The 57110-nt window shown below is 66.4% G+C and carries 51 protein-coding genes (1 of these 51 running past the window's edge); 13 read left to right on the top strand and 38 right to left on the bottom strand.

Features of this window, described 5'->3' with window-relative positions; translation table 11 throughout:
- Positions 1-90: 90 nt before the first annotated feature.
- Positions 91-273 (bottom strand): hypothetical protein, encoded by a 183-nt coding sequence (locus ACFOPH_RS08120; RefSeq protein ID WP_379734671.1) that lies wholly within the window; start codon positions 271-273, stop codon positions 91-93.
- Positions 270-1463: a PepSY-associated TM helix domain-containing protein gene (locus ACFOPH_RS08125; protein ID WP_379734673.1), complete on the bottom strand. Its 1194-nt coding sequence runs from the start codon at positions 1461-1463 to the stop codon at positions 270-272. The genes ACFOPH_RS08120 and ACFOPH_RS08125 overlap by 4 nt, the downstream gene beginning before the upstream one ends.
- Positions 1464-1586: 123 nt before the next feature.
- Here ACFOPH_RS08125 and ACFOPH_RS08130 point away from each other — a divergent pair, with 123 nt between their 5' ends.
- Positions 1587-3815, top strand: coding sequence for a TonB-dependent receptor (locus tag ACFOPH_RS08130; RefSeq protein WP_312549597.1), 2229 nt, complete (start codon positions 1587-1589; stop codon positions 3813-3815).
- Between the two features lie 7 nt (positions 3816-3822).
- Here ACFOPH_RS08130 and ACFOPH_RS08135 read toward each other — a convergent pair whose 3' ends face one another.
- From ACFOPH_RS08135 to ACFOPH_RS08155, 5 genes are all read right to left on the bottom strand, one after another.
- Positions 3823-4248, bottom strand: coding sequence for a hypothetical protein (locus ACFOPH_RS08135; RefSeq protein WP_379734675.1), 426 nt, complete (start codon positions 4246-4248; stop codon positions 3823-3825).
- 70 nt (positions 4249-4318) lie between these two features.
- A complete protein-coding gene (locus tag ACFOPH_RS08140) occupies positions 4319-5134 on the bottom strand; it encodes an SDR family oxidoreductase (protein ID WP_379734677.1) in 816 nt (271 codons plus the stop codon).
- Positions 5135-5139: 5 nt separating this feature from the next.
- On the bottom strand, positions 5140-6060 hold the full coding sequence (locus ACFOPH_RS08145; RefSeq protein ID WP_312549601.1) for an SPFH domain-containing protein: 921 nt from the start codon (positions 6058-6060) through the stop codon (positions 5140-5142).
- A 39-nt stretch (positions 6061-6099) separates the two neighbouring features.
- On the bottom strand, positions 6100-6522 hold the full coding sequence (locus ACFOPH_RS08150) for an NfeD family protein (protein WP_312549602.1): 423 nt from the start codon (positions 6520-6522) through the stop codon (positions 6100-6102).
- 189 nt (positions 6523-6711) lie between these two features.
- Positions 6712-7083, bottom strand: a complete 372-nt coding sequence (locus ACFOPH_RS08155) for a hypothetical protein (RefSeq protein ID WP_312549603.1) — start codon at positions 7081-7083, stop codon at positions 6712-6714.
- Between the two features lie 577 nt (positions 7084-7660).
- Between ACFOPH_RS08155 and ACFOPH_RS08160 the strand changes: the two genes are divergently transcribed.
- Positions 7661-7849 carry a hypothetical protein gene (locus tag ACFOPH_RS08160; RefSeq protein WP_312549604.1) on the top strand — a complete coding sequence of 63 codons (189 nt, stop codon included), beginning with the start codon at positions 7661-7663 and terminating at the stop codon, positions 7847-7849.
- A gap of 100 nt (positions 7850-7949) precedes the next feature.
- On the opposite strand, the gene ppsA is transcribed toward ACFOPH_RS08160, so the two are convergent.
- On the bottom strand, positions 7950-10388 hold the full coding sequence (ppsA, locus tag ACFOPH_RS08165; RefSeq protein WP_312549605.1) for a phosphoenolpyruvate synthase: 2439 nt from the start codon (positions 10386-10388) through the stop codon (positions 7950-7952).
- A 187-nt stretch (positions 10389-10575) separates the two neighbouring features.
- Here ppsA and ppsR point away from each other — a divergent pair, with 187 nt between their 5' ends.
- Positions 10576-11424, top strand: coding sequence for a posphoenolpyruvate synthetase regulatory kinase/phosphorylase PpsR (gene ppsR, locus ACFOPH_RS08170; RefSeq protein WP_312549606.1), 849 nt, complete (start codon positions 10576-10578; stop codon positions 11422-11424).
- Positions 11425-11449: 25 nt separating this feature from the next.
- Here ppsR and ACFOPH_RS08175 read toward each other — a convergent pair whose 3' ends face one another.
- Positions 11450-13756, bottom strand: coding sequence for an FdhF/YdeP family oxidoreductase (locus ACFOPH_RS08175; protein WP_379734680.1), 2307 nt, complete (start codon positions 13754-13756; stop codon positions 11450-11452).
- Positions 13757-13917: 161 nt separating this feature from the next.
- Here ACFOPH_RS08175 and ACFOPH_RS08180 point away from each other — a divergent pair, with 161 nt between their 5' ends.
- The gene (locus ACFOPH_RS08180) at positions 13918-14751 is read left to right on the top strand and encodes a metallophosphoesterase (RefSeq protein WP_312549608.1); all 834 of its coding nucleotides are present in this window, start codon (positions 13918-13920) and stop codon (positions 14749-14751) included.
- A gap of 85 nt (positions 14752-14836) precedes the next feature.
- Entirely contained in the window at positions 14837-17182 is a 2346-nt protein-coding gene (locus ACFOPH_RS08185; protein ID WP_312549609.1) for an FdhF/YdeP family oxidoreductase, read from the top strand.
- Positions 17183-17202: 20 nt separating this feature from the next.
- Here the strand turns inward: ACFOPH_RS08185 and ACFOPH_RS08190 are convergent, their stop codons facing one another.
- The 18 genes from ACFOPH_RS08190 to rpsB all read right to left on the bottom strand — a co-directional run bounded on the left by ACFOPH_RS08190 (position 17203) and on the right by rpsB (position 34933).
- Complete coding sequence (locus ACFOPH_RS08190) at positions 17203-17790, bottom strand: DUF6151 family protein (RefSeq protein WP_312549611.1); 588 nt, start codon at positions 17788-17790, stop codon at positions 17203-17205.
- A gap of 108 nt (positions 17791-17898) precedes the next feature.
- Positions 17899-19095: an EAL domain-containing response regulator gene (locus ACFOPH_RS08195; RefSeq protein ID WP_379734682.1), complete on the bottom strand. Its 1197-nt coding sequence runs from the start codon at positions 19093-19095 to the stop codon at positions 17899-17901.
- Positions 19096-19138: 43 nt separating this feature from the next.
- Entirely contained in the window at positions 19139-19948 is an 810-nt protein-coding gene (locus ACFOPH_RS08200) for a TrmH family RNA methyltransferase (RefSeq protein WP_312549613.1), read from the bottom strand.
- Positions 19945-20619, bottom strand: a complete 675-nt coding sequence (gene rnhB, locus ACFOPH_RS08205; protein WP_312549614.1) for a ribonuclease HII — start codon at positions 20617-20619, stop codon at positions 19945-19947. The genes ACFOPH_RS08200 and rnhB overlap by 4 nt, the downstream gene beginning before the upstream one ends.
- Complete coding sequence (gene lpxB / locus ACFOPH_RS08210) at positions 20616-21776, bottom strand: lipid-A-disaccharide synthase (RefSeq protein WP_379734685.1); 1161 nt, start codon at positions 21774-21776, stop codon at positions 20616-20618. Before lpxB ends, rnhB begins: the two co-directional genes overlap by 4 nt.
- Complete coding sequence (gene lpxA, locus ACFOPH_RS08215; protein WP_379734687.1) at positions 21760-22548, bottom strand: acyl-ACP--UDP-N-acetylglucosamine O-acyltransferase; 789 nt, start codon at positions 22546-22548, stop codon at positions 21760-21762. The genes lpxB and lpxA overlap by 17 nt, the downstream gene beginning before the upstream one ends.
- Complete coding sequence (gene fabZ / locus ACFOPH_RS08220; protein WP_379734689.1) at positions 22548-23048, bottom strand: 3-hydroxyacyl-ACP dehydratase FabZ; 501 nt, start codon at positions 23046-23048, stop codon at positions 22548-22550. The genes lpxA and fabZ overlap by 1 nt, the downstream gene beginning before the upstream one ends.
- Positions 23038-24114, bottom strand: a complete 1077-nt coding sequence (lpxD, locus tag ACFOPH_RS08225; RefSeq protein ID WP_379734691.1) for a UDP-3-O-(3-hydroxymyristoyl)glucosamine N-acyltransferase — start codon at positions 24112-24114, stop codon at positions 23038-23040. Before lpxD ends, fabZ begins: the two co-directional genes overlap by 11 nt.
- A 4-nt stretch (positions 24115-24118) precedes the next feature.
- Positions 24119-24631, bottom strand: coding sequence for an OmpH family outer membrane protein (locus tag ACFOPH_RS08230; protein ID WP_312549622.1), 513 nt, complete (start codon positions 24629-24631; stop codon positions 24119-24121).
- A 37-nt stretch (positions 24632-24668) separates the two neighbouring features.
- Complete coding sequence (bamA, locus tag ACFOPH_RS08235; RefSeq protein ID WP_379734693.1) at positions 24669-27026, bottom strand: outer membrane protein assembly factor BamA; 2358 nt, start codon at positions 27024-27026, stop codon at positions 24669-24671.
- Positions 27027-27092: 66 nt separating this feature from the next.
- On the bottom strand, positions 27093-28430 hold the full coding sequence (gene rseP, locus ACFOPH_RS08240) for an RIP metalloprotease RseP (protein WP_379734695.1): 1338 nt from the start codon (positions 28428-28430) through the stop codon (positions 27093-27095).
- Positions 28431-28479: 49 nt separating this feature from the next.
- Positions 28480-29658: a 1-deoxy-D-xylulose-5-phosphate reductoisomerase gene (gene ispC, locus ACFOPH_RS08245; protein WP_379734697.1), complete on the bottom strand. Its 1179-nt coding sequence runs from the start codon at positions 29656-29658 to the stop codon at positions 28480-28482.
- An 18-nt stretch (positions 29659-29676) separates the two neighbouring features.
- Positions 29677-30507: a phosphatidate cytidylyltransferase gene (locus ACFOPH_RS08250; protein WP_379734699.1), complete on the bottom strand. Its 831-nt coding sequence runs from the start codon at positions 30505-30507 to the stop codon at positions 29677-29679.
- Positions 30507-31256 (bottom strand): polyprenyl diphosphate synthase, encoded by a 750-nt coding sequence (gene uppS / locus ACFOPH_RS08255; protein ID WP_312549659.1) that lies wholly within the window; start codon positions 31254-31256, stop codon positions 30507-30509. Before uppS ends, ACFOPH_RS08250 begins: the two co-directional genes overlap by 1 nt.
- Positions 31257-31402: 146 nt before the next feature.
- Complete coding sequence (gene frr / locus ACFOPH_RS08260) at positions 31403-31963, bottom strand: ribosome recycling factor (protein WP_312549658.1); 561 nt, start codon at positions 31961-31963, stop codon at positions 31403-31405.
- 35 nt (positions 31964-31998) lie between these two features.
- Positions 31999-32715 (bottom strand): UMP kinase, encoded by a 717-nt coding sequence (pyrH, locus tag ACFOPH_RS08265; RefSeq protein ID WP_312549657.1) that lies wholly within the window; start codon positions 32713-32715, stop codon positions 31999-32001.
- 412 nt (positions 32716-33127) lie between these two features.
- Complete coding sequence (gene tsf, locus ACFOPH_RS08270) at positions 33128-34036, bottom strand: translation elongation factor Ts (protein ID WP_312549656.1); 909 nt, start codon at positions 34034-34036, stop codon at positions 33128-33130.
- Positions 34037-34183: 147 nt separating this feature from the next.
- Positions 34184-34933 carry a 30S ribosomal protein S2 gene (gene rpsB, locus ACFOPH_RS08275; protein ID WP_312549654.1) on the bottom strand — a complete coding sequence of 250 codons (750 nt, stop codon included), beginning with the start codon at positions 34931-34933 and terminating at the stop codon, positions 34184-34186.
- Between the two features lie 373 nt (positions 34934-35306).
- Between rpsB and map the strand changes: the two genes are divergently transcribed.
- The 7 genes from map to ACFOPH_RS08310 all read left to right on the top strand — a co-directional run bounded on the left by map (position 35307) and on the right by ACFOPH_RS08310 (position 45837).
- Entirely contained in the window at positions 35307-36131 is an 825-nt protein-coding gene (gene map, locus ACFOPH_RS08280; RefSeq protein ID WP_312549653.1) for a type I methionyl aminopeptidase, read from the top strand.
- A 10-nt stretch (positions 36132-36141) separates the two neighbouring features.
- Positions 36142-38721 carry a [protein-PII] uridylyltransferase gene (locus tag ACFOPH_RS08285; RefSeq protein WP_379734703.1) on the top strand — a complete coding sequence of 860 codons (2580 nt, stop codon included), beginning with the start codon at positions 36142-36144 and terminating at the stop codon, positions 38719-38721.
- Between the two features lie 24 nt (positions 38722-38745).
- Complete coding sequence (locus ACFOPH_RS08290; RefSeq protein WP_379734705.1) at positions 38746-39492, top strand: pseudouridine synthase; 747 nt, start codon at positions 38746-38748, stop codon at positions 39490-39492.
- 209 nt (positions 39493-39701) lie between these two features.
- A complete protein-coding gene (locus tag ACFOPH_RS08295; RefSeq protein ID WP_379734707.1) occupies positions 39702-40541 on the top strand; it encodes a phosphate/phosphite/phosphonate ABC transporter substrate-binding protein in 840 nt (279 codons plus the stop codon).
- A gap of 11 nt (positions 40542-40552) precedes the next feature.
- Complete coding sequence (locus ACFOPH_RS08300; protein WP_312549648.1) at positions 40553-43396, top strand: EAL domain-containing protein; 2844 nt, start codon at positions 40553-40555, stop codon at positions 43394-43396.
- A gap of 327 nt (positions 43397-43723) precedes the next feature.
- The gene (locus ACFOPH_RS08305; protein ID WP_312549647.1) at positions 43724-45223 is read left to right on the top strand and encodes a peptide MFS transporter; all 1500 of its coding nucleotides are present in this window, start codon (positions 43724-43726) and stop codon (positions 45221-45223) included.
- A 59-nt stretch (positions 45224-45282) separates the two neighbouring features.
- Positions 45283-45837, top strand: a complete 555-nt coding sequence (locus ACFOPH_RS08310; protein ID WP_312549646.1) for a GNAT family N-acetyltransferase — start codon at positions 45283-45285, stop codon at positions 45835-45837.
- On the opposite strand, the gene ACFOPH_RS08315 is transcribed toward ACFOPH_RS08310, so the two are convergent.
- The 6 genes from ACFOPH_RS08315 to ACFOPH_RS08340 form a co-directional block, all read right to left on the bottom strand.
- Positions 45809-46552, bottom strand: a complete 744-nt coding sequence (locus tag ACFOPH_RS08315) for a hypothetical protein (RefSeq protein WP_312549644.1) — start codon at positions 46550-46552, stop codon at positions 45809-45811. The genes ACFOPH_RS08310 and ACFOPH_RS08315 overlap by 29 nt on opposite strands.
- Positions 46549-47616 (bottom strand): DUF2515 family protein, encoded by a 1068-nt coding sequence (locus ACFOPH_RS08320; RefSeq protein ID WP_379734710.1) that lies wholly within the window; start codon positions 47614-47616, stop codon positions 46549-46551. Before ACFOPH_RS08320 ends, ACFOPH_RS08315 begins: the two co-directional genes overlap by 4 nt.
- A 37-nt stretch (positions 47617-47653) precedes the next feature.
- Entirely contained in the window at positions 47654-48217 is a 564-nt protein-coding gene (locus ACFOPH_RS08325; RefSeq protein ID WP_379734712.1) for a PAAR domain-containing protein, read from the bottom strand.
- Between the two features lie 120 nt (positions 48218-48337).
- Positions 48338-49663, bottom strand: coding sequence for a hybrid sensor histidine kinase/response regulator (locus ACFOPH_RS08330; protein ID WP_379734714.1), 1326 nt, complete (start codon positions 49661-49663; stop codon positions 48338-48340).
- Between the two features lie 41 nt (positions 49664-49704).
- Entirely contained in the window at positions 49705-51174 is a 1470-nt protein-coding gene (locus ACFOPH_RS08335; RefSeq protein WP_379734716.1) for an RAD55 family ATPase, read from the bottom strand.
- The gene (locus ACFOPH_RS08340; protein ID WP_379734718.1) at positions 51175-51516 is read right to left on the bottom strand and encodes a hypothetical protein; all 342 of its coding nucleotides are present in this window, start codon (positions 51514-51516) and stop codon (positions 51175-51177) included. It lies immediately after the preceding gene.
- Between the two features lie 313 nt (positions 51517-51829).
- Between ACFOPH_RS08340 and ACFOPH_RS08345 the strand changes: the two genes are divergently transcribed.
- Positions 51830-53593 (top strand): DUF885 domain-containing protein, encoded by a 1764-nt coding sequence (locus tag ACFOPH_RS08345; RefSeq protein ID WP_379734720.1) that lies wholly within the window; start codon positions 51830-51832, stop codon positions 53591-53593.
- A gap of 122 nt (positions 53594-53715) precedes the next feature.
- Here the strand turns inward: ACFOPH_RS08345 and ACFOPH_RS08350 are convergent, their stop codons facing one another.
- The 5 genes in view from ACFOPH_RS08350 to ligA are tightly spaced (at most 36 nt apart) and all read right to left on the bottom strand, a layout consistent with a single transcriptional unit that may run on beyond the window.
- A complete protein-coding gene (locus tag ACFOPH_RS08350; RefSeq protein ID WP_312549634.1) occupies positions 53716-54084 on the bottom strand; it encodes a SpoIIAA family protein in 369 nt (122 codons plus the stop codon).
- The gene (locus ACFOPH_RS08355; RefSeq protein ID WP_312549632.1) at positions 54081-54545 is read right to left on the bottom strand and encodes a hypothetical protein; all 465 of its coding nucleotides are present in this window, start codon (positions 54543-54545) and stop codon (positions 54081-54083) included. Before ACFOPH_RS08355 ends, ACFOPH_RS08350 begins: the two co-directional genes overlap by 4 nt.
- A 26-nt stretch (positions 54546-54571) precedes the next feature.
- Complete coding sequence (gene def / locus ACFOPH_RS08360) at positions 54572-55108, bottom strand: peptide deformylase (protein WP_379734722.1); 537 nt, start codon at positions 55106-55108, stop codon at positions 54572-54574.
- The gene (galU, locus tag ACFOPH_RS08365) at positions 55095-55991 is read right to left on the bottom strand and encodes a UTP--glucose-1-phosphate uridylyltransferase GalU (protein WP_312549630.1); all 897 of its coding nucleotides are present in this window, start codon (positions 55989-55991) and stop codon (positions 55095-55097) included. Before galU ends, def begins: the two co-directional genes overlap by 14 nt.
- Positions 55992-56027: 36 nt before the next feature.
- Positions 56028-57110 carry the 3' portion of an NAD-dependent DNA ligase LigA gene (ligA, locus tag ACFOPH_RS08370; RefSeq protein ID WP_379734724.1) on the bottom strand. 1263 nt of this gene lie beyond the right edge of the window, so the window shows 1083 of its 2346 coding nt (coding positions 1264-2346); its start codon lies beyond the right edge, outside the window; the stop codon is at positions 56028-56030.

Consider the following 57110-nt stretch of genomic DNA (forward strand, 5'->3'; position numbering starts at 1 on the left):
CAGCCCTAAAGTAAGCCCTAAGCGGTGCCGGACGATCCGACCGGAGCGCCGGCGCTTCGGCGCGCTGCCCTCGGCCCGCCTGGCCCCGGGTCAGCCGCTCCGCTTCTTGCGGCGCAGGCTGAACCAGGCGCCGACTGCCACCGGCGCGCCCAGGGCGAGGGCTGAGACCGTGTCCCAGATGCCGTCGCCCAGCAAGGCGCTGACCAGGCCGATGACGGTCAGGATCCCGAGCAGGATGGGCATGCCCCAGAGCGCCATGAAACGGCCGTTCATCGCGATTCTCCGCTGCGCGCGAGCGCGGGTTGGGCGGCGGGCGCCGCCTTGTTATCGGCCTCGCTGTCGGCCCTGGCGCCGGCTTTCGCGCTACGGCCGCGCCTGATCCACAGGTAGAGGCCGCTGCCGAGGACGACGATGGTCGCGATGTCGAGCAGGGCCCACAGGAACTTCATCCAGCCGCCGCCGTAGTCGCCGAAGTGCAGCGGCTGCGAGATCAGGAGCGCCGTCAGGTACCAGGGCAGGTCGCGGTGGTCGGTGATGGCGCCGCTCTCGGCGTCGATCAGCACCGGCTTGTACAGGCGCGACGAGAACGCCTGGTCGCCGCGCATGAAGACGCCGTAATGGTGCGGGCTGGCGAACGGCGTGCCGGGGAAGGCGATAAAGGCGACCTGCATGCCGGGTTCGGCGGCCATGGCCGTCTTCACGGCGGCGTCGACCGGCGCCATCCGCACCGGCGGTTGCGCATTCTTGTAGGGCTCGAGCATGGCCGCGATCTCGGTGGCCTGCCAGACCTTCAGCAGCACGTCGGCCAGGGTATTGATTACGCCGGTGGCGCCGACCACCAGCGCCCAGGTCAGGGTGACGATGCCGAGCAGGTTGTGCAGGTCCAGCCATTTCAGGCGCTCCGTCCTGCCTTCGCGCACGGTGCCGAAGTCGAGCTTGCGCATGAAGGGCGCGTACAGCACCACGCCGCTGACGATGGCCACGATCAGCAGCAGGCCCATGAAACCGAGGAAGAGCATGCCCGGCAGGCCGGCGAACATGTCGACGTGCAGGCGCAGCATGGTCGACATGAAGGCGCCGCCCTCGAAGGCCGGCTCGGTGATGACTTGCGCGGTGCGCGCGTCGACCGCGATCGGCTTGTAGTGCTCGTCGGTCGGGTGGTCGCCCAGGGTCACGTTCCAGATCGCCGGCTCGTCGATTTCCTGCGACATGTACATCATGATCTTGCCGGGGTACAGGGCCTTGCCGGCGGCGATGACGTCGTCCAGGTTGGCGCGCGGCGGATTCGCCGCCAGGTCCGGCGCGAGGGTCGGAGCCTCGACGTCGTTGCCCAGCAGGTGGCCGATCTCGTGGTGGAAGATCAGCGGCAGGCCGGTCAGGCACAGCAGGAGCATGAAGACGGTGCAGACCAGGCTGCTCCACTTGTGGATCCAGCTCCAGCGGCGCAGGGATGTATTGGACATTGTGGTTCGAGACAGACGACGAGCTGCAGATAATAATGGTTCTCATTTACAGCCGCAAGCTTTGCGCGCATAATAATGAGAACCGTTCTCATCTAACAACAACTTCGAACAACTTCGCCGCACATGACCCACTCGACTTTCCGCCTCACTCCCCTCGCCTTCGGCGCAGCCCTCCTCCTTGCCGGCCAGGCCCACGCGCAAACCGGGACCGCAGAACAGGCAACGAATCAAGCAACGGCGCAGTCCACCGGCGAGCCGCCGATCCAGACCGTGGTCGTCACCGCCTCCGCCGACGCATCCAGCCAGGGCCTGCCGAAGGACTACGCCGGCGGCCAGGTCGCGCGCGGCGGCCGCCTTGGCCTGCTGGGCAACGTCGACATCATGGACGCGCCCTTCAACACCACCAACTACACGCATGCGCTGATCCAGGACCAGCAGGCGCGCAGCGTGGCCGACGTGGTGCAGAACGACCCCTCGGTGCGCGTCGCCCGCGGCTTCGGCAACTACCAGGAGCTGTACGTGATCCGCGGCTTCGCGGTGAACTCGGACGACCTGGCCTACAACGGCCTGTACGGCTTGCTGCCGCGCCAGTTCGTCGCTTCCGAGCTGCTGGAGCGGGTCGAGGTCTTCCGCGGCGCGAACAGCTTCGTCAACGGCGCGGCGCCGGGCGGCGGCGGCATCGGCGGCATGATCAACCTGCTGCCCAAGCGCGCCCCGAACGCGCCGCTGAACCAGCTCACCCTGGGCGTCGAATCCGGCGGCCAGGGCTATGCGGCGGCCGACATCGCGCGCCGCTTCGGCCCGGACAACCGCGGCGGACTGCGCATCAACGCGGTGCGCCGCGACGGCGAGACCGCGATCGACCGCGAAGAGCGCGAGCTGAGCGTGTTCTCGATCGGCGCCGACTGGCGCGGCGACGGCTACCGCGTCTCGGCCGACGCCGGCTACCAGAACCACAAGCTGCTCAACGCACGCCCCAGCGTGACGGTCGACCCGACCCTGCCGATCGTCGCCGCGCCGGATGCGAGCAGCAACTGGGCCCAGCCATGGACCGAATCGAAGGAACGCGACGTGTTCGGCACCCTGCGCGCCGAGGTCGACCTGGGCGCGAACAGCGTGGCCTGGGCCGCGCTCGGCCTGCGCAAGGGCGACGAGTCGAACATCCTGGCCTCGGCCACCGTGAAGGCGGTCGACGGCAGCGCCAACATGACCCGCTTCGACAACGTGCGCGAAGACGAGGTCAAGACCGGCGAGATCGGCGCACGCACCGAGCTGCGCACCGGTTCCGTGAAACACGGCCTGTCGGCGACCGTCTCGGGCTTCCATTCGGAGTCGAAGAACGCCTATGCGCTGGGCGACTTCGGCGGCTGGTCGACCAACATCTACCGCCCGGTGGACGTGGCGGCGCCGCCGGCGGACGCCTGGGACTTCGGCGGCGACATGAACGATCCCCTGCTGACCCGCAAGACCATCCTGTCGAGCGCGGCGATTGCCGACACCCTGTCGTTCGCGGACGATACGGTGTTGCTGACGGTCGGGCTGCGCCACCAGCGGCTGAAGGATTATGGCTACGACTACGTGAGCGGCGCCAAGAGCGCAAGCTACGAAAAGAGCGTGAATACCCCGGTGGCCGGGCTGGTCTACAAGCCGGCAAAGGGCGTGTCGCTGTACGCGAACTATATCGAGGCCCTGCAGCAGGGTGGCGTGGCCACGAGTCCCTTCGGTGCTCCGCCCCTGAGCAACGACAACATGCCGCTCGCGCCCTACGTCTCGCGCCAGAAGGAAGTCGGCGTGAAGGTCGACGGCGGCAAGCTGGGCGGCAGCATCGCCCTGTTCACGACCGGCCAGCCGCAGGCCTACATCCTGGACAATACCTTCGGCACCTTCGGCGAACAGCGCAACCGCGGCGTCGAGCTGTCGGTGTTCGGCCTGCCCACCAAGGGACTGCGCCTGCTGGGCGGCGCCACCCTGCTCGATACCGAGCAGCGCAACACCCTGGGCGGCGCCACGGACGGCTACGAGGCGATCGGCGTCCCGGAAATCCAGGTGAACCTGAGCGCCGACTGGGACGTCCCGACCGTGCCCGGCCTGTCGCTCAATGCCCGTACCGTCTATACCTCGAGCCAGTACGCGGACATCGCCAACACCCAGAAGGTACCGTCCTGGGCACGGCTGGACATCGGCGCCACCTGGACCACGCGCCTGATGGACCGCGACGTCACGCTGCGCGCGCGCATCGACAACGTCACCGACAAGAACTACTGGGCCTCGGCGGGCGGCTACCCGGGCTACGGCTACCTGGTTGCCGGCGCGCCGCGCACGCTGGTGGTGTCGGGGTCGATCGATTTCTGAGCCGCCCCTACGACAACAGCAGCGCCAGCATCCCGCCCAGCGCCGACGCCAGCAGCACCAGCAGCACGTAGCCGAAGAAGCGCAGCACGCCGCGCAGCTTGCGCCCACGCGGCCGGCTGCGCGCGATGTACCAGGGTATGGCGAGCGGCGTGAGGAAGATGACCGCGGTGCTCAGCCAGCGCGAGCGCGGCCAGCCGCGCTGTTCGCGGTCCAGGCGGAACCAGTAGAAACTCAGGAAGCTGGACGAGAAACCGGACACGAAGGTCCACAGCAGCAGCGCGGCGTTGTCGTGACCCTCGGCGGCCGCGTCGACCAGGGTCGACACGAACATCAGCGCCAGCAGGGCCAGCGCGGCGCCGCGCGTGCGCAGCAACGGCGCGTAGGCCGGCATGAATGCCGCCAGTCCCTCGGCGCCGGCCTCCTCCCCGCTCACGTCCATCCCTTTGCGACGTCGAGGGTGCTGGCGCCCGGCTGGCTCATCGTGCTTCGCTCGCTGCCTGCGCTCAGCGCGGCCGGTGCTCGTCGGCCAGCGCCGCCAGCGCCATCTTCTCGACCAGGCCGGGAGCAAGCAGTTTCAGGAAACGTCCGAGCTTGCCCTTGGCCGTCATGACCACTTCGCGCGTGCGCGCGTCCATGCCGGCGATGATCAGGCGCGCGCATTCCTCGACGCTCATCGCGCCCTCTTCCTTGAGCCCGCTGGCGCCGGCTTCCTCGCCTTGCGCGTTGAAGCCGCGGTAGCGGATCCGGGTCGCGACCACGCCGGGATAGGCGGTCGTCACGCTGACGCCGGCGCCCTTCAGTTCGGCGCGCAGCGCCTCGAAGAAGCCGGTCATGGCGAACTTGGTGGCGCTGTAGGCCGTGCGTCCCGGCACCCCCACCAACCCCGCCAGCGACGACACCGCGACGATGCTGCCGCGGCTTGCCTTCAGGTGCGGCAGCGCGGCCTGCGTGCACCAGATGGCGCCCCACAGGTTCACCCGCATCAGCTCCTCGTACCAGTCCAGGTCCTCGACTTCCTCGAACAGCGCATGCGCCGAGCGCCCGGCGTTATTCACCAGCACGTCGATGCGGCCGAAGCGCTCGGCCGCCATGATCGCCAGCCGCCGGCACTGGATGCGCACCGAGACATCGGTCGGCACTACCAGCACCTGCGCCTGGTGGGCCGCGCATTCGGCCGCCACCAGGTCCAGCTGCGCCACGTTACGCGCCGCCAGCACCAGCGCGATCCCGGCCCCTTCGCGCGCGGCCAGCTGGCGCGCCATCTCGGCGCCGATGCCGTCCGAGGCGCCGGTGATCACGACCACGCGGAGTGCCGGCACCGCGGTCACTTCTGCGCCTTCACGATCTGCATCGCGCTGGCGATCAGGCCGCTCATCTCGCCGAGGTTGGCCGGCACGATGATCGAGTTGTTGGTCTTGGCCAGCTTGCCGAAGGCGTCGACGTAGTGCTCGGCCACGCGCAGGTTCATCGCGTCCTCGCCGCCCGGTTCGCGGATCGCGGCGCCGACCTGGCGCAGCGCGGCGGCGCTGGCCTCGGCCAGGGCGACGATGGCGCTGGCCTCGCCCTGGGCGCGGTTGATCGCGGCCTGGCGCTCGCCTTCGGAACGGGCGATCGCCGCTTCGCGCTCGCCGCTGGCGATGTTGATCTGCTCCTGGCGACGGCCTTCGGAGGCCGCGATCAATGCGCGCTTTTCGCGCTCGGCGGTGATCTGGCGCTGCATCGCGTGCAGAATCTCGGCCGGCGGCGTCAAGTCCTTGATCTCGTAGCGCAGCACCTTCACGCCCCAGTTCGCGGCCGATTCGTCGATGGCGTTGACGATGGTGGTGTTGATGTGGTCGCGCTCTTCGAAAGTCTTGTCCAGCTCCATCTTGCCGATCACCGAGCGCAGCGTGGTCTGGGCCAGCTGGGTGATGGCCTGAATGTAGTTCGACGAGCCGTAGGAGGCGCGCATGGCGTCGGTGACCTGGAAATACAGGATGCCGTCGACCTGGAGCTGGGTATTGTCGCGCGTGATGCAGACCTGGGGCGGAACGTCCAGCGGGATTTCCTTCAGCACGTGCTTGTAGGCGATGCGGTCGACGAAAGGCACGACGATGTTCAGGCCCGGCGCCAGCACCGCGTGAAACTTCCCGAGGCGCTCGACCACCCAGGCGTGCTGCTGCGGCACGACGTTGATGGTCTTGATCACGAACACCATGGCGATAATGAAGATGACCAGCGCCACCGTACCGAAAGACAGTTCCATGAGCATCCCTTATAGATGAGTGACTTGCATCAGTTTTGGTTATGAATTCGCCACGATCAGGCGATTGCCCTGCACTTCGACGATCCGGAAATCGCCGGCCTCGGCAATGGCGCCATTGCCCAGCTCCACGTCCCACAGCGCGCCGCGGTACATGACGCGGGCACGGCCGTTGTTCCAGGCATGCACGGTGACGCGGCCGCCGATGTCGAGGTTGACGTTCTGGTCGCGCGTCGCCTGCGTCTTCGCGGGGCGGCCGAAGCGGCTGCGGTGCAGGATGCTGGTCGCGACCAGGCCGGTCGCCGCCGCGATCAGGGTCTGCGCCGGGCCCGACAGGCCCAGCAGCGCGGCGATGCCGCCGCAGGCCAGGCCAATGGCCATCATCAGGAGATAAAACGTTCCCGTAAACAGCTCGGCCACCACCAGGATGCCCGCGCCAACCATCCAGTTCACCCAATCGTCCATGTCGTCGCTTCGGTTTCTCAAGGATTGCGGAAAGCGCCGGAGACCCGATCCAGCGCATTTACGTTTGACAACGCATCCCCATTGTACCCCGACTTTCGCTCTGCATTGGCATATCGGCAACGTCTGTTACGCAAGGGATGCGTCGACTGGAGCGAGCCCCGGGAACCATCCGTACCCGGGTCGGCGCGTTCAGCCCGCGTTGGCGCGCTTGCGGATGATGGGCGAGCCGCTGTTGTCCGCGCCGCTGCAGGCGCGCGTGCAGCGTTGGTATTTGTCGTCGCAGATGCCCAGCTGCTGGGCGCGGCGATTCTGCTGGCCGCTGCGTTCCAGGGCCAGGTTGCCGCTCGAGGTCACGGCGCCCTGCGCGGTACGCGCCAGGTGGTTCGTTTCCTCGCGCTTCAACAGCAGGACGGCGTCGTCGCCGGAGGCCTTGGCGATATTGGCCGTGCACTGGGTCCTGGCGGTATCGCACTCGGCCTTGCAGAATGCGGCATCCTGCGCCCACGCGGCGCCCGACATGACGACACCAAGCAGGGCCACGGCGCTCAACAAACGTTTCATTTCAATTCCCCTCTCATACTGAAAAAAACCCGCCGCCATATCGGGACGACGAAGGGCGTTCAAAATCTCACGATCTCCAAGGCCGCGTCAACCGATTTATCGCGGCATGGAATGGAGGGTGCGATCGACAGGTAAGCCGAGGGATAAGCCCGTATTTATGCCGGCCGAATAAAATCGTGCAAGGAATGCCGCACCGGATACGAGATCGACGAGCGCAGATGTTACGGAAAGTGCGTCAACCCGTGATCGAGCAGGCCAGCGAGGCCATGACCCATCCGCTGGAGAACAGGCCGGCGGTTGTTTGAAATTGAAGCCCTCGATAAGCGGATTTCCGGACTCTTTCGCCCTGCCAGACGGACGACTGCCGCGCGCGCTTATGCGCAATGAATAAAATCCCGTATTTCGCACCAAAAACCCTGGAATTAATGCACTGCAAGATGTTTTCGGTTTTCTCTTGTGATAAGGTCGTTACACATCAAGTGATGGCTTTTAACAATCAACCCGCTTTGGGTCGATCGTCATCTGATCAATACAAGGAGCGAATCGCCGATTCGCACGATTAATCACCGGAGACAAAATGAACCGAAAAGTTGCACTGTTCCTGTTCAGCCTCGGCCTGGCCGCAAGCGCCGGCGCGACCCATATGGATGACCTTGCATGCCGCGAGTATTGCGCGTTCGAACGAACGAACTGCGAAACCGAGGCCGCCGGCAATAACTGCCTGCTGGTGGAGCGCCAGTGCCTGATGGACTGCCGTCACATCTAATGCAAGGCCCGCATGACGGTGTGCGCCGCCATGCAAGGAAAGAAAAATAAAAAACCCGTCGACCGCGAGGCCGACGGGTTTTTGTTTGGATCGTTACAGCTTACATCGACGCCAGCTTCTGCCAGGTCTCGACCACCGAGTCAGGATTGAGCGACATCGATTCGATACCCTGCTCCATCAGCCAGACCGCGAAGTCCGGGTTGTCCGACGGACCCTGGCCGCAGATGCCGATGTACTTGCCCTGGGCGCGGCAGGCCTTGATGGCGAGGCTCAGCATGGCTTTCACCGCCGGGTCGCGCTCGTCGAAGTCCTTGGCCAGCAGCTCCATGCCGGAGTCGCGGTCTAGGCCCAGGGTGAGCTGGGTCAGGTCGTTCGAGCCGATCGAGAAGCCGTCGAAATACTGCAGGAACTGCTCGGCCAGGATCGCGTTCGACGGCACTTCACACATCATGATGACGCGCAGACCGTTCTCGCCGCGCTTCAGGCCGTACTTGGCCAGCAGCTCGATGACCTTCTCGGCCTGGCCCAGGGTACGCACGAACGGGATCATCAGCTCGACGTTGGTCAGGCCCATTTCCTCGCGCACGCGCTTCATGGCCAGGCATTCCATCTCGAAGGATTCGGCGAAGTCCTCGGCCAGGTAGCGCGCGGCGCCGCGGAAGCCCAGCATCGGGTTTTCCTCGTCCGGCTCGTAGCGCGAACCGCCGATCAGCTTCTTGTACTCGTTCGACTTGAAGTCGGACAGGCGCACGATGACCGGCTTCGGCCAGAAGGCGGCGGCAATGGTGGCCACGCCTTCGGCCAGCTTGTCGACATAGAACGCCTTCGGCGAGGCATGGCCGCGCGCGACCGACTCGACCGCCTTCTTCAGGTCGGCATCGATGTTCGGGTACTCGAGGATGGCCTTCGGGTGCACGCCGATGTTGTTGTTGATGATGAACTCGAGGCGGGCCAGGCCGACGCCGCCGTTCGGCACCGACTGGAAGTCGAAGGCCAGCTGCGGGTTGCCGACGTTGAGCATGATCTTGGTCTTGAGCGGCGGCAGTTCGCCGCGCGAGACTTCGGTCACTTCCGTTTCCAGCAGGCCGTCGTAGATCTTGCCCTCGTCGCCTTCGGCGCAGGAGACGGTCACAAAAGTGCCGTCCTTCAGCACCTCGGTGGCGTCGCCGCAGCCGACGACCGCCGGCACGCCCAGTTCACGGGCGATGATGGCCGCGTGGCAGGTGCGGCCGCCGCGGTTGGTGACGATGGCCGAGGCGCGCTTCATGACCGGTTCCCAGTTCGGGTCGGTCATGTCGGCCACCAGCACGTCGCCCGGCTGCACGCGTTCCATCTCCGACGGGTCGGTGATCACGCGCACCGGGCCGGCGCCGATCTTCTGGCCGATCGCGCGGCCCGAGGTCAACACGGTGCCGGTGCCCTTCAGCGAGAAACGCTGCTGGGCGTCGGTCGCCTTCTGCTGGGATTTCACGGTTTCCGGACGCGCCTGCAGGATGTAGAGCTTGCCGTCGCGGCCGTCCTTGCCCCACTCGATGTCCATCGGACGGCCGTAGTGGTTTTCGATGATGACGGCGTACTTCGCCAGCTCGACCACTTCCGCGTCGGTCAGCGAGTAGCGGTTGCGCAGCTCGATCGGCACATCGACGGTGCGCACCGACCGGCCGGCTTTCGCCTCCTCGGTGAATTCCATCTTGATCAGTTTCGAGCCGATGTTGCGGCGGATGACGGGCGACTTGCCCTGCTCGAGCATCGGCTTGTGGACGTAGAACTCGTCCGGGTTGACCGCGCCCTGCACCACGGTCTCGCCCAGGCCGTAGCTGGAGGTGATGAAGACCACGTCCTTGAAGCCCGATTCGGTGTCGATGGTGAACATGACGCCGGCCGCGCCGGTGTCGGAGCGGACCATGCGCTGCACGCCGGCCGACAGCGCGACCTCGGCGTGGGTGAAGCCTTTATGGACGCGGTAGGAAATCGCGCGGTCGTTGTAGAGCGAAGCGAAGACGTGCTTCATCGCTTCCAGGATGTTGTCGATGCCGACCACGTTCAGGAAGGTCTCCTGCTGGCCTGCGAAGGAGGCGTCCGGCAAGTCTTCGGCGGTGGCCGAGGAGCGCACGGCGAAGGACATTTCCGTTTCCGAGTCGGCGACCAGGCGCTCGTAGTAGGAACGGATTTCCTGTTCCAGGCGCGGCTGGAACGGGGTGTCGACGATCCACTGGCGGATTTCCTGGCCGGCGGCGGCGAGCGAGCGCACGTCGTCGATGTCCAGGCCTTCCAGGCGGGTCGCGATGCGGTCGGCAAGCGACGGGCCACCGTCGATCGAATGGCCGAGGAAGTCACGGAAGGCCTGGGCCGTGGTGGCAAAGCCGGTCGGCACGCGCACGCCGGCTTCGGCGAGCTGGCTGATCATTTCGCCGAGCGAGGCGTTCTTGCCGCCGACCGATTCGACATCGGTCATGCGCAGGTTCTCGAACGAGGCAACGTAAACACCATTGCCCTGTTCGGGTTCCTTCAATGATGCTGCTTGAGACAGGTTAGTCATGGTAAAACACCCTTACTTGATGATAGAAATCTGTCGGGCAGGCGCTGGGCAGAGGGCGCGTGTTTTCTTGTTATTCTGGGCGCCGTGCAGCACAATGCAAAACCGTTGCAGAGCATTTTACCGCGTGCGACCCCGATTCACAGCGCACAATCCTGCATTCTTGTCAGCATTTACGAAAAAAACCATCATGACCGCAGAGAGCCGCCCCCCTCTTCCCGCCCCGACGCGCACCGTGTTTTTCGTGTCCGACGGCACCGGCATCACCGCCGAAACCTTCGGCCACGCGGTGCTGAGCCAGTTCGAAATGCGCTTCCGCCAGATCCGCATTCCCTTCATCGACACGCTCGACAAGGCGCGCGACGCGGCGCGGCGCATCAATGAAGTGTATGCGCTCGACAACCAGCGCCCGATCGTGTTCTCGACCCTGGTGAAGCACGACCTGTCGGGCGTGATCCGGGCCTCGAACGGCATGCACATGGATTTGTTCCAGACCTTCGTGGCGCCGCTGGAAATGGAACTCGGCGTCAAGTCGACGCACACTATCGGCCGCATCCACAACGTCGTGGATTCCGAGGAATACAAGAACCGCATCGAGGCCATCAATTTCTCGCTGGCCCACGACGACGGCCAGTCGCACAAGAACCTGGCCGAGGCCGACGTCATCCTGGTCGGCGTCTCGCGTTCGGGCAAGACCCCGACCTCGCTGTATCTTGCGATGCAGTACGGGATCAAGGCCGCCAATTACCCGCTGATTCCCGACGACTTCGAGCGCGGCAAGCTGCCCTCCTCGCTGCCGCCGTTCAAGCACAAGCTGTTCGGCCTGACCATCACGCCCGAACGCCTGACCGAGATCCGCAACGAGCGCCGCGCCGGCAGTAAATACGCCTCGATCGAGAATTGCCGCTACGAAGTCAACGAAGCGGAACAGCTGATGAAACGCGAGGGCATCCGCTGGCTGTCCTCGACCACCAAGTCGATCGAGGAGATCGCGACCACGATCCTGCAGGAGATCAAGCCGGACCGGCGCGAGTATTGACGGGCACTCGGCCCCTGCTCCCGGGCTATCCCATGGGAGCGGCGCTGCGCTCCAGCAGCACATCGATCGACTTCGCCGCCGGCACCTTGCTCTCCTTCGCATGGTGCCACAGCGGAATCAAGGGATTGAGCTCCGGGTAATAGCCGGCCACGCAGCCCTGCGGCAGATCGTAGGGCACCACCGCCAGGCCATCAACGCGGCGCGCGACGCCATCCTCGGCCGCGCAGCGCAGCGCCACCAGGTCGCCCTGGGCCAGCCCGTGGCGCGCCATGTCGGATGCTGCCATGAACAGCACCATGCGGCTGCCGAACACGCCGCGGAAGCGGTCGTCGAGGTGATAGATCGTCGTGTTGAACTGGCCGTCGCTGCGGATCGTGAATAGACGCAGCTCGGGCGGCGCGGCGTCCATCGCCGGGTCGCCCTGCAGTTGCTCGGGCACGGTGAACTGGGCGCGCCCGCTCTCGGTCTCGAACACCCGGTGCGCGGCGCCGACCGGCTTGCGAAAGCCGCCCGGCGTCCACATGCGCGCATTGAAATCCTTGAAGACATCCGGCCAGGTTTCCTCGATGGCGTCGCGCACGCGGCCATAGTCGGCGACCCAGGCGTCCCAGTCGACCTTCGGGTTCGGGTCCAGCGTGGCCTTGGCGATGCCGGCGACGATGGCCGGCTCCGACAGCAGCGTGCTTGCCACCGGCTCGGTCATGCCGCGCGAGCCGTGCATGCAGGCGGTGCTGTCCTCGACCGTCACGTCCTGCGGCCCGGCCGCCTGGCGGTCGATCTCGATGCGGCCCAGGCAAGGCAGGACATACGATTGCCGGCCGTGGATGACGTGGTTGCGATTGAGCTTGGTGGCGATCTGCACGGTCAGCGGCAGTTCGCGCCAGGCCGCTTCCATCAGCACGGTCTCGGGCACGGCGCGCACGAAGTTCCCGCCCAGGCCGACGAAGGCCTGGACCTTGCGCGCCAGGATCGCCTCGCAGGCTTCGACCGTGTTCATGCCGGTCTTGCGCGGCGGCTCGAAGCCGTACTGCTCCTTCAGCTTGTCGAGCGGCGCCAGCTCCGGCTTTTCGGTGATGCCGACGGTGCGCTGGCCCTGCACGTTCGAATGCCCGCGTACCGGGCAGATGCCGGCGCCGGGCTTGCCGATGTTGCCGCGCATGAGCAGCAAATTGACCAGCATCGCCACGTTCTGCACGCCGTTCTCGTGCTGGGTCAGCCCCATGCCGTACACGCCCAGCACCGCGCTCGAGCGCGCATAGACCTGGGCCGCGCTTTCCAGCGCCGCGCGCGCCAGGCCCGATTCGCGCTCGATCGCCGTCCACTCGCAGCGGCGCAAGGCGTCCTCGAACTGCGCGAAGCCATGCGTGTGCTCGGCGATGAACTCGACGTCGAGCACGCGCTGTTCGCCGCCTGCGAGCGCCGCGTCGTCCAGCGCCAGCAGCGCCTTGCAGATGCCCATGATGGCGGCGGTGTCGCCGCCGGGACGCACCTGGTGGTACTGGGTGCTGATCGTGGTCTCGTGCCCGGTCAGCATCTCGAGCGGCGACTGCGGATTGGTGAAGGCGACCAGGCCGCGCTCGCGCAAGGGATTGAAGGTGACGATCGGCACGCCGCGCCGGCGCGCATCCTTCAGCTGGTGCAGCATGCGCGGGCTGTTCACGCCGACGTTCTGGCCGAAGAAGAGGATGCAGTCGGTCTGCTCGAAATCCTGGAGCACCACGGTGCCGACGCCGACGCCGAGGGTCTTCTGCAGCGCGACCGAGGTGCTCTCGTGGCACATGTTCGAGCTGTCCGGCAGGTTGTTGTTGCCGTACATGCGGGCCAGCAGCTGGTACATGTAGGAGGTCTCGAGCGAAGCGCGGCCGGAGGCGTAGAACACCACCTGTTCGCGCTCGAACCCGCGCAGCGCCGCGCCGATCTCGGCAAAGGCCGTGTCCCAGCTCACCTCGCGGTAGCGGTCGCTCGCCGGGTCCCAGCGCAGCGGCACCGTCAGGCGGCCCTGCTCTTCCAGTGCATGGTCGGACCAGGCTTCCAGTTCGGTCACCGTGTGGCGCTCGAAGAAGTCGGCGCCGATCGCCTTGCTCGTGGTTTCCCAGGCGGTCGCCTTGGCGCCGCTTTCGCAGAACTCGAATGGATGGGGGTTGGCCGGCTTGGCCCAGGCGCAGCTGACGCAGGCGAAACCGTCGGGCTTGTTCTGCTTCATCAGCAGGGCGCTGTCCTTGAGCACGACGCGCTGGTCGAGCAGGACCTTGCTCACTTCGGCCACCGAGGCCCAGCCGCCCGCCGGCATGGTGGGTTTCTCGATCCGCAGTTCCTTCGTTTCGTCGCTCATGACGGTCTCCCTTGCAATGGAGCATGTACCGTAAACGCCACTTGCGTCCCGTTCTGTACGCCGCCGCACCGAGGCGGGCGATTTGGCGGAAGGCCGGGCGGACGATAGCGGTTCAAGCCAGGCGCGCCGGCGCCGCGCACTTGGCTTTATACTGCCCGGCTATGCGCATACAGCTTTTCTCGGACCTTCACCTCGAACGTTACCCGGCCTTCCAGCCCCTGATCGCTCCCGACACCGACGTCGTGGTGCTGGCCGGCGACATCGGCTCCTACCAGCCGGGCTCGCGCCTGGACGGCATGGATTTCGGCCTGGGACGTTTTTCTCCCCTGCGTCCCGGCGCCAGCCCGGCGCGCGTCCTGTTCGTTCCCGGCAACCACGAATACGACGGCCTCGAGTTCGACGCGACCAACGCCCGCCTGCGCGCGCTCTGCGCCGAACTCGGCATCGAGTGGCTGGACCGCGAGACCATCGTTATCGATGGGGTACGCTTCATCGGCACCACGCTGTGGAGCGACTTCGACGCCCTGGCCTGCCGCGAGACCGATCTGACGCGCCAGCTGCAACTGCGCGGCAAGGCCTTCCGCGCGGCCAATTACTATCTGAGCAAGAACACGACGCTGCGCGACGGCGTGCCGATGCTGGCCGAGGACATGCGCACGCTCTCGCTCGACTGCCAGGCCTGGCTGCGCGCGGCGCTCGCCGTCCCCTTCGACGGCACGACGGTTGCCGTCACCCATTTCGCCCCCAGCCTGCAAAGCGCCGACCCGCGCTACGGCCTGGCCGCCGGCACCGCGGGCTTCTGCAATGCGATGGAGGCCCTGTTCCCCTTGGCCGACGTCTGGATGCACGGCCACCTGCACTGCATGAACGACTACACCGTCAGCGGCGTCGAGAACGGCCGGCCCTGGTCCTGCCGCGTGGTCGCCAATCCGCTCGGCTACCTGAGCAAGGGGGAGCAGGAAGGCTTCCGGCCGGAGCTGGTCATCGAACTCTAGCCGGCCAAATGTTTCCCTGAGTCTTCAGTGCACTGAAAAATCGCCGATCGTCCTAGAATCGTCCTTTGTCGTTTCAGGAGGAACCATGTCGAAAAAGGATGTACCGGGAATCGGGGAATACGGCGGCCCGGCCGGTGGCTGGGGCGCCTTGCAGGCGGTCGCCAAGGCGCTGCGCGGCGAGATGTCGACGCGGCGCACGACCATCCTGATGCAGGTGAACCAGCCCGAGGGCTTCGATTGCCCCGGCTGCGCCTGGCCCGATCCGCGCGAGGGCTCGTCCTTCGAGTTCTGCGAGAACGGCGCCAAGGCCGTGTCCTGGGAAGCGACCAACAAGCGCGTCACGCCCGAGTTCTTCGCGAAGCACAGCGTCAGCGAACTGTGGGGGCGCGACGATTTCCAGCTCGAATGGGAAGGCCGCCTGACCCACCCGATGGCCTACAACCCGGACACCGACCACTACGAGCCGGTGTCCTGGGACGAAGCCTTCCGCCGCATCGGCGCCGGGCTGCGCGCCCTGCCCGACCCGAACATGGCCGAGTTCTATGCTTCCGGACGCGCGTCGAACGAAGCGGCCTTCCTCTACCAGCTGTTCGTGCGCGAATACGGCACCAACAACTTCCCCGACTGCTCGAACATGTGCCACGAGGCGACCAGCGTCGGCCTGCCGCAGGCGATCGGGGTCGGCAAGGGCACCGTCACGCTGGAAGACTTCGACCACTGCGACGCCATCTTCTCGTTCGGCCACAATCCGGGCACGAACCACCCGCGCATGCTGGGCACGCTGCGCGCCGCCTCGCTGCGCGGCGCGCCGATCGTAGTCTTCAATCCGCTCAAGGAACGCAGCCTGGAGCGCTTCAAGTCGCCCCAGCATGCGCTCGAGATGACGGTCGGGAAGGCGGTGCCGATCGCGTCCCACTATTACCAGTTGAAGATCGGCGGCGACGCCGCGGCGCTCAAAGGCATGATGAAGGCCCTGCTGGCGATGGACGCCGCGCTGCGCGCGGGAGGAGCAGGCGGCCTGCTCGACCGCGACTTCATCGACGAACACACCCTCGGCTTCGCGGAACTGGTGGCCGACCTCGACGCCACCTCGTGGGAAGAGATCGAGCAGGTCGCCGGCCTGTCGCGCGCCAGCCTCGAGGAAGCGGCCGGCATCTATGCGAAGGCGAAACGCGTCATCGTCTGCTACGGCATGGGCATCACCCAGCACCGACACGGCACCGGCAACGTCCAGCAGTTGATGAACCTGCTGCTCCTGCGCGGGAATATCGGGCGCGAGGGCGCCGGCATCTGCCCGCTGCGCGGCCATTCGAACGTCCAGGGCGACCGCACGGTCGGCATCACCGAGATCCCGAGCCAGGGTTTCCTCAATGCGCTCGAGCGGGTGTTCGGCATCAAGGCCCCGCGCGACAAGGGCCATGGCGCGGTCGAGGCCATCGAGGCCATGCACGCGGGCCGCGCCAGGGCGCTGGTCTGCCTCGGCGGCAACCTGCCGCTGGCGATGCCCGACCCGCAGGTCTGCTTCGAGGCGATGCGCAGGCTGGATCTGTCGGTGCACATCGCCACCAAACTGAACCGCTCGCACCTGATGGTCTGCAAGAACACCTTGCTGCTGCCCTGCCTCGGCCGCACCGAGCTCGACGTCCAGGCCGGCGGGCCGCAGTCGGTGACGGTGGAAGACTCGATGTCGATGGTGCACGCTTCGCGCGGCACGCTGCAGCCGGCGTCCCCGCTGTTGAAATCCGAGCCGGCCATCGTCGCCGGGATCGCAAAGGCGACCCTGCCCGACTCGAAGATTGACTGGGATGCCTTCATCGCCGACTACAACCGCATTCGCAACGCGATCGAGGCCGTGTTCCCCGACTTCGACGACTACAACGAACGGGTGCGCGTACCGCGCGGCTTTCGCCTCGACAGCCCGGCCGCGCGCCGCGAATGGCGCACGCCCTCTGGCAAGGCCCACTTCATCGTCTTCGACAGCCAGGACGAGCGTCCGCTGGCGCGGCCGGACGCACGCGACGTGCTGGTGCTGGCCACGGTGCGCAGCCACGACCAGTACAACACCACGATCTACGGAAAGAACGACCGCTACCGCGGCATCACCGGCCGGCGCGACGTGATCTTCGCGAACGCGGCCGACCTGGCCGAGCGTGGCCTCGAGCATGGCGACCTGGTCGACATCGAGGCGGTGGCGGCGCACGACAACGCCAGCGAACCGCGCATCGTGCGCAACTTCGTCGCCGTCGCCTTCGACATCGCGCGCGGCTCGGTCGCCGCCTACTATCCGGAAGCGAACGCCCTGGTCGCGCTGGCCAACTTCGACCGGCGCAGCGGCACGCCGTCGTACAAGTCGGTGCCGGTAGTGCTGCGGCGCGCGGCTGGCGGCGGCAAAGCCAGCCACGTCGACCGCGAGGAGGATGCCGCCGCCTGAGCGGCCTCCTTCAGCCGAATTCAGCTCAGTTGCGCGCGCCGCTCGGCGGAGATGACCTCGGGCTGGCGCACCGGGGTGGCGCTGCCGGGAACGAAGAAGGGATTGTCCTTCCAGCTTCCCGTCAGGCGCGCCTTGACGATCTTCCCGCCTATCCTGGCCGCCGCCAGCGCGGTCGCCACCGGCGTCGCCGCCACTCTGCGGTAGGCGGTGCGGGTATTGGTCGCAATGTGGGAAGAGCCCAGCGCGGCGTCGAGCTCGGCGGGCGATGCGGCCAGGCAGGCGCGGATCACGCCGACGTAAGGCAACTTCGGATCGCGCGGCGTGTTGCCGATCGGCGTGCGGCAGCAGCGCGCATACCAGCGGTACAAGCCCTTCGGGCTGAGCGACATGCAGGCAAGCTGGTCCAGGCCCTGGCTGAAGCGCACGCCGCTCGGCAGCGCCGCCGCGACCTCGGTGCCACCGGCGCCGTCGAGGAGTGTGATCTCGTTGCCGAGGAAGCGGGCAAAGGCGCGGCAGTCGGTGCAATAGCACTTCGCGCGCGCGGCCACGGCCGCGGTGTCCAGTTCGCCCTGCAGTTTGCCGCAGCGGCAGCGTAATCGAATGTTCATCTTGCCCCCCGAGAGATGGAACCAGTGTGCCATATGCCTGCCGCCCCGGTGGGCACGGGGCGCCCACCCTACGATTCCGCAGGCGCCAGGCGCGGCGCGCGAAGGCGCTCAGAAGAAGTGCCGCCACTCCTCCAGCCAGCCCGGGAAGGCGCCCGCCTCCATCGGATTGGCGATGTGGTAGCCCTGGGCATAGGTGCAGCCCAGGCCCTGCAGGAAGTCCCAGTCCTGGCGCGTTTCGACGCCGACCGCCACCGACATGCGGTCCAGGCTGTGCGCCAGGCCCAGGCAGGAGCGCAGCACGGTGCCGAGCGGGCGCCGCTTCGAGGCGCCGTCGACGAAACTGCGGTCGATCTTCAGTTCCGAGAACGGGATGCGCGCCAGCAGCTGCAGGTTCGAGCGGCCGGTGCCGTAGTCGTCGATCGCCAGGCCGAAGCCCATCATGCGCAGGCGCACCAGGCGCTCGATGAAATGGGGATCGGTGTTCAGCACCGAGGACTCGGGCATCTCGAAGGTGATGTAGTCGGGCAGCACCGTATGGCGGCCGAGGCAGGCCGTGATCTGGCGGATAAAAGCCGGGTGGGCCAGGGTCTCGGGCGCCAGGTTGATCGAGATCGAGATCGGCGTGCCCTGGTCGTGGAACCAGCGGCAGCGTTCGACCGACATCTCGATCATGCTCCAGTCGAGGAAGTCGACGCGGTTGTTCTGTTCGAGCGCATCGATAAAGGCGGCGGGGCTGAGGAGGCCGTGCTCGGGGTGGCGCCAGCGCGCGAACACTTCCAGGCCTTTCACCTGGCCGGTGGCCAGCTCGATCTTCGGCTGGAAGAAGGGTTCGAACTGGCGCTTCTGCAGGCCCAGGCCGATGTCGGAGAAGGAAAAACGCGGCGTCTCCCCGCCCGCGCCGGGCGGGGCCGGCGGCAGGTAGTTGTCGATCAGCGGCTTGAGCCTGGCGGCGGCGACCGGCTTGGCGGCGCTGCCGAGCAGGTCGATGCCGTAGACCTGGGCCAGGGTCTCGACCGAGAACAGCAGGTTCGCCGGCTGGGCGCCGGTGACGATCAGCTTGACGTCGGATTCGAGCGTGGCCAGGTTGCGGATCAGCTCCAGGCCGTCCATGCCCGGCAGGTCCAGGTCGATGATCGCGATGTGCACGCGCGGCGTGAAGCCGGCCTGGAAGGTGCGCAAGGCCATGTGGCCGTCGGGCACCTCGGTGATGCGGGTCGCGCCCAGCCGGCCCAGCATCTCGGCCATGGCGGCGCGCTGGCCCTTGTCGGCCTCGGCCACCAGAAAGTGCAAATGCGCGATGTCCATCCCTACTCCACGGCGTGATGTTTAAGTTGATTCCGGGACGAGATTACCCTAGAGGCAGCGCTGCCGTCCATGCCTGGCGCTGGCGCAGCTGCTCGAAAAAGCACACCGCCGCCGCCGCCGCCACGTTCAGCGACTCGACCTGGCCCGCGTGCGGGATCACGACCTGGTGCGAGGCCAGCCCCATCAGCTCGTCGCCGACGCCCTGCCCTTCGTGGCCCAGCAGCCAGCCGACCGGCTGGCGCAGGTCGACCTCGTACAGGCGCTGCTCGGCATACCCGCTCATGGCGAGCACGGCGATCTTCGAGGCCCTGACCAGCGCGGCCAGGTCGACGTTCTCGAAGATCTCGAGCACGAAGTGGGCCCCCATCGCGGCGCGCAGCACCTTGGGCGACCAGCAGAAGGCCGTGCCGGGGCTGCAGAAGACCTGGGTGATGCCGGCCGCGGCGGCGCTCCTGAGGATGGAACCGGCGTTGCCCGGGTCCTGCACGCCGTCGAGCAGCACGGCGGACACCGTCATCGCGGCGGGCGCGGCCGGTTGCGGGGTTTCGACCAGGAACAGCAGGTTGACGCCGTGCTCGACCTGGCTGAGCGCCTTGAACAGCGCATCGGGCAGCGCCGTCACGTGGACGTGCATGCCCTCCAGGCGGGCGACGATGTCGGCCACTTCCGGGTTGTGCAGGGCCTCGTCCGAGACCACGCAATGCGCCGGCGCGCCGCGCAGGTCGAGCCAGGACTGGCACAGGTGCACGCCGTCGAGCAGGGTACGGCCGGCCTTGCGCCGCGCCTGCGAGCTGGTGGCGAGCTTGACCAGGTCCTTGTAGAAGGGATTGTCGCGCGAGGTGATGCTCTTCATGCCGGCGCCGCCTCATGCGCAATGTCGGCGGCGCCGAACAGGTCGACCTGCAGCAGGTTGCGCACCGGCGCGAACGAGCGGCGGTGCACCGGCGACGGGCCATGCAGGCGCAGGCGCTCCAGGTGCAGCGGCGTCGAATAGCCCTTGTGCTGGTCGAAGCAGTATTCCGGGTACTGCGCGTGCAGGCGCACCAGCAGCGCGTCGCGCGCGGTCTTGGCCAGGATCGACGCCGCCGAGATCGCGTGGCACTTGTCGTCGCCTTCGACGATGGCGTGGGCGCGGATGTCCATCGGCGGGCAGCGGTTGCCGTCGATCAGGGCGATGGTCGGCACGGTCCGCAGCGCTTCCACCGCGCGGCGCATCGCCAGCATGGTCGCGTGCAGGATGTTCAGGCTGTCGATCTCTTCGCAGGAGCATTCGGCGATGGCCCAGGCGATCGCGTTCTCCTTGATCTGCGGGGCCAGTTCATCGCGCCGCGCCTCGGTCAGCTTCTTCGAATCGCGCAGGCCCTCGATCGGGCGCTTCGGGTCGAGGATGACGGCGGCCGCGAACACCGGCCCGGCCAGCGGGCCGCGGCCGGCCTCGTCGACGCCGCAGACGATGTCGAGGTCGGTAAACGGCCGCAGCCTGGGCGGCAGGCCGGGATAGAAATTGATACGCTTCTTGCTCATTTGTCCGATTCTATGACGCGCAGGACTGCCTGCGCGCTCTCCTGCGCGCTGTTGCGCAGCAGGCTGTGATGCATGTCCATGAAACGCCCCGCCAGGCGGTCGCGCAGGGCGGTGTCGTTCAGCTGCTGCCAGACCGCGCCGGCCAGCGCTTCCGGGGTGGCCGCGTGCTGCAGGTATTCCGGCACCAGGAATTCGCGCGCCAGGATGTTCGGCAGCCCGATCCAGGGCAAATAGCCCATGTGGCGCATGATTTCCCAGGACGCCCGCATCACCTTGTACGCGATCACCATCGGCTTCTTGTGCAGGGCCACTTCCAGCGTCGCCGTGCCCGAAGCCACCAGCACGGCGTCGGCGGCGGCGATCGCGGCGTGCGACTGGCCGTCGATGAGCGTCAGCGGCACATCCTGGAGGCCGGCCCTGGCGACGATCTCGTTGAAGTAGGCGCGCTGTTTGTCGCCTGCCATCGGCACCACGAATGTCAGGGCCGGATCGCGTTTTGCAAGCAGGCCGGCCGTGCGGACAAAGGTCTCGGCCAGGTATTTCAGCTCGCCCATGCGGCTGCCCGGCATCACCGTCACCACGCGCGCATCGGCAGCCAGGCCGAGCTTCGCTCGGGCGCCGGCCACGTCCGGGATCATCGGGATGGTCTCCGCCAGCGGATGGCCGATGTAGGTCACCGGCACGCCGGCGTCGCGGTAGATCTGCTCCTCGAAGGGGAAGATCACCAGCATGTGCGAGACCGCGCGCTGGATCTTCTTGATCCGGCCGCCGCGCCAGGCCCAGATCTGCGGGCCGACGAAATGCACGGTCGGGATGCCGCCGGCGCGCAGCTGCTCCTCCAGCCCGAGGTTGAACCCGGGGTAGTCGGCGCCGATGAAGGCGGCCGGCTTTTCTTCCAATAAGCGATCCCGCAGGCGGTTCTGGATGCCCTTGATCTCGCGGTAGCGCGGGATGATCTCGAACAGGCCGCGCACGGTCAGGGTTTCGATGGGCACGTCCGAGACGAGTCCCTGCTCGATCATGCGCGGGCCGCCGATGCCGTGGAAGCGGGCGTTCGGCAGGACCGGGCGCAATCCTGCCATCAGGCGTGCGGCGAGCATGTCGCCGGACACCTCGCCGGCGACCAGGGCTAACGAGATGTCAGCGGACGATGCCACGGGTGATGGTGCCGAGGAAGTCGAGCACCGCCTTGACGTCTGCCGCTGCCTCGGGCGAGGCACCCTCTTCCTGCTCGAGCGCCGCTTTCGCTTCTTCCAGCGTCAGGCCCGAGCGGTACAGGTGCTTGTAGGCGGCGCGGATGCCGTCGATCTGGGCGCGCGTGAAACCGCGGCGCTTCAGGCCTTCGATGTTGACGCCGCGCGCGGCCGCCGGGTTACCGGAGACCATGACGAAGGGCGGCACGTCCTGGGTCAGGCTGGTGTACATGCCGATGAAGGCGTGGGCGCCGATCTTGCAGAACTGGTGCACGCCGGCGTAGCCGGAGAGGATGGCGTAGTCGCCCACGTGCACGTGGCCGGCCAGCTGCGCATTGTTCGAGAAGATCGTGTGGCTGCCGACCTGGCAGTCGTGCGCCAGGTGGACGTAGGCCGAGATCCAGTTGTCGTCGCCCAGGCGGGTCACGCCTTCGTCCTGCGCCGTGCCCAGGTTGAAGGTGACGAACTCGCGGACGGTATTGCCGTTGCCGACTTCCAGCCGGGTCGGTTCGCCCTTCCACTTCTTGTCCTGCGGCGCGGCGCCGATCGAGCAGAACTGGAAGAACTTGTTGTCCTCGCCGATCGTCGTGTGGCCTTCGATGACCACGTGCGGCCCGACCACGGTGCGCGCGCCGATGCGCACGTTGGGACCGATGATCGAATACGGGCCGACCTCGACCGAGCTGTCCAGCTCGGCCTGCGGATCGACGATTGCGGTAGGATGAATCTTGCTCATTACTGCTCCGTTCCTTGCGAACCTTTCATCGTCGCCTCGGCGGCGCCGCGAATGGTGCACATCAGTTCGCCCTCGACGGCGACCTTGCCGTCGACGCTGGCCACTGCCTTGTATTTCCAGATGCCGCGCGCCACGCGCAGGATCTCGACTTCCATCTTCAGCTGGTCGCCCGGCTCGACCGGACGCTTGAAGCGCGCGTTGTCGATGCCGACGAAATAGACCACCGAATTCTCGTCGGGCTTGACGTTCATGGTCATGAACGACAGGATCGCCGCGGTCTGGGCCATCGCCTCGATCATCAGGACGCCCGGCATCACCGGCTTGTGCGGGAAGTGGCCGTTGAAGAATTCCTCGTTGGCGGTGACGTTCTTGATGGCGGTGATGCGCTTGCCCAGCTCGACGTCGAGCACGCGGTCGACCAGCAGCAGCGGGTAGCGGTGCGGCAGGTATTCCTTGATGCCGTTGATGTCGAGGGTGATCTTTTCGGTGTTAGTCGTCATGTTGTTCCGAGAGCTTTTTGATTGTTTTTTCCAGCGTGCGGATCTTCTCGCGCATGGAGTTGAGGTTGCGTACGATCGCGGCCGATTTCTCCCATTCGGCGTTCTTCGCGAGCGGATAGAAGCCCGTGTACTGGCCCGGCTCGAGCACCGAGCGCGACACCATCGAGCCCGACGAGATGTGCACGTTGTCGGCGATCTCGAGGTGGCCCAGCACCATGGCGGCGCCGCCGAAGGTGCAGCGGCTGCCGATCCTGGCGCTGCCGGCCACGCCGACGCAGCCGGCCATGGCCGTGTGGGCGCCGATGTGGCAGTTGTGGCCGATCTGGATCTGGTTGTCGAGCTTGACGCCGTCCTCGATCACGGTGTCGGCCAGGGCGCCGCGGTCGATCGAGGTGTTCGAGCCGATGTCGACGTCGTTGCCGATCACCACGCGTCCGGTCTGCGGGATCTTGATGTAGACGCCGCTTTCCACCGCGAAGCCGAAGCCGTCGCCGCCGATCACCGCGCCCGAATGGACGATGCCGCGCGCGCCGATGATGCACTCGCGGTGGAAGGTGACGTTGGCGAACAGGTGGCTGTCCTCGCCGATCACCGCCCCGCGGCCGACGAAGCAGCCGTGCTCGATCACCGCGCCCGCTTTCACGACGGCGCCGGCTTCGATGGTCACGTGCGGTCCGACGTGGGCGCTGGCGTCGACTTCGGCGCTCGGATCGACCACGGCGCTCGGGTGGATGCCCGGGGCCGGGGCCTGTTCCTCGAGCGACACGAAGTACTGGGCCGCGCGCGCGAAATAGGCGTAGGGGTTGGTGGTGACGATGCGGCTGCCGGCGTAGGTGGCGGCGACCGACGGGTCGTCCAGCGGCGACAGGATCAGGGCCGCGGCCGCGCTTTGCGCCGCCAGGGCGCGCAACTTGCTGTTCGAGAGGAAGCTGATCTGGCTGGCGTCGGCGCTGTCGAGCGGCGCGATCGAGGAGACGACGAGGTCGGGGTTGCCGATCAGCTGGCCGCCGAAGCGTTCGACCAGGTCGCCCAGGCGCACGCCACGGGGGATATTCTTTTGTTCCAAAATCTTACTTGTCCAGCTGTTTCAGGATCTTGTCGGTGATGTCGATGCGGGGGCTCGACCAAGCCGCTTCCTGCAGCACGGCGTCGAGCTTTTCCTGCTCGGCGATCTGTTCGATCAGTTTATAGGCCTTCTGGGCGATGGCGGCGCGCTCCTCGCTCTTGCGCTGGAACAGGTCTTCCTGGAACTCGCGCTGCGTACGCTGCACGTCCTTTTCCATGTCGAACAGTTCGCGCGCGCGGCGGGTGCGCTCGATGTCGGTCAGGCGCGGGGCGTCGGCGTCGAACTTCTCGCTCATCTGCTTGAACTTCGCCACCATCTCCTCGGTCGTCTTCTGGCGCTTGGAGAATTCGGCCTGGATCTTGGCGTCGGCCGCCTTCGCCATCTTCGACTCGGTCATCAGGCGCTCGGTGAACACGAAGCCGATGCGGCTCGGCGCCGTTTGCGCCTGGGCCAGCGGAGCAGCGCACAGGGCTGCCAGCAGCAAGGTCCCGGGCAAGGCATTTAGAGTTTTCAACATGATTCTCCGCGGTGAAAGTGTGACGCTCCAGGGGATGTCAGAAGCCCGTCCCCATCTGGAACTGGAAGCGCTCGAGCTGGTCGCCCGGCTTCGCGTTCAGCGGCTTCGCAAACGACAGGCGCAGCGGGCCGACCGGCGAAATCCAGGACAGGCCGATACCTGCCGAATAACGGAATTCCTTCAGGCGGATCGGGTTGTCCTCCTGGAACACCTGGCCGCCGTCGGCGAAGGTGAACCAGCGCAGGCTGCGGTCCTTGCTGCTGCCCGGGAACGGGAACTGCAGCTCGAGGTTGCCGATCACGCGCTTGGAGCCGCCGATGGCGTCGCCATAGACCGGATCGACCACGCCCAGGGTCGAGCTCTCGTAGCCGCGCACCGAACCGATGCCGCCGGCGTAGAAGTTCTTGAAGACCGGGTAGGCGTCCTTGCCGATGCCCTTGCCGTAGTCGAACTCGCCGCGCACGGCCAGCGTCATCCAGCTCGTCAGCGGACGGTACCACTGGTGTTCATAGACGGCGCGGAAGTACTTGGCGTCGCCGAACACGTCGACCTCGAGGTTGGCGCGCTGGTAGCGGCCCTGGCTCGGGGTCAGCGCGCTGTCGCGGCTGTCGCGGCCCCAGGCCACGGTCAGCGGAATCGACACGCTCTTGCCGGTGCCCACGCCATAGTTCAGGTCGTCGGACGGATCGTTCGGGCCGCCGTTCTGGGCCACGAACTGCCGGTACAGGGCCGGGCTGGTGGTGTCGGTGGTCAGCGTCGTGCGCTCCAGGCCGGCGCCGAAGTAGACGGTGTCGGTTTCCGAGAACGGCACGCCGAAGGTCAGGTTGCCGCCGGTCTGGCGCACCGTGTACGAACCGATGTTCGAGAGCGGCGGACGCGTCGTGCGGTAGTAGAGCTGGAAGGCGCGCGAGATGCCGTCGTCGGTGAAGTACGGGTTGGTCTGCGAGAACGCGATCGTCCGGCTGTACTTCGAGGTGTTCAGGTCGAGGCCGACGGTGTTGCCGCTGCCGGCGAAGTTGGCCTGCTGGATCGAGGCGGTGAAGGTGAACTTCTCGGCCTGCGAGAACGAGCCGCCGATCATGAAGTTGCCGGTCGGGCGCTCCTCGACCGTCAGGTTGACGTCGACCTGGTCGGTGGTGCCGGGCGACTCCGGAGTCTCGACCTTCACGTCCTTGAAGTAGCTGAGGCGGTCGACGCGGTCGCGCGAGAGCTTGACCTTGCTGGCGTCGTACCAGGAGCTTTCGAACTGGCGGAACTCGCGGCGGATCACTTCGTCGCGGGTGACGGTGTTGCCGGCGATGTTCATGTGACGCACGTAGGCACGCTTGCCCGGGTCGACCACGAAGGTGAAGGCCACCTGGCGCTTCTCGCGGTCGAGCTGCGGGTCGGCGTTGACGTTGGCGAACGCATAGCCGAAGTTGCCCAGGCGCGCGGAAATCAGCTTGATCGAGGCTTCCTGCTTGGCGCCCGAATAGGTCTCGCCCGGCTGGAGCAGGATCAGCTGGCGCAGCTCTTCCTCGCGGCCGAACATCTCGCCGTCCATCTTGATGCTTGATACGGTGTACTTCTCGCCTTCGGTGATGTTGATGGTGAGGTAGATGTCCTTCTTGTCCGGGGTGATCGCGACCTGGGTCGATTCGACGTTCGCCTCCAGGTAGCCGCGGTCCAGGTAGTAGGACTTGATCGCTTCCAGGTCGCCGGTCAGCTTGGTCTTGGAATACTGGTCGGCCTTCGAGTACCAGGTGAACCAGCCGGACGTCGACAGCTGCAGGATCTCGCGGATCTGCTTGTCCGAGACGACCTTGTTGCCGACGATGTTGATCTGCTTGATGCGCGCGACCTCGCCTTCGTCGACGTTGAACATGACGTTGACGCGGTTGCGTTCGATCGGCGTGACGGTGGTGGTGATCTTCACGCCGTACATGCCGTGCGAGAGGTACTGGCGCTTGAGTTCCTGTTCGGCGCGGTCGACCGCGGACTTGTCGTAGATCTTGGCTTCGCCCACGCCGATCTCGCCCAGGGCCTTGACCAGCATGTCCTTCTCGAATTCCTTGGCGCCGGTGAAGTCGACGTTGTTGATCGCCGGGCGTTCCTCGACCAGCACGATCAGCACGCCGTTTTCTTCTTCAAGGCGGATGTCCTTGAAGAAGCCGGTCGCGTACAGCGCCTTGATGGCGGCAATGCTCTTCTCGTCATCGAAGGTCTCGCCCACGCGCACCGGCAGATAGGTGAACACGGTGCCGGCCTCGGTCCGCTGGATGCCTTCGACCCGGATGTCCTTGACGACGAACGGATTGACGGCGAGCGCAGGACCGGCGCACAGCGCCAGCACGGCCGCGCCGATCAGGCTGCGGCGAATGAACGGCAGGGCAAAACGATCTGGTTGTGAATTCATTGGCTAAATCAACGGGTCAGTCATTGGACAACATACATATTCTTGTTTGCCGGTGCCGCGGAAAGACTAGAGCAGTCTTCCCAGGTCATTGAAGACGGCGAGCGCCATCAGCATGAACAGCAGGCCTACCCCTGCGCGTTGAGCGAATGCCTGGATTCGCTCGGACAGGGGACGCCCGGTCAAAACTTCCAGCGAATAATACAGCAAATGGCCACCATCCAGCACTGGAATTGGTAACAGATTCATTACACCCAGGCTCACGCTGACCACCGCGATAAAGCCCAAAAACGTCGCAAGGCCCATGCGCGCTGTCTGTCCGGCGTAGTCGGCAATGGTCAGCGGACCGGTCACGTTCTTCAGCGACGCCTGGCCGGTGACGATCTTGCCGATCATCTTGAAGGTCAGCGCCGTCATCTCCCAGGTGCGGCGCGCGCCCTTCGCCAGCGCCTCGAACGGGCCGTCCTGCACGGTCACGAAATCGACCGCGCTCGCCAGCTGGACCTGGGCCACGCCCTGCCCTTTCGGATCGCGCTCGGGCGTCAGCGGCAGCGTGACGATGGCGCCGTCGCGGCGCACGCGCAGCGCCAGCGCGCGTTCCGGCGCGGCGCGCACGGTGCGCACGAAGTCGCCGGCGTCGCGCAAGGCCTTGCCGTCGACCGCCTCGATCACGTCGCCGCGGCGCAGGCCGGCGCGGGCGCCGGGACCGCCGGCGACGGCCTCTTCGACCTGCGCCATGCCGATCCAGACATCGATGCCGAGCGCGCCCATGACGTCGCCGTCGGGATCGACCGCGCCGAAGGCACTCGCGGGAATGGTGGCGGCGTACTGGTTGCCGTTCGCGCCCTTGACGTCGAAGCGGGCCGGCTCGCGGTCCACCGCCAGGTGGGTGACGGCCCAGCGCAGCTCGGAGAAGGAAGCGACCTGCTCGCCGTTCACGGCCAGGATCGCGTCGCCGCCGCGCAGGCCGGCCGCGTACGCCGGGGTGTCGGCGTCCATCGCGGCCAGGCGGGTGCTGGGCTCCTGGGTGCCGTGCATGAACAGCGCAGCGAACAGGGCAATGGCCAGCAGGAAGTTGGCGGTTGGCCCGGCCGCGACGATGGCGATGCGCTTCCAGACGCTCTGGCGCGTGAATTCGCGCGCCAGGTCGGCCTCGAGCTTCGGCGCGGTCGCCGGATCGCGGGCGTCGAGCATCTGCACGTAGCCGCCCAGCGGCAGGGCCGACAGCGCCCATTCGGTCTGGTCGCGCCCGAAACGGCGCGACCAGACGACCTTGCCCATGCCGACCGAGAAGCGCAGCACCTTGACGCCGCACAGGCGCGCGACCAGGTAGTGCCCGAGTTCGTGGAAGATGATGAGCGGCCCCAGCGCGAGCACGAAGGCCACGGCCGTGTAAAGGAAGTTCATGATGTCTTGGTTCCGCGTGATTCCGCGTGCTTGCGGGTGGTCGTTCCGTTCAATGGCGCGCGATGGCGGCGACGATCTGCTGCGCCGCCGCGCGCGCACGTTCATCCTGCCCCATCACGGCCTCGATGTCATGCGCCGCGCCATGCGCGTTCTCGTCCATCACGCGGCGCACCACGCGGTCGATGTCCCGGAAACCGATGCGGCGCGCGAGGAAGGATTCGACCGCCACTTCGTTGGCCGCGTTCAGCAGGGCCGGCGCGGTGCCGCCCGCGCGCAGGGCGTCGAAGGCCAGCGCCAGGCAGGGGAAGCGCGCGAAGTCGGGCCGGTGGAACTGCAGCGCGGCCAGCGCGGTCAGGTCGAGCTGGGCCACGCCGGAATCGATGCGCTCCGGGAAAGCCAGCGCGTGGGCGATCGGGGTGCGCATGTCCGGGTTGCCGAGCTGGGCCAGCACCGAGCCGTCGACATACGACACCATCGAGTGGATCACGCTCTGCGGGTGGATCACGACCTCGATCCGGTCGGCCGGCGCGCCGAACAGCCAGTGGGCCTCGATCACTTCCAGGCCCTTGTTCATCATGGTGGCCGAATCGACCGAGATCTTGCGGCCCATCGACCAGTTCGGATGCTTGCAGGCTTCCTCGGGCGTGACGGCTTCGAGCGTCTCGACGGCGCGGTTGAGGAAGGGGCCGCCGGAGGCGGTCAGCAGGATCTTGGCGACGCCGGCCGCATCCGGCTCGCGCGCGTAGCTGCCGGGGAGCGACTGGAAGATCGCGTTGTGCTCGCTGTCGATCGGAAGCAGCGTGGCCTTGTGCTCGCGCACCGCGTCCATGAACAGCTGGCCGGACATCACCAGCGCTTCCTTGTTCGCCAGCAGCACTTTTTTGCCGGCACGGGCGGCGGCCAGGGTCGGCGCCAGGCCGGCGGCGCCGACGATGGCCGCCATCACGGCATCGGTCTCGGGCGCGCTGGCGATCTCGCACAGGGCCGCCTCGCCCCAGGCGACGTCGACCGCGAGGTCGCCCAGCAGGCGCGCCAGTTCGGCGGCCGCTTCGGGCGTGCCGACGACGGCGCGCGCCGGCCGATATTGTCGGCACTGCGCGGCCAGCTCGGCCACGCGGCTGTGCGCGCTCAGCGCATAGACTTCGTACTTGTCGGGGTGACGCGCGAGCACGTCGAGGGTAGAGACGCCGATCGAGCCGGTGGCGCCCAGGATGGTGATGCGTTGCATGTGAAACTCCGTGTGAACCTACAGCCAGGCGCCGATCAGCGCCGCCAGCGGCAGCACCGGCACCAGGGCGTCGATGCGGTCGAGCACCCCGCCGTGGCCGGGCAGGAGGTTGCTGCTGTCCTTCATGCCGGCGCGGCGCTTGAGCTGGGATTCGAAGAGGTCGCCGACGACGCTGGCGGCGACGATCAGGACCAGGATGGCGTAGGTGGCGGCCCAGCCGAGGCTGGCCTGGACGCGCACCGGGAAGGTATTCGCCAGGGCCTGGCCGCCGAACGCGATGACCAGGGTGGCGATGACCAGCACGGCGATGCCGCCGCCGATCGCGCCTTCCCAGGACTTGCCCGGCGAAATCGACGGCGCGAGTTTACGCTTGCCGAAAGCCTTGCCGGAGAAGTAGGCGAAGATGTCGGCGGCCCAGACGATGGCCATCACCGACAGCAGGTAGAGCGGCGAATACGCGTACAGCGCGACGATCGCCGCGAAGCAGCCGACCAGCGACACCGCGTAGACCACGCTGAGCAGGGTGTTGGCGGTGGAGTCGAGCGGCGGCAGGCCGATCTTCAGCGACGGCGCGAAACGCAGGGCCCACAGCAGCAGCGAGATGGCAAACCAGAAGACCGGGTTGCCGGCGTTCGGGCCGAAGAAGGCCCAGGCAAAGGCGGCGGTCCAGAAGGCCGCGACGACCGGCGCCTTGCTGGAGGTCGGGTTGAACAGGCGGAAGCATTCCCAGATCGCGGCGCCGAAGAAGACGGTCGCCACCACCGCGAAGGCCGTGAAATTGTTGGAATACAGGACCGGCAGCAGGACTGCCAGCAGCACGAGCGCGGTGATGATCCGGGTTTTCAGCATCAGGTATTGTTCGCCACTTGTTCGCCGGTGCGGCCGAAACGGCGCTCGCGGCCTTGGTAAGACGCGATCGCCGCGTCCAGGGATTCGGCCGAGAAATCCGGCCAGTAGGTATCGGTAAAGTACAGCTCGGAATAGGCCAGCTGCCAGAGCAGGAAGTTCGAGATGCGCTCTTCGCCGCCGGTGCGGATGAACAGGTCGGGTTCCGGCGCATAGGCCATCGCCAGGTGCGGCGCCAGCATCTCTTCCGTGTACTCGGTGACGCCGGGGTTGGCGGCGACCATCTTGCTGGTGGCCTGCATGATGTCCCAGCGGCCGCCGTAGTTGGCGCAGACGGTGACGGTGAGGCGGGTATTGCCGGCGGTCTTGCGCTCGGCGTTGGCGATCATTTCCTGCAGCTTGGGGTCGAAGCGCGACAGGTCGCCCACGACTTTCAGGCGGATGTCGTTGGCGTGCATCTTCGACACTTCGCGCTCGAGCGCGGTGACGAACAGGCGCATCAGCAGCGAGACTTCCTCGGCCGGACGGCGCCAGTTTTCCGAGGAAAACGCGAACAGCGTCAGGTACTCGACGCCGCGCAGCACGCAGGCCTCGACGACGCCGCGCACGGCCTCGACGCCCTTTACATGCCCCGCCACGCGCGGCAGCAGGCGCTTGGTCGCCCAGCGGCCATTGCCGTCCATGATGATCGCGATATGACGCGGGACGGGCAGCACATCGGGTACTGCAGTCGTCGAACTCTTGAAGATCATAAATCCATTGCCATGACGGTGATACCAGAAATAAAGCGAAGCGCCCGGCCGCGAATCAGGAATCGGAACGGCCGGGCGGGAGCCTGGTCGGGCGAAAAAACGGCCGGGCGACAGCCGGGCCGGCTTTTGCGTCCGACCGCCCGCGCTTAAACAGTCAGGACTTCCTTTTCCTTCTCGGCGACCAGCTTGTCGATGTCGGCGACAAACTTGTCGGTCAGCTTCTGGATTTCGTCCGAGGCGCGGCGCTCGTCGTCTTCCGACGCGGTCTTGTCCTTCACCATCTTCTTGAGCTGCTCGTTGGCGTCGCGGCGGATATTGCGCACGGCAATCTTCGCGTCCTCGGCTTCCGATTTGCACAGCTTGACCATTTCCTTGCGGCGCTCTTCGGTCAGCGGCGGGGTCGGCACACGGACCATGTCGCCCATCGTCGACGGGTTCAGGCCGAGGTCGGCGTCGCGGATCGCCTTTTCGATCGTGCTCAGCATCTTCTTCTCGTACGGCGTGACACCGATGGTGCGCGCGTCGATCAGGTTCAGGTTGGCCACGCCGCTCAGCGGGGTCGGCGAACCGTAGTAGTCGACCATCACGTGGTCGAGGATGCCGGTGTGGGCGCGGCCGGTGCGGACCTTGGCCAGGTCGGCCCTCAGGGTCTCGATCGACTTGGTCATGCGCTCTTGCGCGCTTTTCTTCACGTCAGCTAAGGACATGCTGCTCTCCTGTTATTCAGTATTTCAGAGTTAAATCAAACGTGTACCAGTGTACCTTCGTCTTCGCCCATGATCACGCGCTTGAGCGCGCCCGGCTTGACGATGGAAAACACCTTGATCGGCAGCTTCTGGTCGCGGCACAGGGCGAACGCGGTAGCGTCCATCACCTGCAGGTGCTTGGCGATGGCTTCGTCGAACGAGATCGACTCGTAGCGCGTCGCATGCGGATCCTTCTTCGGATCGGCAGTATATACGCCATCGACCTTGGTTGCCTTCAAAACAATCTCGGCCGAGATTTCCGAGCCGCGCAGCGCGGCCGCGGTATCGGTGGTGAAGAAGGGGTTGCCGGTGCCGGCGGCGAACACGACGACCTTGCCCTCTTCCAGGTATTGCAGCGCCTTCGGGCGCACGTAGGGCTCGACCACCTGCTCGATGCCGATGGCCGACATCACGCGCGCGGTGATGCCGACGTGGCGCATGGCGTCGGCCAGCGCCAGGGCGTTCATGACGGTGGCCAGCATGCCCATGTAGTCGGCGGTGGCGCGGTCCATGCCCTGGGCGCCGGGAGCGACGCCGCGGAAGATGTTGCCGCCGCCAATCACGACTGCCAGCTCGACGCCCAGCTTCGCCACTTCCGCCACGTCGGCCACCATGCGATCGATGGTGGCGCGGTTGATCCCGAACGGATCGTCGCCCATCAGCGCTTCGCCAGACAGTTTAAGGAGGACTCGTTGGTAGGCTGGTTTTGTCATGATGAAGCGGGCTCCTGTTGTGTTGATTCGAATTCGGTTCCGGCCGCCGGCGCGTGGCTGACGGCCTCATCTGTGAAATGTACAGATGGCGGCGAAACGGGCGCGCACGCACGCCCCGCAGGGTGGGCACCCCGTGCCCACGCGAACGTCGGCACGATGTTGGCAACACAATGGTCGGCGATGCAGGCGTTATCGCAACGCCTCGGGAAATATTCCCGTAACGCATGCTCTACACCATGAACCGGCGTCCCTTATCGCATCGTTTCGCGTGGGCACGGAGTGCCCACCCTACGGGAGGCGATCCGGACCGCGTCGCGCGTACCGTGCGGGACATGTCGCGCCCCACCCCACGATCACCCGGCCGCGATAAACGGCCAGGTTAAAAAAACGGGCCTTGCGGCCCGCTTTCGTATTACTGCTTGTTGGCAGCCATCTGGGCCGCGACTTCTGCTGCGAAGTCGTCGACCTTCTTCTCGATGCCCTCGCCCACGACGTACATCGTGAACGCCTTGATGGTGGTGTTGGCGGCCTTCAGCATCTGCTCGATCGACTGCTTGTCGTTCTTCACGAATGCCTGGTTCAGCAGCGACACTTCCTTCAGGTACTTCTGAACCGAGCCTTCCAGGCGCTTGGCCAGGATTTCCGGCGACTGGGCCGGCTTGCCTTCGGCGGCGGCCTTTTCGGCGTCTTCCTTGGCCTTCAGTTCGGCGACCGAACGCTCTTTCTCGATCAGTTCAGCAGGAACTTGCTCAGCCGACAGGGCGACCGGCTTCATCGCGGCGATGTGCATTGCCACGTCCTTGCCGACTTGCTCGTCCGCGCCTTCGTACTCGACCATGACGCCGATACGGGTGCCGTGCAGGTAGGAAGCCAGCTTGCCGGTGGTTTCGAAACGCTGGAAGCGGCGCACGGTCATATTTTCACCGATTTTGCCGATCAGTGCCGTACGCACGTCGTCGAAGGTCTTGCCGTCGGCCGGCAGGGCTGCCAGGGCGGCGACGTCGGCCGGGTTGTTCTCGGCGACCAGCTTGGCTGCCAGGTTGGCCATGGCCAGGAAGTCGTCGTTCTTGGCGACGAAGTCGGTTTCGCTGTTGATTTCGACCAGCGCGCCGACGTTGCCGGCGATGTAGGTTGCCACCACGCCTTCGGCGGTGACGCGCGAGGATGCCTTCGATGCCTTGCCGCCCAGCTTGACGCGCAGGATCTCTTCGGCACGTGCCATGTCGCCGTCGGCTTCGGTCAGTGCCTTCTTGCATTCCATCATCGGTGCGTCGGTTTTCGCGCGCAGTTCGCCGACCATCGCTGCAGTAATCGCTGCCATGTGTATTCTCCTAAATGTGATTCCTAAGATGCGGCCGCCAGGGATCGTGGCGTCCGCCCGGGGTATTCTTTTGCTTGAAAAAAGGGGCGCTCAGAACACCGGCACCCCTTTTGGAGCTGTAAGGCAGGCATGAAGCCCGCCTGGAAATTACGCCTGCTCGGAGACTTCGACGAAGTCGTCGCCGCCGGCCTTGACCATCTCAACGACTTCGTTGGTGGCGTTGGCGCGTCCTTCCAGGATCGCATCGGCGACGCCGCGTGCGTACAGGGTGATTGCCTTCGACGAGTCGTCGTTACCCGGGATCACGTGGGTGACGCCTTCCGGCGAGTGGTTGGTATCGACCACGCCGATGACCGGGATGCCCAGCTTGCCGGCTTCGGTGATGGCGCCCTTGTGGTAGCCGACGTCGACGACGAAGATCGCGTCAGGGATGCCGCCCAGTTCCTTGATGCCGCCGATCGACTTCTGCAGCTTTTCCATTTCGCGCGAGAACATCAGCGCTTCTTTCTTCGACAGCTTCTCGACTTCACCCGATTCGACTTGCGCTTCCATGTCCTTCAGGCGCTTGATCGAGGTCTTGATGGTCTTGAAGTTGGTCAGCATGCCGCCCAGCCAGCGCTGGTCGACGTAAGGCACGCCGGCGCGTTGCGCTTCGGCGGCGATGATGTCGCGGGCCTGGCGCTTGGTGCCGACCATCAGGATGGTGCCGCGGTTGGCCGAGATCTGCTTGATGGTCTTCATCGCATCTTGGTACATCGCCATGGTTTTTTCCAGGTTGATGATGTGGATCTTGTTGCGATGACCGAAGATGAACGGTGCCATTTTCGGGTTCCAGAAACGGGTCTGGTGGCCGAAGTGGATACCGGCTTCCAGCATTTCGCGCATAGTAACGGACATGTAATTCTCCAGGGTTAAATTCTTGAATACGACCAGTCACCTCAAGGGCACCCTTTGGCGGTCGCATTCGCGATTTGAATAAAAAAAATAGACTACTTTGACAACATTGCCGGACCGGAGCCCAAGCAACCCGAGATTCTAGCGGGATTTGGCCTGTATTTCAAGAGTCACGTACGGACAAGCCGCAGGGCCGCGCACGCCGGGCCCGCTGCACTCCCTGCCCTTGCGGGGCAGGTCGCACCTGCGCAGCGCTTCACTTATAATGCGAAGAATATTGCAGCGCGCGCAACGACAGCCCGGCTGTTACGCCCTGTTACCAAATACCGTCCGTTTCGCTTATTGTCCCAGCCGACCCGGCCTTACCCATTTTCATATGTCCATCTCCATCAAAACCCCGGAAGAAATCGAAGGCATGCGCATCGCCGGCCGCCTCGGCGCCGAAGTGCTCGACTACATCACGCCTTTCGTGAAACCGGGCGTGACGACGGCCGAACTCGATCGCCTGTGTCACGAATACATGGTCAACGTGCAGGGCACGACCCCTGCCCCGCTGAACTACCAGCCGCCGGGTTATCCGCCCTATCCGAAGTCGGTCTGCACCTCGCTCAACGACGTGATCTGCCACGGCATCCCGAACGACAAGCCGCTCAAGGACGGCGACGTGATGAACATCGACGTCACCGTCATCACGAAGGATGGTTTCCATGGCGACAACAGCCGCATGTTCTTTATCGGCAAACCGTCGATCATGGCCAAGCGCCTGGCCGAAGTCACCTACGAATGCATGTGGCTGGGCATCTCGAAAGTCAAACCTGGCGCTTACCTGGGCGACATTGGCCACGTGATCCAGCAGCACGCCGAAAAGAACGGCTACAGCGTGGTGCGCGAGTTCTGCGGCCACGGCATCGGCCGCGTCTTCCATGAGGAGCCGCAGGTGCTGCACTACGGCAAACCGGGCACCCTGGAAAAGCTGGAGCCGGGCATGATCTTCACCATCGAGCCGATGATCAACGCCGGCCGCCGCGAGATCAAGGCCCTGCCCGACGGCTGGACCATCAAGACCAAGGACCGCAGCCTGTCGGCCCAGTGGGAACACATGATCCTGGTGACCGAGACCGGCTACGAGGTCCTGACCATGTCCGAGGGCACGCCGCCGCCGCCGGCGATCGTGCTGCCCGCGGCCGCCGTTCCGGCATAAAGGCCGCGCCATGACCGCCGCGCAGCTCGACCAGGCCCGTCCCGAACTGAAGCAACGCCTGAAGGCCGAACGCCAGGCGCTGTTCGAGCGCTTTCGCCGCGACGACCGGCCCGAGAAGCTGCTGCGCAGCCTGCGCCGCTGCGTCGACGGCATCCTGGTCGAAGCCTGGCGCGCGGCCGGCCTGCCCGCCAACACCGCCCTGGTCGGCGTCGGCGGCTACGGGCGCGGCGAACTGTTTCCCCATTCCGACGTCGACGTCCTGATCCTGCTCGGCGCCCCGCCCGACGCGATCACCCAGGCCAGGCTCGAGAACCTGGTCCAGCTGCTCTGGGACCTGGGGCTGGAGATCGGCCACAGCATCCGCACGGTCGACGAGTGCATGCTCGAATCAAGCGCCGACATCACGGTCCAGACCAGCCTGCTCGAAGCGCGGCTGGTGACCGGCGACGCGGCGCTCTTCGCCCAGCTCCAGAAACGCTACCGCGAGGCGCTCGACCCGCAGGCCTTTTTCCAGGCCAAGACCGCCGAGATGCGCCTGCGCCATGCAAAATACGAGTACACCGCCTTCGCGCTGGAGCCGAACTGCAAGGAAAGCCCGGGCGCGCTGCGCGACCTGCAGGTGATCCTGTGGGTCGCGAAGGCATCGAGCCTGGCCAACTCCTGGGGCCAGCTGGCCACGCGCGGCCTGATCACGCGCATGGAGGCGCGCCAGCTGATGGAAAAGGAGCGCGCCTTCAAGGACATCCGCGTGCGCCTGCACCTGCAGACCGGCCGGCGCGAAGACCGCCTGCTGTTCGACGTCCAGACCGCGATCGCCGAGACCTTCGGCCTGAGCTCGGACGCTCCCGGCCCGGGCGCGCGCCGCGCCAGCGAATACCTGATGCAGCGCTACTACTGGGCCGCCAAGACCGTCACCCAGCTCAACACCATCCTGCTGCAGAACATCGAGGCCCGGCTGTTCCCGCAGCCGACCGTGCCGAAACCGGTCAACGAGCGCTTCAACGAGGTCAACGGCTTCATCGACATCGCGCGCGACGACACCTTCGAGACCCACCCCCCGGCGGTGCTCGAGATCTTCGTCGCCATGACCGAGCGCCCCGACATCAAGGGCATGACGGCGCGCACCACGCGCGCGCTCTGGCATGCGCGCAACCTGATCGACGCGGATTTCCGCGCCGACCCGGGCAACAAGGCGAATTTCCTGCGCATCCTGAAGGCCCCCGTCGGCCTGGTGCACGCGCTGCGCCGCATGAACGACTTCGGCGTGCTGGGACGCTACCTGCCGAACTTCCGGCGCATCGTCGGCCAGATGCAGCACGACCTCTTCCACGTGTACACAGTGGACCAGCACATCATGATGGTGGTGCGTAACCTGCGCCGCTTCACGATGAGCGAGCATGCCCACGAATACCCGTTCTGCAGCCAGCTGATCGCCAACTTCCGCGACCGCTGGCTGCTGTACGTGGCCGCCCTGTTCCACGACATCGCCAAGGGCCGCGGCGGCGACCACTCCGAGCTCGGGCGCGTCGATGCCCTCGACTTCTGCCGCGAGCACGGCCTGTCCAACGCCGACACCGAACTGGTGGTGTTCCTGGTCGAGCAGCACCTGACCATGTCGCAGGTGGCCCAGAAGCAGGACCTGTCGGACCCGGACGTGGTCCAGGCCTTTGCCGGCGTGGTCAAGGACGAGCGCCACCTGACCGCGCTCTACCTGTTGACCGTGGCCGACATCCGCGGCACCAGCCCCAAGGTGTGGAACGCCTGGAAGGCCAAGCTGCTGGAAGACCTGTACCGGATCACCCTGCGCGTGCTCGGCGGCGAGCCGCATTCGGCCGACCGCGAACTGCGCATGCGCCAGCAGGAAGCGCTGGCCACGCTGCGCCTGTTCGGCCTGCCCGCCGACGCCCACGAGGCGCTCTGGGACCAGCTCGACGTGGTCTACTTCCTGCGCCACGACGCCTCCGACATCGCCTGGCAGACGCGCTGCCTGCACGACAGGATCAAGAGCGCCAAGCCGGTGGTGAAGGCGCGCCTGGCGCCGATCGGCGAAGGCCTGCAGGTGACGGTCTACCTGAAGGACCAGCCCGACCTGTTCGCGCGCATCTGCAGCTACTTCGACCGCAAGAACTTCAGCATCCTGGACGCGAAGATCCACACCACGCGCGACGGCTATGCGCTCGACACCTTCCTCGTCACCGAGGAAAACTTCGCGAAGCACTACCGCGACATCATCAGCCTGATCGAGCACGAATTGTGCGAGCTGCTGGGCTCGAACGCGCCGCTGCCGCCGCCGACCCGCGCGCGACTGTCGCGCCTGTCGCGCCACTTCCCGATCACGCCGACCGTCGAACTGCGGCCGGACGAGCGCGGCCAGTACTACCTGCTCTCGATCGCCGCCCACGACCGCACCGGCCTGCTGTATGCGATCGCCAACGTGCTGACCCGCCATCGCATCAACCTGCACACCGCCAAGATCATGACGCTGGGCGAACGCGTCGAGGACGTGTTCCTGATCGACGGCCCGAACCTGAACAACCCACGCGTGCAGGTCCAGCTCGAGACCGAGCTGCTCGACGCGCTGGCCATCTGATTTCTTCTTTTTTGTTTTTGCCTTATGACCGAACCGCTCCGCCTGTCCAAACGTATGTCCGAACTCGGCCTCTGCTCGCGCCGCGAAGCCGATGAATGGATCGCGCGCGGCTGGGTGCGGGTCGACGGCAAGGTGGTCTCCGAACTGGGCAGCAAGGTGCTGCCCTCGCAGCGCATCACGGTCGAGCGCCAGGCCGCGGCCGAGCAGTCCAAGCGCGTGACGATCCTGATCAACAAGCCGGTCGGCTACGTCAGCGGCCAGGCCGAGGACGGCTACACGCCGGCGGTCGCCCTGATCAAGCCGGAGAACCGCTGGGCCGAGGACCCCGCCGACGAGCATTTCCACCCGACCCAGCTGCGCTCGCTGGTGCCGGCCGGCCGCCTCGACATCGACTCGGTGGGCCTGCTGGTGCTGACCCAGGACGGGCGCATCGCCAAGCAGCTGATCGGCCAGGACACCAGCATCGACAAGGAATACCTGGTGCGCGTGCAATACACGCGGCCGGGCAGGCTGCCCGACAGCGACCTGAAAAAGCTCAACCACGGGCTGTGGATGGACGGCAAGCCGCTGCTGCCGGCCAAGGTGCGCTGGCAGAACGAGGACCAGCTCAGCTTCACCCTGCGCGAAGGCAAGAAGCGCCAGATCCGCCGCATGTGCGAGATGGTCGGCCTGAAGGTCATCGGCCTGAAGCGCGTGCGCATCGGCCGCGTCAAGCTGGGCGAACTGCCGCAGGGCCAGTGGCGCTACCTGCGGCCGGACGAGCAGTTCTGAGTGCACGCGTGGGCGCAGGGGCGCCCATCCCACGCCACAGCATTTCCATACCGGAAAAGCTGTCGATTGGGCAACGCCATCGACAGTCTCGTTATTGCAACGCTGCAATGTTTCTTGTAGGTATTGTCTGTACGAAATGTGCTATAGTCGTCCGCCAGCGCATTCCCGCGCACGTTCGACTCCCCCTGCTCTCCGACACCATGCGTACGATGACCCGCGCAGGCCTGGCCCTGCTCCTGCTTCCCCTGCTGTGCGGCCAGGCCGCGGCCGCCGAGCCCCCGACGTATAACTTCTCGCCGGTCAACCAGTACAACCTGCAGGTCTCGGCCAGCTTCTGGAACCCGATCGTGCGCTATGTGTCCGCCAAGAGCGGCGTGCAGCTGAACCTGAAGCTCGGCCGCACCTCGGCCGACACCACCAGTTTCGTGCTGGCCAAGGAAGTCGACTTCGCCTTTACCAATCACCTGTTCAGCCCGGAGCGCACGAAGATGGGCTGGACCGTGTTCGGGCGCCGCAACGCCGAGCCCGTGCGCGCCCAGATCGTGGTTCCCGTCGATTCGCCGGTGCGGCGCTTAAGCGACCTGGCGAACAGCATCGTGGTGTTTCCCGGTCCGGAAGCACTGATCGCCTACAAAATGACCTATGCCCAGCTGCTGCGCCAGAACGTGCCGGTCACGGTCGCCTTTGCAGGCAACATGGACGCCGCCTTCACCCAGTTGTTCAGCGGCCGCGCCAAGGCCGCGGGCGCGAATTCGCAGCTGGTGGGGAACTACAGCGGGCGCGAGGACAAGCGCTTCCGCGTGCTGTGGAGCTCGGCCCCGTTCAACGACCTGGCGCTGATGGCCTCGCCGCGCGTGCCGGCCGAGCAGGTGCGCGCCGTGGCCGAGGCCTTCCTGAACATGCACCGCGACCCCGAGGGCCGCCGCATCCTGGAAGCCGCCGCCGAACTGGTGCACGCACCCGAGCCGCTCTCCTTCGTCGCCGCCGGCGACGCCGACTACGCCGCCTACCGCAGCTTCTACCAGGCCGCCCCGGCCGAACTGCGCTAGGCGAGCGGTCGATGTTCAGGCGCCTGCACCTCATGCTGTTGCCGCGCTCGCTCGTGGGGCGCGTGTTCACGCTGTTCGCGCTGAGCATGCTGATCTTCGTCGGCACCGGCCTCGGCATCTTCTACCGCCACCAGTTCCTCCAGCATATCGACGAGACCCAGGACACCGCCTATACCCTGGTCGAAGTGGCCTCGCGCGCGGTCGAGGACAGCGCGGTGATCGGCGACTACGACACCGTCAAGCGCACCCTGTCGACGATGATGGTGCAGTCGCCGTTTCGCAGCGCCGTCTTCATCGACCTCGGCGGCGGCGTGATCCGGGTCGACGCACCGGCCATCGACCATCACGCCCCGGCGCCGGACTGGCTGACCGAGCGCGTCGGACGCGAGCTGTTCGACGTCAACCGCGTGGTCGCGGTCGGCGGCAAGGACTACGGCGTGCTGCGCCTCTCCTTCGACGAGCGCAAGCTCGCGGCGCAGCTGTGGACCCTGCTGCTGCAGTCGGCCGGCCTGGCCGCGATCGCCCTCTCGATCAGCCTGACGCTGGCGCGCTGGCTGCTCAAGCGCTGGCTGGAGAATCTCGGCCGCTTGCGCTTCTACGGCGACGAGCAGGCCGCCGCGGCGGAAGCGGCGCTGAGCGCCGGCGCCCCGCGCGAGATCCGCGAGGCGATCCTGGCGGTGAACCGCAGCGCGGCCAGCATGCGCGACCAGTACGGCCAGCGCATCGCGGCCCTGATGAATTCCCTGGTCCAGCACAAGAGCGCGCTCGACCAGGCGGCGATCGTGTGCGAGCTCGACCGCGAAGGCCGCATCACCGCCGTCAACGAGCAGTTCGTGCGCTGCTCGGGCTATGCGCGCGAGGAACTGGTCGGCGCCGAACTGGCGCGCATCGGCGAGCCGCTGGCCGATGCCGCCGGCGGCTGGACGCCGTCGAGCAGCGTCTGGAACGGCGAAGTGGCGGTGCCGGCGCGCGACGGCGAACGCCAGTGGCGCCGCACCATCGTGCCGATCCTCGACAGTGCCGGACAGCTCGAGAAATACATCTGCATCGACTTCGACATCACCGAACGCAAGCAATTCGAGGACGCGATCGTCGACAACGCCAAGCGCCAGGGCCTGATCGCCCGCTTCGGACGCAAGGCGCTCGAAGCGGGCCCGCTGCAGGAACTGTTCGAGATGGCGACGGCGGTCGCCTGCGAAGGCCTGGACGTGCGCCACGCCGCCCTGTTCGGCTTCGACACCGAGGCTGGCGCGGCGGTGCTGCAGGCCGGCGCCGGCTTTCCGGCCGATGCGATCGGCGCGCGCTTTGCGCACGTCGCCGGTCCGGACTCCGCCGAGCAGCTGGCGCACTGGAGCGCCGCGCTGCTCGGCACGCGCGCCGCCGGCAGCGGCATCGAAGTCTTCATCGTCTGCCGCGACCGCCTGTACGGCGCGCTCGGCGTGTACGCGCCCGAGCAGCGCACCTTCCAGGAACAGGAGGACGGCTTCCTGAACAGCCTGGCCAACATCCTGGCAACCGCGATCGAACGCGAAGACGCGCGCAACCGCCTGACCTACCTGGCCCAGTACGACGCGTTGACCGGCCTGCCGAACCGGCACCGCCTGGCCGGCTGCCTGGAGGACGCGATCGCCGCCGCCGCCCGCTGCGGCCACCGCGCCGGCGTGATGTTCATCGACCTCGACCGCTTCAAGAGCGTGAACGACATGATGGGCCACAGCGTGGGAGACGAACTGCTGGCCCAGGCCAGCCGCCGCCTGCAGGACTGCGTGGGCGCGGACGACGTGGTGGCGCGCCTGGGCGGCGACGAGTTCGCGGTGGTGCTGCCGCGCCTGGATGCGCTGGCGGACGCCGAGGCGACCGCGGCCCGCATCGTCGAGGCGCTGGCGCGTCCCTTCATCTTGCAGGGGCAGCAGCTGTTCGTCTCGGCCAGCGTCGGCATCGCCGGCTACCCGGAGGATGGCGCCACCGCCTCGGCCCTGCTGAAAAGCGCCGACACGGCCATGTACGGCGCCAAGAACAGCGGCCGCAACAACTACCGCTTCTACCTCGCCGAGATGCACGCGAACGCGGCCCAGCGCCTGCAGATCGAGACCGACCTGCACCTGGCGCTCGAGCGCGGCGAGTTCGAACTGCACTACCAGCCCAAGCTGCGCCTGGACAGCGGCGCGGTGAGCGGCTTCGAGGCCCTGCTGCGCTGGCGCCATCCCGAACGCGGCCTGGTCTCGCCGCTCGAATTCATCTCGATCCTGGAAGACACCGGCATGATCCTGCCGGTCGGCGAATGGGTGATCGAAGAAGTCTGCCGCCAGCTCGGCGAATGGGCCCTCACGCTCGATCGCGTGCCGCCGGTGGCGATCAACCTGTCGGCGCGCCAGCTGGCCCAGCCCGGCCTGCCCGAGACCGTGGGCGCGATCGTCGCCGCGGCCGGGATCGACCCGCGCCTGCTGGAATTCGAGCTGACCGAATCGATGCTGATGACCGACCCGGAAGCGGCGGTGGCGATCCTTTCGCAGCTGAAGGCCCAGGGCATGCGCCTGTCGGTCGACGATTTCGGCACCGGTTACTCGAGCCTGGCCTACCTGAAGCGCTTCCCGCTGGACGCGCTGAAGATCGACCGCACGTTCGTGCGCGACCTGCCGACCGACGGCGACGACGCCGCGATCACCAAGGCCGTCATCAGCCTGGCGCACAGCCTGAACCTGAAAGTGGTGGCCGAGGGCGTCGAGACGATCGGCCACGTGCGCGCGCTGGAAGCCTACCAGTGCGACGAGATCCAGGGCTACTATGTCAGCCGCCCGCTGCCGCCGCAGGCCTGCGTGGCGCTGCTGGCGGAGCGGGCAGCGCTCGCGGCCTGAGACGCGTACCGCCGGGGCGGCGACACCACGGATGCGTAGGGTGGGCACTTGTGCCCACGCGGCCTCACTGGCCGCGCACCCGAGCCGTTCGAATCCGTGCCGGCTGCAGTGGCGTACCGTCATTTTTGGCGCGTTTCGACAGCTCGAATGCCGTGCCGCGTGGGCTCGAGAGCCCACGCTACGAGCCCCCTGCCTCCCCTCCTCCTCCACGGTGCCCTTCTCTTCTTCTTTCCCCTGTCTTTCAGGATTGCATCTTGCGTTGTCGTGGCGTAGCATGCAACGCTTGCGCCGGACACGGGCCGGGCGCGCGTTCAACAAGGAGAGAAATTGAAAACGGAAATCCTGCCGTACAGCCAGACCCGCTCGTTCATGACGGTGGCGCTGATCGAGTTGTGGGAGCGCTTCGGCTATTACGGCATGCAGGCGCTCATCGTGTATTTCATGGTGCAGCGCATCGGCTTCGAAGACAGCCGCGCCAACCTGGTCTGGGGCGCCGCCGCGGCCCTGATCTACGTCGCACCGGCCATCGGCGGCTGGATCGGCGACAAGGTGCTCGGCACCCGCCGCTCCATGATCCTCGGCGGCATCATCCTGACGCTCGGCTACGCCCTGATGGCGGTGCCGACCGAAAACACCTGGTTCCTGTTCTCGGCGCTGGGCGTGATCGTGGTCGGCAACGGCCTGTTCAAGCCGAACACCGCCAACCTGGTGCGCAAGATCTATGAAGGCGACGATTCGAAGATCGACAGCGCCTTCACCATCTACTACATGGCCGTCAACGTCGGCTCGACCATCTCGATGCTGGCCACCCCGGCAATCAAGGACTACGTCAACGCCACCTACGGCAACGAACTCGGCTGGCACGTCGCCTTCGCCGTCTGCAGCGTCGGCCTGGTGGTCGGTTTGCTGACCGTGATGATGATGCGCGCCACCATCCGCCACGTCGGCTCGCAGCCGGACGAACTGCCGCTCGACATGGGCAAGCTCGGCATGGTGCTGGCGGGCGGCGTGGTCGCCGTCGGCGTCTCGGCCGTGATCCTGCAGTACCAGAGCCTGGCGCGGATCTTCGTCTACCTGGCCGGTGTCGTGGTGCTGGGCATTTTCGCCCACCTGATCAGGAAGAGCGTACCGAGCGAGCGCGCCGGCCTGGTCGCCGCCCTGATCCTGACCCTGCAGACCGTGTTCTTCTTCATCTTCTACCAGCAGATGTCGACCTCGCTGTCGCTGTTCGCGCTGCGTAACGTCGACCTCGAATTCACCGTGCTGGGCGCCCACCTGTGGACCTGGTCGCCGGCCCAGTTCCAGGCCCTGAACGCGATCTGGATCATGGTCCTGAGCCCGATCCTTGCCTTCATGTACGCACGCGCCGGCCGTACCGGCTCGGACCTGTCGATCGCCGCCAAGTTCGCGCTGGGCTTCTCGGTGGTCGCGCTCGGCTTCTTCACCTACGGCTTCGCCGGTTCCTTCGCCGTGAACGGCCTGACCTCGTCGTGGATCATGATCGCCGGCTACGGCTTGTATTCGCTGGGCGAGCTACTGGTCTCGGGCCTGGGCCTGGCGATGGTCGCACGCTACGTGCCGGCGCGCATGGGCGGCTTCATGATGGGCGCCTATTTCGTCGCCACCGGTATCTCGCAGTACCTGGGCGGCGTGGTCGCCAACCTGGCCAGCGTCCCGCAAGGCATGACCGACCCGCTACAGACCCTGCCGATCTACACCGGCCTGTTCAACAAGCTGGGCATCGCGGCCGTGATCTGTACCCTGATCGCGCTGGCCGTGCTGCCGCTGATGCGGCGCCTGACCGCCGCCCACCACGCGCACCAGTAAGCGCGCGCTGATCGAAGGGCCGGTTCGCCGGCCCTTTTCTTTTGCGAACGAGACGCACGATGACGATACTGACGACCGACCGCCTGCGCCTGGAACCCTTCGACGAGCGTCACCTCGACGGCCTATACGCGATGAACCGCCTGCCCGAAGTAATGCGTTTCATCTCGGGCCAGCCGGAAACGCTGGAACAGACCCGCGCCGCCATCGAGATCGTCAAGGAACGCTGGGCGCTGTACGGTTTCTCCTGGTGGGCCTTCGTCGAGCGCGGCACCGGGCGCGTGATCGGCGCCGGCTGCATCCAGTACCTGGGCCGCGATCCGGCCAACCCGCACGAGATCGGCTGGCGCCTGGTGCCGGACAAGTGGGGTCAAGGTTTGGCGTCGGAGGCGGCGCGCGCCATGGCCGGCTGGGCCTTCGAGACGCTGGAGGCGCCGCTGCTGTGCGCGGTCTGCAAGCCGGCCAACCTGGATTCGGCCAGGGTGATGCAACGCCTGGGCATGCGCTACCGCGGCGAGGAAAGCTGGTACGACAGCCCGCACGCGGTGTACGAGATGAGTCGCGAGGAATGGCTGGCGCTGCCGCACGCTAGCGGGCGCGGCCATTCGGGCAGCTGAACCGCGCCGGTCCTGTCGGCGCCGCGTTGCCGGGGAAAGCCTTGTTCCAGACCTGGAGGTCGCCCGGCTCCCGCCCAACGATGTCGGGGCTCAGCCCCACGTCGATCAGGAACAGGTTGGGCGGCTTCTCACCGGGCCAGCAGCCGTCCGTGCACTTGAGCCGGAAAACCATGCCGTATTTCTTTGGGACGCGCAATTCCGCTGACTGGCTGTAGCCCGGCTCGAACATGCGCTGGTACAGCCGCTTCTTGCCTTCCGGCGTCAGGTCGAACCACTTGCTGCCGTCCACAGTCCAGGGTTCCCAGCCGCCTGCCTTGAACTGGTTTTGCAGGTTCTCGAGGATGGAGACCGCCTGGTCGAAGGGCAGTTTGTCCAGCATGGGTGAAGTGGAAGCATCAGTAACGACATTCTGCGTGTAGCCGACCAGCGCAAACTTTGTCGGCGGCAGTATGAACCCATGCTGTGGGTCGTTGAAACATAGGATGACCGACGGTTCCGTGACGGCAGTAACGCCTGCCATGCCTGTTTCGGCTTCGGGAACCGCCGACCGTTGCAGCACGGGGTAGGTGGACGCTTTGACGACCTCGTCGAAACTTTGGCCAATCCGGAATATCAGCAAGGTTGGCACCGCCGGTGTGGGCGACCACCGCCAAACGCCGAGCCCGAGCACAACCGCAGCAGCTACCAGTATTGGCACGAGATTCCACCGCTTCATCCTATGCCCCCTCCTGCGGCAATCTTGCGCAGAGACTCCTCGACATAGGGCAGCTCCCTGCTTCTCAACAACTCATCGAAACGTTTCGCTGCCTTGAGGACAAACTTCATCCGCTCGTCCGCCAGCCAGAGTTTCGCATCTTTAAAGCGCGGAAAGTATGAGGTCCAGCCCTCTTTCGCCTTGCACTGCGCCGCCAGCGTAAGCTGCACCTCCATGTACACCCCGGACGGAAACCCTATTGCCCAAGCTAACTGGTTGTTGGCAAGTGCGTCCTGCATGCGCGGATCGTTGTACATGATCACTTGCAGAACATTGACCTGTTCATGGCGAGCCAGAAACTCAACGCTGCGCGCTAGATTTCCTTGTTCTATCTGTGCAAAGCCAGTGCGGATTTGGCCGAAGGGAAACCCGAACTTCAGCTGGCTCCCGACATCCCACCTGACCTTCCTGGCGATGGCCTGCCTGTTGGCGAGGTAGCGATCGAACTCCTTCGGCCCGCGCTCCATGTAGAAACGGTGCAGCGGATAGATGTCGAGAAAGAGATGCAGGTTCCCGAACCCCAGGCGCTCGGCCATGTCGTCCGCACTGTTCCTGATCGTTGCCGGCATTGCGCTCATGCCGGCAGCGTCCGTGCTGCCGGCTGCCCAGTGCACGACCGCGCGCAGCTCGTCTCGGCTCTTCTCCGCCAGCTGTCGCGCATGGAGCAAACCGCAGCCGACCTGTTTCGACGCGAACGCCGCCAGGCCCGCCCACTGGAAACGGTTGTCGGCCAGCCATAGTTTTGCGTAGGCCGCGTTAATGCGCCGGTTGCGCTCAGTGCCGTCCGCGATGAAGGCACCGTCGAGCTTGACGATGTCCTCGGCCTCCCTCTGGAAAGTCAGCCACAAGTGCTCGGCGCTCAGCTGGTAACTGGCGATCCCCATTTCCACTGTCGCAGCCGGCCCGACATAGTGATGCACCCGACAGTCCTTGACCGGTTTGAGGTTCTGGCCAACAGCGATGCCGTGGTATTTGTGTCTTGGGAAATCGGGGTTGGGCTTACCAGGGACGTAGGTGGTCGGCATGGGCGTTCCTCATGGACAGCGGACCGTGCGAATGAGATCAGGAAGAGGCATTCGCGTCGTCGACATGCCACCTGACGAACGACACCCGCTCGTCGGCCGTGAGCAGCCTCGTCGCGCCGTTCTGGTCGGTCGTTCCCTCGATAACCTTGTCCCTGAGCTCCAGCCGGTATCGGCGATGCCGGTAGGGCTCCTCGGTATCCGGGTTCAGCAGCAGGAGCGGAATGCCGTCCCGCTTATCGGGATTGCTATCGGCCGTGTTGTACGTCGCCACAGCTACGGCGGCGGCAGCGGCCTTGTCGGCATGCCAGTCGGCGTCGAGCTGCTGGTAGGAAAAGGTCTGGTTGGCGACCAGGCGGGGCGGCGGATTGCATGTGCAGATACACAGGTCGTCGCTCAACGCGACTTCTTTTCCATCGAAGGTGTCGCTGAGCCGGGGCCCGTCGGGTTTGATGACGCCGATCGTGTTGCACGCGGGGCAGGACACGGAGTCGTCGGCGTAGGCGACGGGCACACCGAGGATGGTGTAGCGCGAGTTGGCGGAAATGACTTCGCCGCCGGTCGTCGTCTTTGACCCGAGCGTGATCTTATATCTGGTAATCATGACTCCCCTTTCGATTGGCGTTGTTCGAGCAAAACTCCAATCTAGTCAGGGATGGGACTGCTGCTTTGACCAACAGCAACAGTCGTCAGCCCCAGCCGGGGCGTGGCGAGCCAGCCGGCGCTAGCGCGGCGCCGCCACCAGCGCCAGCAGCGCGTCCGGGCTGACCGGTTTCACCAGGTAATGGTCGAAGCCGGCGGCCAGGGCGCGCGCGCGGTCTTCTGCCTGGCCATAGCCCGACAGGCCGATCGCCATCGGCTGGGCGGCCTTGCCGGAGGCGCGCAGCGCCGCCAGCACTTCCAGGCCGTCCATGCCGGGCAGGCCGATGTCGCACACGAGCACGTCGAAGTCCTGGGCCATCAGGGTGGCGAGACCGGTCGTGCCGTCGTGCGCGGTCTCGACCTCGTGTCCCTCCATCTCGAGAAAGGCCTTCAGGGTTTCGGCGGCGTCGACATTATCCTCGACCAGGAGCACGCGACTGCGTCCCGCTCCTTGCCCGGACGCGATCGCATCGGCCGGCGGCGCGGCCTGGTCCAGCGCGCACAGCGGCAGGCGCACCACGAAGCGGCTGCCCTGCCCCAGGCCATCGCTGTCTGCCCGCACCGTCCCGCCATGCATCGAGACCAGGTTGCGCACCACGTTCAGGCCGACACCCAGCCCGCCTTCGGAACGCGCCAGCGAGCGCGGCCCCTGGGTGAACAGGTCGAAGATGTGCGGCAGTACCTCGGGCGCGATGCCGGTGCCGTTGTCGCGCACCGAGACGATAACTTCCTGGTCCTCGACCGCGACATCGACGTGGACGTTGCCGCCGTCGCCGGTGTACTTCGAGGCATTGCCGATCAGGTTGGTGAAGACCTGGGTCAGGCGCACCCGGTCGCCGCGCGTGCCCACCGGCTCGGGCGGCAGGTCCAGGAACAGGTGCTGTCCGCGCTCGCGGATACGCGGCAGCACGGTCTCGAGCGCCTGGTCGATCGCGTTCGACAGCGCCATCGGCTCCAGGTTCAGGGTGATCTTGCCGCTGCTGATGCGCGCGGCGTCGAGCAGGTCGTCGAGCAGGCGCGCCATGTGGTCGACCTGGCGCCGGATCACCTTGGAAAAGTTCAGCAGCTGGGGCGAGGCGTTCGCCGAGCGTTCCAGCAGCATCGAGGACATGCTGATCGGCACCAGGGGATTACGCAGCTCGTGCGCCAGCATCGCCAGGAATTCGTTCTGGCGCCGGTTGGCGGCCTCGGCGTCGTCGCGCGAGCCCTGGGCGTTGATCGCCGCCAGCACCAGGTGCTCGTTGGCCTCGCGCAGGCGCTCGACGCTGCGCTCGAGGGCTTCCTTCTCGCGCGCGGCTGCGCGCAGGCGCGCCACTTCGCTCTCCAGGGCGCCGATGTGGCGCAGCAGGGCCGCCGTATAGGCGTCCTGGCCGGGGGCGGCCGATTCGTCAGTCAGGGAACGCTGCATGGAGCCTTTTTTATCGTCTTCGTGAAACATTCCCTCATCTCCTATCTGCCCGTTCCGCGCGCCAGCGGCCGCCCGGTCAGAATCCCGTCGAGGTCGGTCGGGTGCTCGTCGATGTCCAGGCCGTCGTCGGTGATCGTGTAGCCGCGCAGGTCATGGCTGTGCCCGCTGCCGCGCACCTTGACCACGGACATGAACTTACGCAGGCTGCCGTCCACTTCGGCATAACGCATCGCGACGATCGCGTCGGTCAGGTAGGAAATATTCGACTGGCCAAAGCGCAGCTCGGTGAAGACGTCGTCGAGGCCGGTCGTGACCAGCGTGGTCACGCCGTGCTTGGCGACCACCGCCAGCAGGCGGAACACCGCCTGGCGCAGGTCGGCATGGAACTCGGGCGCCATGAACAGCGAGAATTCCGACAGCGAATCGATCACCAGCCGTTTCGCCCCCGTGCGCTGCAGGGTGTCCTGGAGCTCGTCGATCAGTTCGTCCACGGTCAGGTCGAGCATGCGGCTTTCGACCACGGCGACGCTGCCGTCCTGCACCATCGCGGCCAGCTCGGCATTGCGCAGGCGCGCCGTGCCCTTCTCGAAGAACAGGGCGACGCCCTTCTCGCCCCGGCGCGCGCCTTCCTGCAGGAACCTGGTGCCGAGGATGGTCTTGCCGGCGCCGGTCGGCCCGACCACCAGCATGGTGTGGCCCTGCGGCAGGCCGCCGTGCAGCAGCGCGTCCAGTCCCGGCACCCCGGTCGGGATGCGGCACGGCTCGCCGTCGACCGGGTGGCCCGGCAGGCGGTCGGCCGCCAGCGGCGGCAGCACGCGCGGGTAGACGCGCAGGCCGTCGCCCGTGATGCGGAAGTTGTGCGAGCCGGCCAGGTGCGGATGGCCGCGCATCTTGACCACACGCATCTTGCGCACCACGGTGCTCTGCTCGTGCGCCTGGGTCAGCGACAACATGCCGTCGGCCACCGTCATGATCGGGTTCGCTTCGGGATCGGCGTGCATGTACTCGCCGATCAGGAAGGTCGTGGCCTGCCAGGTCGTCATCCGCGTGCCGAGTTCCTGGATGAAGTACTGCAGGTCGGCCAGGCCTTCGTTGCCGCTCCTGGCGGTCTGGACCACCGAGCGGAAGGAATCGACGAACACCAGCGAGGGCGAGAAGTCCTCGACCTCGGCCATGATGCGCTCGAGTACGCCGCTGAAGTCGCCCTGGCGCAGGGTTTCGCCCAGGTTCACGTAGCGGATCGCCGGGCCGACCTTGGCCACGTCGAAGAAAGAAAACTGCTGCTGGTAGCGCAGCATCTTCAGTGGCGGCTCGCCCAGCACGGTGAAGAACAGCGCGCGCCGCTCGGGCGTGGCCAGCGAAAACATGATCTGGTGCGCCAGCGTGGTCTTGCCGCTACCCGGGGGGCCGGCCACCAGGTTGAACGAAAACTCGGGCAGCCCTCCCTCGAGAAGCACATCCAGGCCCGGCACTCCGGTACTCAACAGGCCCAAGGCTACTTTGTCGCTCATTTACTTCTGCTCCTGTTCATGCTTCTGCCCATCCCCGCCATCCGTTGCGACGTGTAACAGCTGATTCGTCAGCGCGTCCCCGATCAGGGTCCGCAACTGCGCTGTAAAAGTGTCAAGCAGGGCGGCGTTGGCCGCTCCCGCATGCTCCGGTCCTGCCTCGTTCAGGGTTCTGGTCAGGGACGCGAACAGGTCGCCCACGGGCCGCGACGGATCGCAGCGGCCCAGGAATTCGAACCTCGTGTTCGTCAGACGCAACGCCCGGCCGAAGAGCGCGCAAAACCCGCTCTCGCCGATCAGCGGCGTCAGTTGCTCGCCCAGCCGCAGCCAGGGCTGGACCAGCACGTCGACTTGTCGCCCGTCCCCAGGCGCGTCGCTCTGTTTCCTTATGCCGGCGCCATCCGGCCGCCGGGGCCGTTCGCCTTCTCGATGATCCATGCTCGCAGGTCAGCTGTCATTGTTAATTCGCAGGCCTGCCAACTGGCTGGCTGATCCTCGATTATAGAGGTTAAGTGGACAATTTTTATAAACAAATACCGGTACGCGAAAAAAACACTGCGCCTTCTTTCGAAAAGAAAAAAGCGTGGCCTCGGGCCATGCTCTACGACATAATGCAAAACAGCAATTGTTGTGCAATCGAGAAGAGAATGGGGAGAACATGAAGCATACGCTGGTTGCCGCCATGGTCGCGGCAGGAATCCTGATGATGACGAACACCGACGCGCATGCGGCCACCGGCAAACCGGGGGCCGATGCGCGTTTCGAAGCCATCTACAAGGCGGAATGGCAATGGCGCATCGGCGAGCGCCTTGCCACCGACGAGGATGCGCGCGGCAGCGTGCGCGCCGAACTGCCGCGCGTCGACGCCAGCACCCAGCAGGCGCGCCTGGCCCACTGGCAGGGCGTGCTGCGCCAGCTCGACGCCCTGGAGGCGGCCGCCCTCTCGCCGGGCGAACGCATCAATTACCAGGTCTACCGCGCCCAGATCGCCGCCTTCGTGGAGGACCTGCGCTTTCGCGAGTACGAGCAGCCGGTCAATGCCGACAGCGCCTTCTGGACCGACGTGACCTATGGCGCGCGCCAGGGCTTCAACAAGCGCGAGGACTACGCCAACTACCTGCGCCAGCTGGCAAGCTTCCCGCGCTATTTCGGCGAGCAGCTCGACAACATGCGCGCCGGCCTGGCGCGCGGCTTCACGCCGCCGAAGGTGACGCTGGCGGGGCGCGACGCCACGCTGGCCTCGGTGGTCGAGGCCAAGCCGCAGGACACCGTGTTCTTCACCCCGTTCAAGACCATGCCGGCCTCGATCCCGGCCGCCGAACAGGCGCAACTGCGCGAACAGGCCGCCGCCGCGATCCGCGACCATGTGCAGCCCGCCTACGCCAAGGCGCTGGCCTTCATGCGCGAGGAATACATGCCGAAGGCACGCGACGTGCTGGCGGCCGTGAGCCTGCCGGACGGGAAGGCCTATTACCAGTCGAAGATCGTCGAGTTCACCACCACGCACATGAGCGCCGACGAGATCCACCGCATCGGCCTGGCCGAGATGGCGAAGATCCGCGCCGAGATGGACGAGGTGATCCGCCAGACCGGCTTCACGGGCGACTTCGCGGCCTTCCAGAACTTTCTCCGCACCGATCCGCGCTTCTACGCCAAGACCCCCGAAGAACTGCTGATGCGCGCGGCCTGGGTGGCGAAGAAGTTCGACGCCAAGGCCGGCCAGTACTTCGGCTACCTGCCGCGCCAGCGCTTCGCGATCCGCCCGGTGCCGGACGACCAGGCGCCCTACTACACGGCCGGCCGCGGCGGCCCCGGCGTCTACCTGGTCAACACCTATAACCTGCCGGCGCGCGCCCTCTACAGCCTGCCGGCCCTGACCCTGCACGAATCCGCCCCCGGCCACGCCTTCCAGATGCCGGTCGCGCTCGAGCAAAAAGGCGTGCCGCGCTTCCGCAGGGCGTACATCTCGGCCTTCGGCGAAGGCTGGGCCCTGTACACCGAGCGCCTCGGCACCGAGATGGGCATCTACGAGACGCCCTACGAAGTATTCGGCATGCTGAGCTACCAGGCCTGGCGCGCCTCGCGCCTGGTGGTCGACACCGGCATCCACGCCAAGGGCTGGACCCGCGAGCAGGCCCAGGCCTACCTGCGCGCCAACACCGCGCTGTCGGACCACGAGGTCACGACCGAAGTCGACCGCTACATCTCCTGGCCGGGCCAGGCCCTGTCCTACTACCTGGGCCAGATGGCGATCATGGAAGCGCGCGCGAAAGCCGAACAGGCGCTGGGCCAGAAGTTCGACATCCGCAACTTCCACGACACCGTGCTGCAGCTCGGATCGGTGCCGCTGCCGGTGCTGAAGGAGCGGATCGACCGCTTCATCGCGGAGGGTGGGAAGAGCCCTTACCCGAAGGAGGCGTGACGCGCCCGGCCGGCGGAGCTTCGTAGGGTGGGGACTTGTCCCCACGCGGGATCACCGCCCGCAGACCGCGATGCCGATAGCAGCGCGGTGTCGCACGGTCGGTACGCATACCGACCAGGCATTCAACTACGCAGCCACGCCAGCGCCGCCTCGACGTCGTCGTAGAACACCCGGTCCTCGCCCTCGAAGAAGGCGATCCGCGCCAGGTAGGCGATGCGCGTGCCGGGCACCACGATCGCGCGGCGCAGCTTCAGGTCGCCGAGCTGGCCGTCGAGCTCCTGCTGCATCAGCGCGATATGGGCCTCGGGCGCGCTCATGCCGCGCGCGTCGTACAGCACGCGCCGCAGGCCGGTCTCGCGCGCCAGCGCCAGCATGCGGTCCTGGCACAGGCGCAGCGCCGCTTCGGTCATGCGGTCCGGCGGCACCACCAGCAGCACGTCTCCCGCCACTTCCACCCGCAGGCCGGATGCCGCGTTCGTCGTCTCCATCATTCGAACACCTTGAGCTTGAGCTGCACAGAGATACCGCCGTAGAGCCGGTCCTTGTAGCTCGGGACGATGCCGACGTTGACGCCGATCCGCTCCCAGTCGTGGGTCAGGGTCGGGATCACGGCCGGGAACCAGCCGCCGCCGCGCATGCGCGGGTAGCCGTCGAACAGCGCGAGCGCCGCGCCGACGCGCACCGGGCCCAGCGCATACGGCTGCCAGATCGCGCCGGCGTAGTTCGACCACGCGCGGTCGCTGTTGTGGAAGCGGCCCACGGTGGCCGCCAGCGTGCTGGAGAAACGGTATTCCGCGGCCAGGCCCTTGTTGTTGCCGTTCAGGCCTTTTCCGCGCTCGAAGTGGGCCGTGAGAAAGCCCGAATCGATCCAGAGTTCGCGCTTCGGCGCAGGCTCGACCAGCGTGAACGGGTTATCGGCCTGCGCCAGCGGCGCGGCCAGGGACAGGAACAAGCAAACAATCCTCGATACACAAGAACTCAATCGTCCGCTCCCGCATCGAGGCCGGGAAACATCACCTCGGTGTAGCCGAAGCGAGAAAAGTCCCGGATGCGCATCGGATACAGGATGCCGAGCAGGTGGTCCACCTCGTGCTGCACCACGCGCGCATGAAAGCCTTGCGCCTCGCGCCGGATCGGATTGCCGAACTGGTCCACGCCCTCGTAGCGCAGGCGGGTATAGCGCGGCACGCTGCCGCGCAGGCCCGGCACCGACAGGCAACCCTCGAAGCCCTCTTCCATCTCGTCGGACAGCGGCGTCAGCACCGGGTTGAGCAGCACTGTCTCCGGCACCTCCGGCGCATCCGGGTAGCGTGCGTTGTGGCGGAAGCCGAAGATCACCAGTTGCAGGTTGACGCCGATCTGGGGCGCGGCCAGGCCGGCGCCGTTGGCGGCATGCATGGTGTCGAACATGTCGGCGACCAGCGACGCAAGTTTCGGCGTGCCGAAGGCGCGCACCGGTTCGGCCACCCGCAGCAGGCGCGGGTCGCCCATCTTCAGGATCTCACGCACGGCCATGGCCGTCCTCCTTTGCCAGCCGGGCCAGGAAGTCGGCGAAGCCGGCGGCGGTTTCGGGGTGTTTCAGGCCGATCGCGGCGGTCGCCTGCAGGTAGCCCAGCTTGGAGCCGCAATCGTAGCGCTGGCCGGCGTAGCGGTAGGCCAGCACGCGCTCGGCCTGCATCAGCGCGGCGATGCCGTCGGTGAGCTGGATCTCGCCGCCGCTGCCCGCTCCCAGGTTCTCCAGGTAGTCGAAGATCGCGCCGGACAGCACGTAGCGGCCGACCACGGCCAGGGTCGAGGGCGCCTCTTGCGGCTGCGGCTTCTCGACGATGTTCGAGACCAGTTCCAGGTCCTGGCGATAGGGCGAGGCGCTGACGATGCCGTACTGGCGGGTCTGCGCGCGCGGCACCTCCTGCACCGCCAGCAGGCTGCATTTCTCGTAGGCGTACAGCTCGGTCATCTGGGCCAGCACCGGCTTGCCGCCGCCGGCATCCATGAAGTCGTCGGCCAGCAGCACGGCGAACGGCTCGTTGCCGACCACTGGCCGCGCGCACAGCACCGCGTGACCCAGGCCCAGCGGCGCCGACTGGCGCGTGTAGATGCAGGTGACGTTCTTCGGGATCACCTTGCGCACCACGTCCAGCAATTCCTGCTTGTTGTGCGCTTCCAGTTCCGACTCGAGCTCATAGGCCTTGTCGAAGTGGTCTTCGATGGCGCGCTTGTTGCGGCCGGTGATGAAGATCATCTCGGTGATGCCGGCCGCCACCGCCTCCTCGACCGCGTACTGGATCAGCGGCTTGTCGACGATCGGCAGCATCTCCTTCGGCTGCGCCTTGGTGGCGGGAAGGAAGCGGCTGCCGAGCCCCGCGACCGGAAACACTGCCTTGCGAATCTGCGTCATGCTGCTCCCCTTCATGCTGCTGCCCCTTGGGGCGGATTATTGGTTGGCCTGGCCCAGCAGCGCCAGCAGGCCGGCCTCGTCGAGCACGGTGACGCCCAGCGCCTCGGCCTTTTCCAGCTTGCTGCCCGCCTCAACCCCGGCCACGACATACGAAGTCTTCTTCGACACCGAGCCCGACACCTTGCCGCCGGCCGCCTCGATCAGGGCGCCGGCCTGGTCGCGCGACATGGTCGGCAAGGTCCCAGTCAGCACGAAGGTCTTGCCGGCCAATGCGCCCTCTGGCGCGGCCGCCTCTTCCGGCAGCGCGTCCAGCAGTTCGCGGCGCAGGCTCGACAGCTTCATCAGCGCCTCGCGATTCGCCTCGACCGCCATCCAGCTTTCCAGCGAGGCCACCAGGGCCTCGGGCAGGCCGAACACGCCGAACACCTTCAGGAAGGCCAGGTCTTCCAGCGTGCGGCCGTCGAGCAGCTGGCGCGCGCGCGGCTCGGTCAATTTCGGAATGCCGAGCGCGGCGAGCAGCTGAACCTCGTCCAGGCGTTCGCGCAGCGCCGCCTTCGGCGCGTGTTCGCCCTGCGGCGCCACGCCAGTTTCCAGCAGCGCATCGAGCGCGATCTGGTTCTTTTCCTCGGCGAAGAAATCGGCGATCGCCTCGGCCACGGTGCCGCCGATGTCGGGCAGCACGCGCAGCAGCGCGGCCGGCGCGCGGCGCACCAGGGCCAGCGAACCGAGCCAGTCGGCCAGGGTCTTCGCCGTCGACTCGCCGACGTGGCGGATGCCGAGCGCGAACAGCAGGCGCTCGAGCGGCGGGCGCTTGCTCGCTTCGATCGCCGCCAGCAGGTTGTCGGCCCACTTGGTCGCGACCTTGCCCTGTTTTACGGTCTCGGGTGTGGTCCCATCGCGCTCGTCGGCCAGGCGCTTCATCTTCAGCAGGTCGTCGAGCGTGAGCTTGTACAGGTCGGCCACGCCGTGGATCAGGTTGCACTCGACCAGGCTGTCGATGTAGCGGTCGCCCAGGCCTTCGATGTCCATCATGCGGCGTCCGGCGAAGTGGCGGATCGCTTCCTTGCGCTGGGCGGCGCAGGTCAGGCCGCCCGAGCAGCGCGCCACCGCCTCACCCTC

Origin of the sequence: Massilia haematophila, from assembly GCF_042647645.1 — a bacterium.
GTDB classification, from domain to species: Bacteria; Pseudomonadota; Gammaproteobacteria; order Burkholderiales; family Burkholderiaceae_D; genus Telluria; species Telluria haematophila.

Bases quoted from the DNA above. Each gene is read 5' to 3' on its own strand.
- ACFOPH_RS08320 (WP_379734710.1), bottom strand. From the start codon at position 47,616: ATGCCGACCACCTACGTCCCTGGTAAGCCCAACCCCGATTTCCCAAGA.
- map (WP_312549653.1), top strand. From the start codon at position 35,307: ATGTCCATCTCCATCAAAACCCCGGAAGAAATCGAAGGCATGCGCATC.
- frr (WP_312549658.1), bottom strand. From the start codon at position 31,963: ATGTCCTTAGCTGACGTGAAGAAAAGCGCGCAAGAGCGCATGACCAAG.
- ACFOPH_RS08180 (WP_312549608.1), top strand. From the start codon at position 13,918: ATGCGCATACAGCTTTTCTCGGACCTTCACCTCGAACGTTACCCGGCC.
- rpsB (WP_312549654.1), bottom strand. From the start codon at position 34,933: ATGTCCGTTACTATGCGCGAAATGCTGGAAGCCGGTATCCACTTCGGC.
- ACFOPH_RS08200 (WP_312549613.1), bottom strand. From the start codon at position 19,948: ATGAAGAGCATCACCTCGCGCGACAATCCCTTCTACAAGGACCTGGTC.
- ACFOPH_RS08350 (WP_312549634.1), bottom strand. From the start codon at position 54,084: ATGATGGAGACGACGAACGCGGCATCCGGCCTGCGGGTGGAAGTGGCG.
- ispC (WP_379734697.1), bottom strand. From the start codon at position 29,658: ATGCAACGCATCACCATCCTGGGCGCCACCGGCTCGATCGGCGTCTCT.
- ACFOPH_RS08230 (WP_312549622.1), bottom strand. From the start codon at position 24,631: ATGTTGAAAACTCTAAATGCCTTGCCCGGGACCTTGCTGCTGGCAGCC.
- ACFOPH_RS08290 (WP_379734705.1), top strand. From the start codon at position 38,746: ATGACCGAACCGCTCCGCCTGTCCAAACGTATGTCCGAACTCGGCCTC.
- rnhB (WP_312549614.1), bottom strand. From the start codon at position 20,619: ATGAGCAAGAAGCGTATCAATTTCTATCCCGGCCTGCCGCCCAGGCTG.
- rseP (WP_379734695.1), bottom strand. From the start codon at position 28,430: ATGAACTTCCTTTACACGGCCGTGGCCTTCGTGCTCGCGCTGGGGCCG.
- ACFOPH_RS08150 (WP_312549602.1), bottom strand. From the start codon at position 6,522: ATGGACGATTGGGTGAACTGGATGGTTGGCGCGGGCATCCTGGTGGTG.
- ACFOPH_RS08120 (WP_379734671.1), bottom strand. From the start codon at position 273: ATGAACGGCCGTTTCATGGCGCTCTGGGGCATGCCCATCCTGCTCGGG.
- pyrH (WP_312549657.1), bottom strand. From the start codon at position 32,715: ATGACAAAACCAGCCTACCAACGAGTCCTCCTTAAACTGTCTGGCGAA.
- ACFOPH_RS08190 (WP_312549611.1), bottom strand. From the start codon at position 17,790: ATGAACATTCGATTACGCTGCCGCTGCGGCAAACTGCAGGGCGAACTG.
- ACFOPH_RS08325 (WP_379734712.1), bottom strand. From the start codon at position 48,217: ATGATTACCAGATATAAGATCACGCTCGGGTCAAAGACGACGACCGGC.
- ACFOPH_RS08285 (WP_379734703.1), top strand. From the start codon at position 36,142: ATGACCGCCGCGCAGCTCGACCAGGCCCGTCCCGAACTGAAGCAACGC.
- ACFOPH_RS08310 (WP_312549646.1), top strand. From the start codon at position 45,283: ATGACGATACTGACGACCGACCGCCTGCGCCTGGAACCCTTCGACGAG.
- lpxA (WP_379734687.1), bottom strand. From the start codon at position 22,548: ATGAGCAAGATTCATCCTACCGCAATCGTCGATCCGCAGGCCGAGCTG.
- ACFOPH_RS08195 (WP_379734682.1), bottom strand. From the start codon at position 19,095: ATGGACATCGCGCATTTGCACTTTCTGGTGGCCGAGGCCGACAAGGGC.
- ppsA (WP_312549605.1), bottom strand. From the start codon at position 10,388: ATGACTAACCTGTCTCAAGCAGCATCATTGAAGGAACCCGAACAGGGC.
- ACFOPH_RS08160 (WP_312549604.1), top strand. From the start codon at position 7,661: ATGAACCGAAAAGTTGCACTGTTCCTGTTCAGCCTCGGCCTGGCCGCA.
- ACFOPH_RS08125 (WP_379734673.1), bottom strand. From the start codon at position 1,463: ATGTCCAATACATCCCTGCGCCGCTGGAGCTGGATCCACAAGTGGAGC.
- def (WP_379734722.1), bottom strand. From the start codon at position 55,108: ATGGCCGTGCGTGAGATCCTGAAGATGGGCGACCCGCGCCTGCTGCGG.
- tsf (WP_312549656.1), bottom strand. From the start codon at position 34,036: ATGGCAGCGATTACTGCAGCGATGGTCGGCGAACTGCGCGCGAAAACC.
- ppsR (WP_312549606.1), top strand. From the start codon at position 10,576: ATGACCGCAGAGAGCCGCCCCCCTCTTCCCGCCCCGACGCGCACCGTG.
- galU (WP_312549630.1), bottom strand. From the start codon at position 55,991: ATGACGCAGATTCGCAAGGCAGTGTTTCCGGTCGCGGGGCTCGGCAGC.
- ACFOPH_RS08315 (WP_312549644.1), bottom strand. From the start codon at position 46,552: ATGAAGCGGTGGAATCTCGTGCCAATACTGGTAGCTGCTGCGGTTGTG.
- ACFOPH_RS08330 (WP_379734714.1), bottom strand. From the start codon at position 49,663: ATGCAGCGTTCCCTGACTGACGAATCGGCCGCCCCCGGCCAGGACGCC.
- ACFOPH_RS08145 (WP_312549601.1), bottom strand. From the start codon at position 6,060: ATGGAACTGTCTTTCGGTACGGTGGCGCTGGTCATCTTCATTATCGCC.
- bamA (WP_379734693.1), bottom strand. From the start codon at position 27,026: ATGAATTCACAACCAGATCGTTTTGCCCTGCCGTTCATTCGCCGCAGC.
- fabZ (WP_379734689.1), bottom strand. From the start codon at position 23,048: ATGACGACTAACACCGAAAAGATCACCCTCGACATCAACGGCATCAAG.
- ACFOPH_RS08295 (WP_379734707.1), top strand. From the start codon at position 39,702: ATGACCCGCGCAGGCCTGGCCCTGCTCCTGCTTCCCCTGCTGTGCGGC.
- ACFOPH_RS08300 (WP_312549648.1), top strand. From the start codon at position 40,553: ATGTTCAGGCGCCTGCACCTCATGCTGTTGCCGCGCTCGCTCGTGGGG.
- ACFOPH_RS08335 (WP_379734716.1), bottom strand. From the start codon at position 51,174: ATGAGCGACAAAGTAGCCTTGGGCCTGTTGAGTACCGGAGTGCCGGGC.
- ACFOPH_RS08175 (WP_379734680.1), bottom strand. From the start codon at position 13,756: ATGAGCGACGAAACGAAGGAACTGCGGATCGAGAAACCCACCATGCCG.
- ACFOPH_RS08345 (WP_379734720.1), top strand. From the start codon at position 51,830: ATGAAGCATACGCTGGTTGCCGCCATGGTCGCGGCAGGAATCCTGATG.
- ACFOPH_RS08185 (WP_312549609.1), top strand. From the start codon at position 14,837: ATGTCGAAAAAGGATGTACCGGGAATCGGGGAATACGGCGGCCCGGCC.
- ACFOPH_RS08250 (WP_379734699.1), bottom strand. From the start codon at position 30,507: ATGCTGAAAACCCGGATCATCACCGCGCTCGTGCTGCTGGCAGTCCTG.
- uppS (WP_312549659.1), bottom strand. From the start codon at position 31,256: ATGATCTTCAAGAGTTCGACGACTGCAGTACCCGATGTGCTGCCCGTC.
- ACFOPH_RS08130 (WP_312549597.1), top strand. From the start codon at position 1,587: ATGACCCACTCGACTTTCCGCCTCACTCCCCTCGCCTTCGGCGCAGCC.
- ACFOPH_RS08155 (WP_312549603.1), bottom strand. From the start codon at position 7,083: ATGAAACGTTTGTTGAGCGCCGTGGCCCTGCTTGGTGTCGTCATGTCG.